The 56,082-nt window shown below is 71.4% G+C and carries 51 protein-coding genes and 2 pseudogenes (1 of these 53 only partly in view); 19 read left to right on the plus strand and 34 right to left on the minus strand.

All coding sequences use genetic code 11. From position 1 onward, the window contains the following. Both MTF69_RS33115 and MTF69_RS33120 read right to left on the minus strand, forming a co-directional pair. A protein-coding gene (locus MTF69_RS33115; RefSeq protein WP_243340016.1) for a carboxylesterase/lipase family protein crosses the window boundary here: on the minus strand, positions 1–1,026 show its 5' portion. Its footprint begins 549 nt before the window's first position; 1,026 of the gene's 1,575 nt are visible here — the first part of the coding sequence; it begins with the start codon at positions 1,024–1,026; its stop codon lies off the left edge, out of view. A gap of 497 nt (positions 1,027–1,523) precedes the next feature. Next, positions 1,524–3,362, minus strand: coding sequence for a long-chain fatty acid--CoA ligase (locus MTF69_RS33120; protein WP_243340017.1), 1,839 nt, complete (start codon positions 3,360–3,362; stop codon positions 1,524–1,526). 119 nt (positions 3,363–3,481) lie between these two features. Between MTF69_RS33120 and MTF69_RS33125 the strand changes: the two genes are divergently transcribed. After that, positions 3,482–4,498, plus strand: coding sequence for an AraC family transcriptional regulator (locus MTF69_RS33125; RefSeq protein ID WP_243340019.1), 1,017 nt, complete (start codon positions 3,482–3,484; stop codon positions 4,496–4,498). Between the two features lie 17 nt (positions 4,499–4,515). On the opposite strand, the gene MTF69_RS33130 is transcribed toward MTF69_RS33125, so the two are convergent. Continuing rightward, positions 4,516–5,070, minus strand: coding sequence for a hypothetical protein (locus MTF69_RS33130; RefSeq protein WP_243340020.1), 555 nt, complete (start codon positions 5,068–5,070; stop codon positions 4,516–4,518). Between the two features lie 217 nt (positions 5,071–5,287). Between MTF69_RS33130 and MTF69_RS33135 the strand changes: the two genes are divergently transcribed. Beyond that, on the plus strand, positions 5,288–8,776 hold the full coding sequence (locus MTF69_RS33135; protein WP_243340022.1) for an Ig-like domain-containing protein: 3,489 nt from the start codon (positions 5,288–5,290) through the stop codon (positions 8,774–8,776). A 208-nt stretch (positions 8,777–8,984) separates the two neighbouring features. Next, the gene (locus tag MTF69_RS33140) at positions 8,985–10,157 is read left to right on the plus strand and encodes a lipase family protein (protein WP_243340023.1); all 1,173 of its coding nucleotides are present in this window, start codon (positions 8,985–8,987) and stop codon (positions 10,155–10,157) included. A gap of 53 nt (positions 10,158–10,210) precedes the next feature. On the opposite strand, the gene MTF69_RS33145 is transcribed toward MTF69_RS33140, so the two are convergent. The 4 genes from MTF69_RS33145 to MTF69_RS33160 all read right to left on the minus strand — a co-directional run bounded on the left by MTF69_RS33145 (position 10,211) and on the right by MTF69_RS33160 (position 17,784). Beyond that, on the minus strand, positions 10,211–11,815 hold the full coding sequence (locus tag MTF69_RS33145) for a hypothetical protein (protein WP_243340025.1): 1,605 nt from the start codon (positions 11,813–11,815) through the stop codon (positions 10,211–10,213). 126 nt (positions 11,816–11,941) lie between these two features. Beyond that, positions 11,942–13,537, minus strand: a complete 1,596-nt coding sequence (locus tag MTF69_RS33150) for an alpha/beta hydrolase (protein ID WP_243340027.1) — start codon at positions 13,535–13,537, stop codon at positions 11,942–11,944. 117 nt (positions 13,538–13,654) lie between these two features. After that, positions 13,655–15,802 (minus strand): tetratricopeptide repeat protein, encoded by a 2,148-nt coding sequence (locus MTF69_RS43540; protein ID WP_243340029.1) that lies wholly within the window; start codon positions 15,800–15,802, stop codon positions 13,655–13,657. 110 nt (positions 15,803–15,912) lie between these two features. Continuing rightward, the gene (locus MTF69_RS33160) at positions 15,913–17,784 is read right to left on the minus strand and encodes a long-chain fatty acid--CoA ligase (protein ID WP_243340136.1); all 1,872 of its coding nucleotides are present in this window, start codon (positions 17,782–17,784) and stop codon (positions 15,913–15,915) included. Positions 17,785–18,008: 224 nt separating this feature from the next. Between MTF69_RS33160 and MTF69_RS33165 the strand changes: the two genes are divergently transcribed. Further along, positions 18,009–18,662 carry a DinB family protein gene (locus MTF69_RS33165; protein ID WP_243340031.1) on the plus strand — a complete coding sequence of 218 codons (654 nt, stop codon included), beginning with the start codon at positions 18,009–18,011 and terminating at the stop codon, positions 18,660–18,662. Here the strand turns inward: MTF69_RS33165 and MTF69_RS33170 are convergent. Further along, positions 18,610–19,713 (minus strand): procyclic acidic repetitive family protein, encoded by a 1,104-nt coding sequence (locus MTF69_RS33170; protein WP_243340033.1) that lies wholly within the window; start codon positions 19,711–19,713, stop codon positions 18,610–18,612. The genes MTF69_RS33165 and MTF69_RS33170 overlap by 53 nt on opposite strands. Before the next feature lie 306 nt (positions 19,714–20,019). Continuing rightward, positions 20,020–20,505, minus strand: coding sequence for a hypothetical protein (locus MTF69_RS33175; protein WP_243340035.1), 486 nt, complete (start codon positions 20,503–20,505; stop codon positions 20,020–20,022). Positions 20,506–20,817: 312 nt separating this feature from the next. Between MTF69_RS33175 and MTF69_RS33180 the strand changes: the two genes are divergently transcribed. Further along, positions 20,818–21,678 (plus strand): helix-turn-helix transcriptional regulator, encoded by an 861-nt coding sequence (locus MTF69_RS33180; protein WP_243340037.1) that lies wholly within the window; start codon positions 20,818–20,820, stop codon positions 21,676–21,678. After that, positions 21,675–21,866, plus strand: coding sequence for a DUF397 domain-containing protein (locus tag MTF69_RS33185; protein ID WP_243340038.1), 192 nt, complete (start codon positions 21,675–21,677; stop codon positions 21,864–21,866). Before MTF69_RS33180 ends, MTF69_RS33185 begins: the two co-directional genes overlap by 4 nt. A 28-nt stretch (positions 21,867–21,894) precedes the next feature. Here MTF69_RS33185 and MTF69_RS33190 read toward each other — a convergent pair. Further along, positions 21,895–22,078, minus strand: a pseudogene (locus MTF69_RS33190) (hypothetical protein); the annotation flags it as partial. Between the two features lie 179 nt (positions 22,079–22,257). Here MTF69_RS33190 and MTF69_RS33195 point away from each other — a divergent pair. Further along, entirely contained in the window at positions 22,258–22,836 is a 579-nt protein-coding gene (locus MTF69_RS33195) for an O-methyltransferase (RefSeq protein ID WP_243340040.1), read from the plus strand. 45 nt (positions 22,837–22,881) lie between these two features. Here MTF69_RS33195 and MTF69_RS33200 read toward each other — a convergent pair whose 3' ends face one another. The 6 genes from MTF69_RS33200 to MTF69_RS33220 all read right to left on the minus strand — a co-directional run bounded on the left by MTF69_RS33200 (position 22,882) and on the right by MTF69_RS33220 (position 27,716). After that, entirely contained in the window at positions 22,882–23,592 is a 711-nt protein-coding gene (locus tag MTF69_RS33200; protein WP_243340042.1) for a DUF6461 domain-containing protein, read from the minus strand. A gap of 86 nt (positions 23,593–23,678) precedes the next feature. Beyond that, positions 23,679–25,070 carry a dicarboxylate/amino acid:cation symporter gene (locus MTF69_RS33205; protein ID WP_243340044.1) on the minus strand — a complete coding sequence of 464 codons (1,392 nt, stop codon included), beginning with the start codon at positions 25,068–25,070 and terminating at the stop codon, positions 23,679–23,681. 121 nt (positions 25,071–25,191) lie between these two features. After that, entirely contained in the window at positions 25,192–25,299 is a 108-nt protein-coding gene (locus tag MTF69_RS43870) for a putative leader peptide (protein ID WP_323182336.1), read from the minus strand. A gap of 176 nt (positions 25,300–25,475) precedes the next feature. Then, positions 25,476–25,751: a DUF4229 domain-containing protein gene (locus tag MTF69_RS33210; RefSeq protein WP_279346581.1), complete on the minus strand. Its 276-nt coding sequence runs from the start codon at positions 25,749–25,751 to the stop codon at positions 25,476–25,478. A gap of 243 nt (positions 25,752–25,994) precedes the next feature. Next, positions 25,995–27,158, minus strand: a complete 1,164-nt coding sequence (gene mqnE, locus MTF69_RS33215; protein WP_243340056.1) for an aminofutalosine synthase MqnE — start codon at positions 27,156–27,158, stop codon at positions 25,995–25,997. Positions 27,159–27,260: 102 nt separating this feature from the next. Next, a complete protein-coding gene (locus MTF69_RS33220; protein ID WP_243340137.1) occupies positions 27,261–27,716 on the minus strand; it encodes an Lrp/AsnC family transcriptional regulator in 456 nt (151 codons plus the stop codon). Between the two features lie 130 nt (positions 27,717–27,846). Here MTF69_RS33220 and MTF69_RS43115 point away from each other — a divergent pair, with 130 nt between their 5' ends. After that, positions 27,847–27,981, plus strand: a complete 135-nt coding sequence (locus tag MTF69_RS43115; protein WP_275431884.1) for a hypothetical protein — start codon at positions 27,847–27,849, stop codon at positions 27,979–27,981. On the opposite strand, the gene MTF69_RS33225 is transcribed toward MTF69_RS43115, so the two are convergent. Next, complete coding sequence (locus MTF69_RS33225; RefSeq protein ID WP_243340057.1) at positions 27,978–28,664, minus strand: UbiX family flavin prenyltransferase; 687 nt, start codon at positions 28,662–28,664, stop codon at positions 27,978–27,980. The genes MTF69_RS43115 and MTF69_RS33225 overlap by 4 nt on opposite strands. A gap of 85 nt (positions 28,665–28,749) precedes the next feature. Here MTF69_RS33225 and MTF69_RS33230 point away from each other — a divergent pair, with 85 nt between their 5' ends. Next, entirely contained in the window at positions 28,750–29,388 is a 639-nt protein-coding gene (locus MTF69_RS33230; RefSeq protein WP_374324706.1) for a rhomboid family intramembrane serine protease, read from the plus strand. Here the strand turns inward: MTF69_RS33230 and MTF69_RS33235 are convergent, their stop codons facing one another. The 4 genes from MTF69_RS33235 to MTF69_RS33250 all read right to left on the minus strand — a co-directional run bounded on the left by MTF69_RS33235 (position 29,389) and on the right by MTF69_RS33250 (position 32,866). Further along, complete coding sequence (locus tag MTF69_RS33235; RefSeq protein WP_243340059.1) at positions 29,389–29,955, minus strand: Uma2 family endonuclease; 567 nt, start codon at positions 29,953–29,955, stop codon at positions 29,389–29,391. A gap of 66 nt (positions 29,956–30,021) precedes the next feature. Further along, entirely contained in the window at positions 30,022–30,948 is a 927-nt protein-coding gene (mqnP, locus tag MTF69_RS33240; protein WP_243340061.1) for a menaquinone biosynthesis prenyltransferase MqnP, read from the minus strand. Then, the gene (locus MTF69_RS33245; protein WP_243340063.1) at positions 30,945–31,412 is read right to left on the minus strand and encodes a hypothetical protein; all 468 of its coding nucleotides are present in this window, start codon (positions 31,410–31,412) and stop codon (positions 30,945–30,947) included. The genes mqnP and MTF69_RS33245 overlap by 4 nt, the downstream gene beginning before the upstream one ends. Further along, positions 31,409–32,866 carry a menaquinone biosynthesis decarboxylase gene (locus tag MTF69_RS33250; protein ID WP_243340066.1) on the minus strand — a complete coding sequence of 486 codons (1,458 nt, stop codon included), beginning with the start codon at positions 32,864–32,866 and terminating at the stop codon, positions 31,409–31,411. The genes MTF69_RS33245 and MTF69_RS33250 overlap by 4 nt, the downstream gene beginning before the upstream one ends. A gap of 117 nt (positions 32,867–32,983) precedes the next feature. Between MTF69_RS33250 and MTF69_RS33255 the strand changes: the two genes are divergently transcribed. Further along, a complete protein-coding gene (locus tag MTF69_RS33255) occupies positions 32,984–33,313 on the plus strand; it encodes a PLD nuclease N-terminal domain-containing protein (protein ID WP_243340068.1) in 330 nt (109 codons plus the stop codon). 40 nt (positions 33,314–33,353) lie between these two features. Here the strand turns inward: MTF69_RS33255 and MTF69_RS33260 are convergent, their stop codons facing one another. Further along, complete coding sequence (locus MTF69_RS33260; protein ID WP_243340071.1) at positions 33,354–34,265, minus strand: LysR family transcriptional regulator; 912 nt, start codon at positions 34,263–34,265, stop codon at positions 33,354–33,356. Between the two features lie 113 nt (positions 34,266–34,378). On the opposite strand from MTF69_RS33260, the gene MTF69_RS33265 reads away from it, so the two are divergent. Continuing rightward, on the plus strand, positions 34,379–35,881 hold the full coding sequence (locus tag MTF69_RS33265) for an MFS transporter (protein WP_243340073.1): 1,503 nt from the start codon (positions 34,379–34,381) through the stop codon (positions 35,879–35,881). A gap of 12 nt (positions 35,882–35,893) precedes the next feature. On the opposite strand, the pseudogene MTF69_RS43875 reads toward MTF69_RS33265, so the two are convergent. Beyond that, a pseudogene (locus MTF69_RS43875) lies at positions 35,894–36,160 on the minus strand (hypothetical protein); the annotation flags it as partial. Positions 36,161–36,224: 64 nt separating this feature from the next. Here MTF69_RS43875 and MTF69_RS33270 point away from each other — a divergent pair. After that, on the plus strand, positions 36,225–36,698 hold the full coding sequence (locus tag MTF69_RS33270) for a MarR family winged helix-turn-helix transcriptional regulator (protein ID WP_243340075.1): 474 nt from the start codon (positions 36,225–36,227) through the stop codon (positions 36,696–36,698). A 95-nt stretch (positions 36,699–36,793) separates the two neighbouring features. Here MTF69_RS33270 and ccsB read toward each other — a convergent pair whose 3' ends face one another. The 7 genes from ccsB to hemL form a co-directional block, all read right to left on the minus strand. Next, the gene (gene ccsB / locus MTF69_RS33275; RefSeq protein WP_243340139.1) at positions 36,794–37,888 is read right to left on the minus strand and encodes a c-type cytochrome biogenesis protein CcsB; all 1,095 of its coding nucleotides are present in this window, start codon (positions 37,886–37,888) and stop codon (positions 36,794–36,796) included. Then, positions 37,888–39,666 carry a cytochrome c biogenesis protein ResB gene (locus MTF69_RS33280; RefSeq protein WP_243340077.1) on the minus strand — a complete coding sequence of 593 codons (1,779 nt, stop codon included), beginning with the start codon at positions 39,664–39,666 and terminating at the stop codon, positions 37,888–37,890. The genes ccsB and MTF69_RS33280 overlap by 1 nt, the downstream gene beginning before the upstream one ends. Positions 39,667–39,679: 13 nt before the next feature. Then, positions 39,680–40,483, minus strand: coding sequence for a cytochrome c biogenesis CcdA family protein (locus MTF69_RS33285; RefSeq protein WP_374324713.1), 804 nt, complete (start codon positions 40,481–40,483; stop codon positions 39,680–39,682). Between the two features lie 4 nt (positions 40,484–40,487). Continuing rightward, positions 40,488–41,123, minus strand: a complete 636-nt coding sequence (locus MTF69_RS33290; protein WP_243340078.1) for a TlpA disulfide reductase family protein — start codon at positions 41,121–41,123, stop codon at positions 40,488–40,490. Positions 41,124–41,212: 89 nt separating this feature from the next. Continuing rightward, positions 41,213–42,445, minus strand: a complete 1,233-nt coding sequence (locus tag MTF69_RS33295; RefSeq protein ID WP_243340141.1) for a hypothetical protein — start codon at positions 42,443–42,445, stop codon at positions 41,213–41,215. Between the two features lie 211 nt (positions 42,446–42,656). Continuing rightward, a complete protein-coding gene (locus MTF69_RS33300; protein WP_243340088.1) occupies positions 42,657–43,346 on the minus strand; it encodes a histidine phosphatase family protein in 690 nt (229 codons plus the stop codon). Beyond that, positions 43,343–44,665: a glutamate-1-semialdehyde 2,1-aminomutase gene (hemL, locus tag MTF69_RS33305; protein ID WP_243340089.1), complete on the minus strand. Its 1,323-nt coding sequence runs from the start codon at positions 44,663–44,665 to the stop codon at positions 43,343–43,345. Before hemL ends, MTF69_RS33300 begins: the two co-directional genes overlap by 4 nt. Positions 44,666–44,958: 293 nt before the next feature. Here hemL and MTF69_RS33310 point away from each other — a divergent pair, with 293 nt between their 5' ends. Both MTF69_RS33310 and MTF69_RS43545 read left to right on the plus strand, forming a co-directional pair. Beyond that, the gene (locus MTF69_RS33310) at positions 44,959–45,396 is read left to right on the plus strand and encodes a hypothetical protein (RefSeq protein ID WP_243340142.1); all 438 of its coding nucleotides are present in this window, start codon (positions 44,959–44,961) and stop codon (positions 45,394–45,396) included. A 141-nt stretch (positions 45,397–45,537) separates the two neighbouring features. Next, the gene (locus MTF69_RS43545) at positions 45,538–48,054 is read left to right on the plus strand and encodes an FG-GAP-like repeat-containing protein (protein ID WP_243340090.1); all 2,517 of its coding nucleotides are present in this window, start codon (positions 45,538–45,540) and stop codon (positions 48,052–48,054) included. A gap of 84 nt (positions 48,055–48,138) precedes the next feature. Here the strand turns inward: MTF69_RS43545 and MTF69_RS33320 are convergent, their stop codons facing one another. After that, positions 48,139–49,038, minus strand: coding sequence for an NADP-dependent oxidoreductase (locus tag MTF69_RS33320; RefSeq protein WP_243340143.1), 900 nt, complete (start codon positions 49,036–49,038; stop codon positions 48,139–48,141). A 181-nt stretch (positions 49,039–49,219) separates the two neighbouring features. Here MTF69_RS33320 and MTF69_RS33325 point away from each other — a divergent pair, with 181 nt between their 5' ends. Both MTF69_RS33325 and MTF69_RS33330 read left to right on the plus strand, forming a co-directional pair. Beyond that, on the plus strand, positions 49,220–49,648 hold the full coding sequence (locus tag MTF69_RS33325; RefSeq protein WP_243340091.1) for a helix-turn-helix domain-containing protein: 429 nt from the start codon (positions 49,220–49,222) through the stop codon (positions 49,646–49,648). A 121-nt stretch (positions 49,649–49,769) separates the two neighbouring features. After that, the gene (locus MTF69_RS33330) at positions 49,770–50,519 is read left to right on the plus strand and encodes a Mut7-C ubiquitin/RNAse domain-containing protein (protein ID WP_243340092.1); all 750 of its coding nucleotides are present in this window, start codon (positions 49,770–49,772) and stop codon (positions 50,517–50,519) included. 250 nt (positions 50,520–50,769) lie between these two features. Here the strand turns inward: MTF69_RS33330 and MTF69_RS33335 are convergent, their stop codons facing one another. Beyond that, on the minus strand, positions 50,770–51,276 hold the full coding sequence (locus MTF69_RS33335; protein WP_243340093.1) for a hypothetical protein: 507 nt from the start codon (positions 51,274–51,276) through the stop codon (positions 50,770–50,772). Between the two features lie 192 nt (positions 51,277–51,468). Between MTF69_RS33335 and MTF69_RS33340 the strand changes: the two genes are divergently transcribed. Then, a complete protein-coding gene (locus MTF69_RS33340; protein ID WP_243340094.1) occupies positions 51,469–52,230 on the plus strand; it encodes an SDR family NAD(P)-dependent oxidoreductase in 762 nt (253 codons plus the stop codon). Between the two features lie 9 nt (positions 52,231–52,239). Here MTF69_RS33340 and MTF69_RS33345 read toward each other — a convergent pair whose 3' ends face one another. Then, positions 52,240–52,962: a polysaccharide deacetylase family protein gene (locus MTF69_RS33345; protein ID WP_243340095.1), complete on the minus strand. Its 723-nt coding sequence runs from the start codon at positions 52,960–52,962 to the stop codon at positions 52,240–52,242. A 207-nt stretch (positions 52,963–53,169) separates the two neighbouring features. Between MTF69_RS33345 and MTF69_RS33350 the strand changes: the two genes are divergently transcribed. Further along, positions 53,170–53,736, plus strand: a complete 567-nt coding sequence (locus MTF69_RS33350) for a Uma2 family endonuclease (protein WP_243340096.1) — start codon at positions 53,170–53,172, stop codon at positions 53,734–53,736. Positions 53,737–53,926: 190 nt separating this feature from the next. Then, positions 53,927–54,745 (plus strand): hypothetical protein, encoded by an 819-nt coding sequence (locus tag MTF69_RS33355; RefSeq protein ID WP_243340097.1) that lies wholly within the window; start codon positions 53,927–53,929, stop codon positions 54,743–54,745. A gap of 66 nt (positions 54,746–54,811) precedes the next feature. Here the strand turns inward: MTF69_RS33355 and MTF69_RS33360 are convergent, their stop codons facing one another. Next, a complete protein-coding gene (locus tag MTF69_RS33360; protein WP_243340098.1) occupies positions 54,812–56,005 on the minus strand; it encodes an RtcB family protein in 1,194 nt (397 codons plus the stop codon). Positions 56,006–56,082: the final 77 nt, after the last annotated feature.

Consider the following 56,082-nt stretch of genomic DNA (forward strand, 5'->3'; position numbering starts at 1 on the left):
GACGACCATCGAGGTCGGGACGACGAAGAGCCTGAACTCCTCGCTGTTCGTACCCATGAGCAGCGGGACGTCACGGCCCTTGCCGGCCGCGATCGCGTCGAGGGGGCGCTCGCGGAGGAACGTCCCGTCCAGCACGGGCATCAGCGACATCCCGCAGGAAGCGATGGTCGTGGCGCCGTACTTCGTCTCGTCGGCCGTGGCGGTGATCTTGGCGCCGATCTCCTTCTGCGCGGCGATCAGATCCTCGATCGGCAGATCGGCCAGGGCCTGCGCGGTCGGCGCGACCCCCGCTTCGGCGGCGATGGCGTTCAGGACGAGGGTGGCGTCCTGCGGCGACTGGGCGATGTGGCCGGTGCCGCTCTGGACGATCGCCTTGTGGAAGAGGCCGCGGTCGAGGGAGAGCAGGGTGAGCACGCTCATCGCGCCTGCCGACTCGCCGAAGACGGTCACGTTGTTGGCGTCGCCGCCGAACTGCTCGATGTTCTGCCGGACCCATTCGAGGGCGAGGATCTGGTCGCGCAGACCCCGGTTGGCGGGCGTGCCGGGGATGTGGCCGAAGCCGTCCACGCCGAGGCGGTAGTTGAAGCTCACGCAGACCACGCCGTCGCGGGCGAAGGTGGCTCCGTCATAGGCGGCGACGGCGGAGGAGCCGGTGGTGAAGGCGCCTCCGTGGATCCACACCATGACGGGGGCCGGCACCGTCGGTTCGGTGTCGGGGGTCCAGACGTTGAGGTTGAGCCACTGGTCGTCCGGGATCGACGGGGCCGGCATCCCGTCGCTCGGAATGACCGGGTCCGGCATCAGCTCGCCCAGCTGGCCGTCGATGGTGGGCTTGGGCGGCGTCGGGCCGAAGGTGAAGGCCTCCAGCACGTCATCCCACGGCTCCGGCGGCTGCGGCGCCGCGAACCGGAGCTCCCCGACGGGGGCGGCGGCGTAGGGGATGCCGAGGAACCGGGCGATGCCGTCCTCGACCAGGCCGGCCACGGGTCCGTAAATCGTCTGCACGGGCTGCGTCTCGCTGGGCATGCCACTCCTTCGTGGGTCCATGAGGCGCGGGGGAAAGATCCCGACGCGCACCGCGCCACTACCCTCAGCGACTGACTGGTACCCCACCGTGACCGAAAACCCCTGAAGGTTGTCCCGAAAGCGCACCGGCTAGCCGGCGCGCTTGATCCGGTGATCCGGGCGAGGACCAGGACCGTGCCGTCGGCCGGCGCGTCGGGCAGTAGACCGGACAGGATCCGGCCCGCCGCCTCCTCCAACGGGCCGTCTACCCCGACGAGTTGACGGCGGAGCCGGCCCAGGCCCGCGTCGATGTCCCGGCCCCGGTCAAAGGTCACGGCAAGGGTGTCCAGGCGCCCGGCCCTGGATGCTCCGACCGCCCCGGGCGCCCGTTCCGGCTGAGGTCACGGTCCTGCCGGATCCGTGTCCGGATGGCCACCGGCCGGAGGGGGCTGCGCACATCCAGCCGGCCCGCTCCTCCCCCCGGAACCCCACGCAGCAAAGGCCCAACCCGCAGCCCCCTACCCGTACAGCTCCTCGATCTCCCTCGCGTACCGCTCCGCCACCACCCTCCGGCGCAGTTTCAGCGTCGGAGTCAGGGTGCCCGCCTCCACGGTGAACTCCCCCGGCAGGACCCGGAAGGCGCGGACGCGGGCCGGGCGGGAGACCGTGGCGTTGGCCGCCTCGACCGCTTCCGCGACGAGGGCCCGTACGGCAGGGTGCTCACCGGGTGCGGCGGGGTCCAGGGTCACCGCCTCGCGGGCCGCCCAGGCGGCGATCTCCTCCGCGTCCAGCGTGATCAGGGCCACCGGGTGGGGGCGGCGGTCGCCGATCATGACGGCGTGGGAGACGTAGCGGGAGCGCTGGACGGCGAATTCCAGCTCGGTGGGGGTGATGTTCTTGCCCGCCGAGGTGATGATCAGCTCCTTCTTGCGGCCGGTGATGTGCAGGAAGCCCTCGGCGTCGACCTCCCCCAGGTCGCCCGTGTGCAGCCAGCCCTCCCCGTCCAGTGCCTCGGCCGTCGCCGTGTCGTTGGCGTGGTACCCCGGGAAGATCATCGGGCCCCGGGCCAGTACCTCCCCGTCCTCCGCGATGCGGACCTCGCACCCGGCGATCGGGCGGCCCACCGATCCGTAGCGGACCCCGTCCGGGTGGTTGAGGCTGATGACCCCGCCGGACTCCGTCATGCCGTAGCCCTCGAAGACCGCGATCCCGCACGCCCGCAGGAAGTCGAGGGTGGCCGGGGCGATCGGGGCTCCGCCCGTCAGCGCCCATTTCAGGCGGCCGCCGAAGGCGCCCCTGACCAGGGAGTACAGGGACTTCTCGGCGGCCTCGTAGGCAGCGCGGTCCTCTTCCGGCAGGCGGCCCTCCGCGGCCAGCAGCCCCAGCCGGACCGCCTCCGCGAAGCGGGTGCCGCCGCCCTCCTGGGACTCCGCGAGGGAGAGGACCACCGAGTGCAGCTTCTCGAACAGCCGGGGCACGGACGGCAGATGGGTCGGGCGGGCCTCGGCGAGCTCGCCGATGACGTCCTCGATGCGGCCGCCGAAGTAGCAGAGCTCCCCGCCCTCCAGGAGGGTGGTGAACTGGATCAGCTGGGCCAGCAGGTGGGCGAGGGGGAGGTAGAGGTACGTGGAGTCCCCCGGGCCGCCCTTGACGAGGGGGAGCGTGGCGTCCTGGATCGCGCCGAGGTTGGCGTGCGTGAGGCGACAGCCCTTGGGCAGGCCGGTGGTGCCCGAGGTGTAGACGATGGAGGCGTCGGCCGCGGGGTCCACCGCCGCGGCGCGGGCGAGGAGTGCGGCTTCCGGCGCCGCACCGGGCAGGGCGCGCAGCCCGTCCATCTCCACCACCGCGCGCAGCGCGGGGAGCTTCGGGCGCAGCGCCTCCACCCGGGCGGCCAGCGCGGCGTCGTCGCAGACGACCACCACGGCCGCGGAGTCCGACAGCACCCAGGCGAGCTCCTCCTCCCCGGCCGTCGGGTACACCGGCACGAGGACGGCCCCCGCGGCCAGGACCCCGAAGTGGGTGTACGTCCACTCCGGCCGGGTCTCCGCGAGCACCGCGACGCGCTCGCCGGGGGCGACCCCGAGGCCGAGCAGGGCGCGGCCGGACTCCCTTGCACGGGCGCGCAGTTGCCCGTAGGAGACGGTGGCCCAGCCTCCACCCTCACCATCCTGCCCACCCTCTCCCCCCTTGTGACGCAGCGCGGTCTCGACCGCGTACCGCTCGCCCGTCCACTCCGTGAACACCGCCAGCGTGCGCGGCCGCACGGCTCCGTCCACCCCCTCACTCCCACTCATCCAGTTCACCGGACTCATCGGGCTCATCGGGCTCATCGGGTTCTTCGGGTTCTTCGGGCTCATCGGGTTCCCCTCCCCCTCGGGTCGTACCGACGACGCTAGGCACCGGGTAGCCGTCCGCGGCATGACCGGAAGCGTCACCCCCGCTGACCTCAGCGCTCATTGCGGCTACCGTCGGACCCATGGGGAGGCGGACGGTCACCGTGCACCACGTGCGCGCCGTGCTCGCAGGAGCGCGCGGCAGCGGGCTGGACACCGTGCCGCTGCTGCAGGAGGCACAGATTCCGCCGCTGCTGCTGGGCGACGACCGGGCGCGGGTCACGCCGGCGCAGTTCGCGCGGCTGTTCCGGGCGCTGTACCGGGCCACGCAGGACGAGTTCCTGGGCCTGTCCAGCGTCCCCAGCCGGCCCGGGACCTTCGCGATGATGTGCAGGGCCTCCCTGGGCTGCCGCGATCTCGGTGCGGCGGTGGAACGCTCCGCCACCTTCTACGGGCTGTTCCCGGGCGGTCCGGAGCTGGCGCTCGAAGTCGAGGGCGGGCAGGCGTGGTTCGCGGTGCGGAACGATTTCGCGCGGGACGAGGAGCGCTTCCTCACCGAGTGCGTGCTCGCCATCTGGCACCGGCTGAGCAGTTGGCTGATCGGCCGCCGCATCCCCCTGGCCTACGCCTCCTTCGCGTATCCGGCGCCGCCGCACGAGGCGGAGTACGAGCTGCTCTTCGACTGCCCGGTCCGCTTCGGCGAGGCGCGCACGGGCGCGGCCGTGGCCTTCGACGCGCACTGGCTGACGGCTCCGCTGGTACGGGACGAGGCCGCGCTCGACGCGATGCTGCGCCGGGCCCCCTTCGACCTGCTGTCCCGGCCGGCGTACGGGACCACGGTCGCGGAGCAGGTCCGCCGGACCCTGACCCAGGCCCTGCGCGGCTCGCCGCGCCTGCCGGAACTGGGCGAGGTGGCCGGGCGACTGGCGGTGTCCCCGGCGACGCTGCGGCGGCGGCTCCAGCAGGAGGGCACGTCCTTCCAGCAGCTGAAGGACCACGTACGGCGCGATGCGGCGATAGCCGGCCTGGCGGAGAGCCGCGAACCCATCGCGGAACTGGCGGCCCGCCTGGGCTTCTCGGAGGACACGGCCTTCCACCGCGCCTTCCGCCGCTGGACCGGCACCACTCCGGGGGCGTACCGCATCGCGTCGGGCGGCTGAGGCGCGCCCTGGCGCTCCTATCGGGTGGCGCTGGGCACCTGGAGGGTGAACAGGCCGCAGTCGCAGCCGCCGTTGCCGTTGCCGGTGGAGCAGGAGCCCTTCGGGGTCGCGGCGGCGGCCGGGGCCGGGGCGGAGCAGCCCGTGGGGACGGCTTCCGCACAGGTGTTGCCCGCGCAGGACCGGCAGGCGTTCATCTCGCAGCTGCGGCAGGCGGAGGCGGGGGCGTTGCAGCCGCGGCAGGCGCTGACCGCACAGGTGGCGCAGGTGGCGCAGGTGGCGCAGGTGGCGCAGGCGACGTCGCAGGAGGTGCAGGCGTTCATCTCGCACGCGGTGCAGGCCGAGGCGGGGGCGTTGCAGCCCCGGCAGGCGCTGACGCCGCAGGACGCGCAGAGCTGCGTACCGCTGCCGCAGCCGCCGCGCTCGGTCCGCTCACCGCAGTCACAGGCGCGGGCGCGGGCGCTCCGGGCGCTCCGGGCGCTCGGCGCGGGGCGGCCGTCGCGGCGGATACCGGTGCCGGCCTCGGCGGCGATGCGCAGCGCGGTCCAGCTCTTCCAGCCATCCCACAGAACCACCCACCAACACAGAACGTTCCCAGTTAGCAAACCTACGCCAGGCGGGTGGTTCTTTCAGTGATCTTGATGAAATCCCGTGCCGCGGCTCGGAGCGCCTTGTGTGCCGCCATCGGCGTGCTGCCAGAGTCCTCCCTCGGACAGCACGTGGAGCCGCTCAGGTCAGGTGCGGCCGTCGGGCTGGAAGGAGAGGGATGTACAGAGCCAGAGAGCGGGACGCATGCTGAGCAACCACCTCTACAGGCGTGCCTTCACCACCGTCAGCAGCGTTCTCCTCGTACTGCAGTCGCTCACGATCCTCGGCCCCGCCGCCTCCCCCGCGTGGGCGGGCGACGACCGCAGGATCGGCACCGGCAACAACGAGCCGCACAACGCCACCGCCAACCCCCGCAGGCCCGGACAGGTCGCCGTCATGGAGGGCTGCACTGTCCACATCGACCTCAACTACGGGCGGGACGGCTTCCCGATCACGCGGACGTCGACCGTCGCCCCGTGCAACGGCGACCCCGTGCTCGGCTTCGATGCCGACGGGAACCTCTTCGTCACGCACCTGTCGCGCGGCGGCCTGAACACCAACCCGACCCCCGCCCGGCTCGGGGTCGGGGTCGGCCGGATCAACGACACCACGACGACGGGGACCCAGACCTACACCCCCGTCCAGGTCAGCCCGAACGGCAACATCGACCACGACAAGCAGTGGCTGGTGGTCGATTCCAACCCCACCAGTCCGTACGCGGGCAACCTCTACATCGTCTGGACGGAACTCCCCGCCGCCGGCGGCTCGCGGATCCTGTTCTCACGCTCCACGAACGGCGGCACGACCTGGTCCGCCGCGGCCGCCCTCTCCCAGGCCGGCGAGGGCTTCGTCTGGCCCTCGCACGCGGCCGTCGCACTGAACGGCGACCTCTACGTCGCCTACCACACCGACACCTGCGCCGGTGATGGAGCAGTGGGTTCGACCCAGCTGCTCCGGGACGGCTCCGGCGGCGCCGACTTCGCCGCCGGCACCCCCCAGCAGCGGACGGTGCCGTTCGGGGCGGGCCAGGCCGACGTCACCTGCAACCGGCAGAACAACCCGGCCACCGAGATCCCCGGGACCGACTTCTGGCTCCAGGGCGCCGTGCAGCCGTGGATCCTGCCCGACCCGGCCCGGGCCGGAAACGTCTACGTCGTCGGCAATGACGACCCCGACAACAACTACGGGAACGCCGACGACGCCGACGTCGTCATCGCCCGCTCCACGGACAACGGCCTGAACTTCACCCGGGGCCGGGTCGACCACGGACCGGGCCAGACGTTCGCCGTCATGCCCAACGCCCACATCGACCAGGACGGCAACGCCGTCGTCACCTGGTACGACAACCGCAGCGGCCGGCGCAACGGCGGTACCGGACCGAACGGGGCCGACAACTTCCTGCTGGAGCTGTACGGCACCACCAGCCGGGACGGCGGCCAGACCTGGACGCAGGACTTCCGCGTCAGCGACTCCCCCTTCGACCCGGACCGCAATGCCCCGTGCCGCTTCGGCAACTTCGCCGGCTGCGGCACCATGGTCGCCGGCGAGACCCGGCGGACCCTGCGGATCGGCGAGTACAACGGGGTGTGGGCGGCGAACGGGATCGCCTACGCGTCCTGGACCGGCAACACCACCCCGCCCACCCCCACCGCACCCTCAGCGGGCAACCAGGACACCTACTTCGACGTCTTCTCGATGCTCGGGGCCTTCCCCGACTCCCACGAGCCCAACGAGTCGATCGACCACGCCGTGGCCGCCGACCTCGGCTCGAACGAGCAGTTCAACCGGCGTGGCCTCACCCTGCACACCGCGACCGACGTGGACTTCTTCCGGGTCACGCCCCGTCACACCGGCCACCTCACCACCGAGATCCGGTTCAACGAGGTGATCGCCCCGCTCGCGGTCCGCGCGTACGACAAGTTCGGCAACCGCGTCGCCACCGGCACCGTCTCCACCCGGGCCGGTACCTCCACCGGCCTGCTCGCGATCCCGGTCGTCCAGGACGAGCCGTACTACGTCGTGGTCAGCGCCGCCGGCGTGACCGACCCGACCCGCCCCGGCGACGCCTCACCGACCGACCCGCCGCAAGGCACGTACGACCTCGTCGTCGCCAACCGCGCGGCCCCCGAGCCCTTCAGCCTGGACCTCAAGCAGCAGTCCGACTCGGGCCGCTCCGACATGGACGACGTCACCAAGGTCGCCGGACCGGATCTCTTCCTCCGCGTGAACGACGCCGAGCTGCGCTCCGCCGGCATTCAGCTGTCCCCGCAGAACACCACGCCCGCCCTCACCGACGACGCCCCCGGCTACAAGGTGGCCGTGGAGCGCGACGGGGAGCGCGTCGGCTTCGCCACGCCCGTCGACCCGACGAACAAGCCGGGGCTGTACCAGATCCGCCTGGACCCGGTCCTGCGGGAGGGCGAGAACCAGATCACCGCCGAGGTGATCATCGTCGACCCGTCCGACGATCCCCGCGTCGCCGGCACCACCCGCGTCACCGGCTCGGGCGCGGAGAGCGCCCACGCACTCGTGATCACTCTGGACACGGTCGCGCCGGCCGGGCCGGCCGCCGCCCCCGACCTGCTGGCCTCCAGCGACAGCGCGGGCAGCGACGTCGACAACATCACCACCATCATCAAGCCCGCCTTCCAGGGCTCGTCGGTCGAGCCGAACGCGCTGGTCCGGCTGCGGACCACCCCGGCGGGCGGCAGCCCGGCCGTGGTCGGCACGGACACCGTCACCCCGGCCGGTGAGTACGAGGTCGTCAGCTCCGCGCTGCGCGACGGCCGGTACGACGTCTCCGTCCTCCTGGAGGACCTCGCCGGCAACGTGAGCCCGGCCTCTCCCTCCCTCCCGGTGACCATCGCCAAGCACTCGCTCAGCCTCACGGGCGCCACGGCGAACGTGCTGGTCGACATCGCCGAGGGCCAGGTGACGGGCTACCCGGGCATCCCGGGCGGTTTCGCCGGCATCCAGGGGATCCCCGTCGTCAACCTCGACGCGAACGGGCACGGCGCGGCCGTCACGGGCGGGTCGGGCGACGACCGGCTCACCTTCACCCCGCTCGGCGTCAGCAGCGGCCGGCTGGAGCGGGCGGGCTCCCGGCAGGTGCTGAACTTCTACAACGTCACCGGTGACGTGGAGATCAGCACCGACGGCGGAGACGACGAGGTGACCATCGTGGGCACCACCCGGGGCGACCGGATCCGCGGCGTCGTGGACACGTACACCACGCTCCACGTCGACTCCCTGCCGCTGGTCCGCAAGCCGTCGCCGCTCGTGGCGCTGCTCGGTCTGCGGATCACCACGGCACAGACCGAGCGGATCGGGGTCCTCGCCCGCGGCGGCAAGGACACGATCGACTTCCTCGTCAAGGACACCGTCAGCACCCAGCTCTCCGTCGACGGCGGAGACCCGTCCGGCGTCCGGCCGGAGAAGGGTGACGAGCTGATCGTCCGCGCCGGCTCTCCCAAGGGCCTGCTGAAGGAGGACCAGTCCGGCAAGCCGGGTTCGGGCTCGGTCATCGTCGCCTACCCGTACACGACGCGCGCCTCGACGCACATCGACTTCACGGACACGGAGGACATCACGCTGAAGGAACACGACCGCAGGGGCAAGGACCAGGACAAGGGCAAGGACAAGGGCAGGGACCAGGACAAGGACAAGGACACCGACATGGCCAACGGCGGCTAGTCCCGCCGGCCTCTGACGCAACGGCGCCCCGTACCCGGGACCCCCTGGGGACGGGGCGCCGTCGCGTCATCGCCGGGGCGTCATCGCCGGGGCGAGTGGGATTCCGGGTCAGGAAAGCTGAGCTGTGCGGTCAGCGACGTTCCTACCGGTCGGTCACTACCTTCTCCTCACCTACCACCCCCACCCGGACCCTTGGGAGAGCCGCCCCATGCGCATCCGAAGCTCAGCACTCGCCGCAGTGGCCGCCCTGGCCCTCTCGGCCGCGATCCCCACCACCGCCCAGGCCCAGGCCCAGCCCCAGGCCGAGGCCGAGGCGACCACCGCCCGGCCCGGCGACATCGTCAGCAGCGCGCCGTCCGCGTTCCACCCGCTGCCCGGCCAGCCGACCAACACCAAGGCCTGGAAGATCCACTACAACTCGACGACCGCCGACGGAGCCCCGAACGTCGTCTCCGGCACCGTGATCGTCCCGCAGGACGGCCGCACCGGCCCGCGCCCCCTCGTCACCTACGCCGTCGGCACCGTCGGCATGGGCGACTCCTGCGCGCCGAGCAACAACCTCCCGTACGGCACCGCCATGGAGGCCAACCTCATCCAGCAGCTCACCCTGCGCGGCTGGGCCGTCGTCGTCACCGACTACGAGGGCCTCGGCACCCCCGGCGTGCACACCTACACCGTCGGCCCCTCCGCCGGCCACGCCGTGCTCGACGCCGCCCGCGCGGCCACCCGCCTCCCCGAGGCCGGGCTGTCCGCCACCACGCCCGTCGGCATCATGGGGTACTCCCAGGGCGGCCAGGCCAGCAGCTGGGCCGCCGAGCTGCAGGGCTCGTACGCACCGGAGTTGCAGGTCAAGGGCACCGCGACGGGCGGCGTCCCGGCCGACCTCCTGAAGGTCGCCGACTTCAACAACGGCTCCTACGGCTCCGGCCTCATCTTCATGGCCGCCGCCGGCCAGGACGCGGCCTTCCCGGAACTGAAGCTCGACTCCTACCTCAACCCGGCCGGGAAGCTCCTGGTCGGCGCCATGAAGGACAACTGCGTGGCCATCGACGCCATCGCCGGCTCCTTCAAGCGGATCTCCGACCTGACCACCCGCAACCCGCTCGCGCAGCCGGACTGGCAGGCCCGGCTGAACCAGAGCAAGCTCGGCCGCACCGCCCCGGCCGCGCCCGTGTTCCAGTACCACGCGCTCGCCGACGAGCTCATCCCGTACTCCGTCGGGAGCCGGCTGCGCTCCGACTGGTGCGCGCGGGGCACGAACCTCGAGTTCGACACCATCTGGATCGGCGAGCACGTCAGCGGCGTCATCACCCAGTCCCTGGCGGCGGGCAACTGGCTCGCGGACCGCTTCGCGGGCCGCACGCCGCGCCCCAACTGCTGACCTGCACACCAGCGGACGGCCCGGCTGCCATGGCAGCCGGGCCGTCCCTCTCGTCAGCCGGTGACGTCGACGTGGTCCCCATGGCTGCTGCTCGCGAAGTGAGTGGTGCCGTCGTCGTGGAACCGGGCCTGCCAGGTGCCGTCCTGCTGGGCGGTGAACCTCCGGCTGAAGGTGCCGTCGGCGGCGGTCGTGGTCGATCCCACGTAGCCGTAGGAGGTGCCGGTCCCGGCGGGCTTGAAGTAGAAGCGCACGGTCTTGGCCGCGTACGGCCGCCAGGTCGTGGCGGACGCGGCCCGCTGCTTGAGAGCGCCGGTGAGCGTGAGGTACTGGCCCTTGCGGACCGGCTCGGGCTTCGCGTTGAAGTCCGCGACGGTGGTCACGGTCCTGGTCAGACGGACGGGCGCCGAGGTCGACCCGTGGAGCTCGGGCGTGCCCGCGTACCGCAGGCGCCAGTAGCCGTCGACCGGAGCGTTCTCCAGCGTGGGCAGGCTGAACCACCGGTTGGTGACGGTGTCCACGGTCTTGCGGGTGGACCAGCCGGTGCGGCCGTCGGCCGAGTACTGGACTTCGACCTTGGCGGGGCCCGGGGCCGCCGAGGTGGCGTGCTGGACGAGAACTGCCTGCCCGGTCACCTTGCGGTCCCTGTCCACGCTCATGGCGACGGAGTCGAAGGATGTTCCCGCCGTCACCGTGGCGCCGAGTTCGACGTACGTGCCGTAGTCCAACCACTGCTGGTTGTAGCCGGCGGCGACGCTCCAGGTCGAGGACTTCAGGACCTTCCCGGCCTTGGTGAACCGACCCGTGGCATCGCTCGCGAACGCGAACAGCGAGCGGTTGTCGATCACCAGCCGCATCGGCGTGGCGATCGGCTTCCGCGTGCCGTCCGCGGCGGTGCGCGTGATGGTTCCGCCCACGGTGGCGTAGGTGCCGTACGGGGCCGTCACCGATCGGGAGTCTTCGTCCAGGGTGATGTTCACCGGCTGGCGCTCGACCCCGGGGCCGGCCTCATCCGCGTCGCTGCCGTGGTCGGTGGAGGCGAACTCGAGCCTGATCCGCGCCGATTTCTCCGTACCCTTGAAGCTCACCGGCACGGAAAGGTGTCCGGCGGCGTCGGTGGAAACCGTCTTGGACTGACCCTCGCCGACCACGGTCACCTTCCTGCCGGCGAGCGGGGTGACCTTCCCGTCACGGGGATCGCGGGCGATCAGGTCGGCGGAGACGGTGGTGTCCAGGCTGTCGAGGGAGACCGTCTTGGACGTGGCTTGATTCCGGAAGTCGGCGAGCGCGCGGTAGTCGAGTTCCGCCACGGCCTTGCGGAGGATCCGCTCGCCCTGGGTGCCCTTGTACTCGACGTCCACGGTGTAGAGGCCCAGGTCGGCGAATCTCAACGGATCGGACTTGTAGGACACATCGCAGGACCGGCAACCCTCTGTGTACACGAAGTCCTTGACGGTCCGGATCCGGGTCTCGCTGCCCTTCTTGCGAAGGTGGGCGACGAAGCCGGGCATGGGCTCATTGGCCACGACCAGGATGCCGTCAGGACCCGCTGAGGCGTGGATGGTGTCGACGGGATCCGCAGCCTGCGCGGTTCCGGATGCGAGCAGGGTGCCGAGAACGGCGGTGGCGGCGACGAGCGCCGCCGAGGTGAATTGCTTCAAGACGTCCCCCAGGAAGACAGCGGTGATCTCCTGGTGTGACACCTCGGCCGGTGCTCTGGTTGTACGTACGGTCCTACGAACTCGCGGGCCGGCCATGACACATGCCCGGCGGCATGGTCCGCGCCCTCACTCCTCGGCGGGGCAGGAGCGGGTCCCGGAGGGCAGCCGGCCGTCGATCAGGAAGTGGTCCACGTACCCCTGCACGCAGCGCGAGGCGACGTACGCGGTGTGCCCGTCGCCCTTGTAGTCCAGGACCACGGTGTTGCCGAGCCGCTTCGCCGTCTCCTCCGTCCACTCGTACGGGGTGGCCGGGTCTCCGCGCGTACCGACGAGCAGGATGCGCGGGATGCCCGCCGGGCGGTCGATCCTGCGGATGAAATCGGTGCCGGCGGGGCGCCCGTAGCAGGCCAGCACCGTCATCAGCCGGCGCGGCCCGAAGACCGGCGAGGCGGCGAGGAAGACCGGCCGGAGCTCCGCCAGCTCCCGCGCGACGTCCGCCGGGGAGGCCTTGGCGTCACCGCGGTCCGGGTCGTCGGCGCAGTTCACGGCAACCAGGGCGGCGGTGGCGTTGTCGGCGGGCACCGCGGGCAGGGCGGCGGCCGCGTTGTCGGCGGGCTCCTCCCGGACCGGTGGCGGTTCGTCCGGACCGCCGAGCTGCATCAGCCCCACGGGGTCGCCCCTGCGCTCGGCCAGCGCGAGCGCATCCGCGAGGTCGGGCCAGGTCTTCGGCGAGTACAGGGCGGCCCCGATGGCGTCGGCCACGTCCTGCCCGGTGAAGCGCAGGCCGCCCTCGCCGGTCAGCGGCTCCGCGTCCAGGCGGGTGACGAGGGCCTGGACCTTCTCCTTGGCTGTACGGGTGTTCGTACCGTAGACACAGCCCTGCCGGTGGGCGCACCAGACGAGGAAGTTGTCGAGCGCCCGCTGCTGGCCGACCGCCGACAGCAGGGCCTGCTCGCCGAGCGGCTCGGTGAGGGTGTCGACGCCGTCGAGGACCATCCGGCCGGTGCGGCGCGGGAACAGCGCGGCGTAGACCGCGCCGAGGCGCGTGCCGTAGGAGAAGCCGAGGAAGTCGAGCTTGTCCTCCCCGAGGGCCTGGCGCAGCAGGTCCATGTCGCGGGCCACGCTGACGGTACCGACGTACGGGAGCACCGGGCCGGAGTCCAGCGCGCAGCGCTTGGCGACGGCGCGCAGGGCGGCGAGCCCGGCGACGGGCCCGTCGGGGGCCTCGTCCCCCGCCGCGGTGGTGCCTCCGCAGGTGATGGGGACGCTGTGGCCGACCCCGCGGGGGTCGAAGACGACGAGGTCGTAGCGCTTGTTGAGCTCCGCGAAGGCGTTGGGGTCGGCGGCGAGCGTGGAGACGCCGGGGGCGCCGGGACCGCCGAAGTTCAGCACGAGGGAGCCGATCCGCTTGCCGGCGGGCCCGGTGGCGGGAAGCCGGCCGACGGCGATCCTGACCGTCCCCTGGCGCTGGCCCTGGCCCTTGGCTTCGTAGTCGAGCGGCACGGTGAGGGTGCCGCACCGCATACCGGCGGGCACGGGCTTCTCGGGGCACGCGCCCCACTGGATCCCCGTACGCGCAGGTGTACGCGCAGGTCCCGGGCCGGGCACGACGGCGAGCAGGGCCCCGGCCAGAGCGGCGGCGACGACCCCGGCGCCTATCCGGGTACGAGCCCGGGAAACCGAGCGGGGACGAGAGCCGACACGGGCACGGGCACGGTGCACTGCACCCTCCTGGGGCGGCCCCCCGAACCAGTCAGCTCACCATAGACGCGCCCCGCCCGGCCCGCTCCCCGGCACTTTCCGCTCTCCCGCGGAGATCCGAGAAGCACCCATAGCCCCCTAACCGACTCGGAACCCCGAGAACTCGACGACCTTCCGGGTCAGCCGGTGCCCCGCCCCGAGGATCCGGACGTGTTCCTCCAGCGTTTCGCGCCATACGGGCAGGGCCGCATCGGGGCCTTCCGCGCGTTCCGCCGACCGGGCTACCTGGCGACGCGCGTGGAGGGTGTGGAGGTGATCGGGCCCCAGCACCCTCTTCCTGTCGTCGAGGAGTGTGCGCGCCCGCTCCAGAGCCTCCTCGTGGAGCCCCACAGCCGCGAGCCAGGCGACCTGCCGCCCTCGTGCGTAGAGGGTGTCGGCGTGGTCCGCCCCCAGACAGGAGGTGCGCCGCCCCACGAGTTCCCCCGTGAGCGCGAGGGCCTCGGCGTACCTGCCGGACTTGCCCGTCCACATCGCGATCCTGGCCTCGACGTCCAGGGTGTTGATGTGATCGGGGCCCAGTTCCCTCTGGAACCTGCCCAGCAGAGCCCGGCACTGGTCTGCGGCCTCGGCCGGACGCCCCAGCCGTCCGACGGCGTTCGCGATCTGGAGGCGGGTGTCGAGGGTCTCGGGGTGGTTCTCCCCGAGGTGCGCTTCGCGCAGCGGCAGCAGTTCTCGCATCAAGGCGAGGGCTTCGGCCGGACGCCCTTGTTTCAAAGTCAGGTACGCCAGCTTGGCGTGGGCGTCCAGGGTGTCGCGGGCCTCCCTCCCCAGAGACCGGGTGCGGGATTCCCAGATGGTCCGCAACTCGTCCACCGCCTGATCGATGCGACCCGTCTTCCCCAGAACGACAGCCTTGGCGACGTCCGCTGCTGCCAGTCCGGCTCCCGCCGCCACCGCGAAGGCCCTTTCCGCCCGGTCGTGACGGGCGTCGAGCAGCGCCGTCATACCCATGTCGAGTGCGTCGCGCGGACTGGCCTGCGTCAGGATCAGGTCCCACGACTCGTCCGGGATCACTTCGAGGTTGAGGGTGTCCAGGAAGTAGTCGAAGGCCCGCAGCCCGGTGGCCGGTTCGCCGACCAGCATGCTGGCTCCGGTGTGCCCCAGGGGCCGAAGGGTCCACGCGAGCGCGGCGTCCAGTGCCTCCGGCCGCAACTGGGCTCCCCCTCGGTTCCCCAAGTAGACCTCGTGCAGTCGCTCCAGGAGGGATACGGGGACGGCCTCGTGCATGCCTGCGCGGCGTACGTCCACGGCGGCCATGACGAGCGCCGCCCCTCGTGGATGGGCGCCCGGGGACCAGGCGTTCTTCCACGCTTCCAGGAGTTCCGGACCGGCGGCCAAGACCTCGGCCACTCCGAACACTTCCGACGCGCTCAACGCGCGGCTGATGCGCCGGTCGCTCCGGTGGAACCGTGCCCTCTCGCGCTCGGCCGGCGACCACTGGCGCGGAATGCGAATCTTCTTCGCCTGGCGGAGCACATCCCGGCCGTCGCGCCAGACCTCGTAGTCGGCACTGTCGACGACCGCTTCGGCGTGGTCACCGAAACGGTCGTACTCGGGAGTCCGCAGGGTGGCGACGATCGTCGATCCGCTGGCCAGCATGCGGCTCAGAGCGGAGGACGTAAGCCCTCCTGGACCGAGGAACCGCTCCAGGTCGTCGAGCCAGATCATGTACGGCCTCTGTAGGTTCAGCGCACCGATCAGGCTGGGGATCCCGTCGCGGTTCCTGGGGCTCAGCAGGAAACGGTCCGGCATGAGCAGCCGTGCCGCCTCGAAGGCGGACCGGGTCTTCCCTGCCGTCGATTCACCCACCAGGAGGACGAAGCCGCCGCTGCGGACCGCCGCGTGCAGGTCCGCCTCGATGTCGCGGGGGATGTAGGGCGGAGTGTTCCAGTGGCTTTCCGTGTAGTCCCCGTCCCCGTCCTCGTGCTGGTACGGGTGGATTCCGACCAGCACCGGATCCCGGACCTCCCGGACACGGGGCAGGCCTCCGCGCAGGTCCTTCACCAGGAGGCTGGTCGCCGCACGCTCCCGCTCGTGGCGTCTGTCGCTCAGCGCGGATTCGTTCCTGGCCGCGGCGCCACCGCACAGGGCAAGGAACACGGCACCCGTCACCCCGGCCTGCGCCGCCGGCAGCCAGAACCCCGCGATGAGTGCGGCCGCGCTGCCCATGACCGCGAGCACCGCGAACTTGACCCACAGACCACACCGAAACCAAAGGTTGCGCACGCTCGCAGCCCCCCTGCGCTCCATGACGCCCGTGGCCCTTGTCTACCTCCGGCCGGTGGTCGTTACACCCCGGCCGGTGCCCCTTGCCCCGGCCTGCGCGGCCGACCCCCTCAGGAGGACCTGTACAGCGCCTCGATCTCCCGGGCGTAGTCCCGGGCGATCACGCCCCGCTTGAGCTTCAGCGAAGGCGTCAAGTGCCCCCGCTCCTCCGTGAAGTCGCCCGCCAGTACCGCGAAGCGCCGGATCGACTCCGCCCGCGACACCAGCCGGTTCGCGTCGTCCACCGCCCGTTGGAGGTCCGCCCGCAGTTCCTCGTCGTCCACCAGCTCCCTGATCGGCACGGCCGTCTTCTTGCGCATCTGCCGCCAGTGCTGGAGCCCCTCCGGTTCCAGGGTGATCAGCGCGGTGACGTAGGGCCGGTTGTCGCCGACCACGATGCACTGGCCCACCAGCGGGTGGGCCCGTAGCCAGTCCTCCAGGGGTGCGGGGGCCACGTTCTTGCCGCCGGAGGTGATGATCACGTCCTTCTTCCGCCCGGTGATCGTCAGGTACCCGTCCGCGTCGAGCTCGCCGATGTCCCCCGTGGACAGCCACTGTTCCCCGCCCACCGCGACGCCGCTGTTCCAGTACCCGGCGAACACGTGCGGCCCCCGCAACAGCACCTCCCCGTCGTCCGCGATCCGTACCGCCGTCCCCGGCAGCGGCCACCCCACCGTGCCCAGCCGGGGCCGCAGCGGCGGGGTGACGGTCGCGGCCGCCGTCGTCTCCGTGAGCCCGTAGCCCTCGAAGACCTCGACGCCCGCGCCCGTGTAGAACGCGGCGAGGCGCCGGCCGAGCGGCGAGCCGCCGCTGAGGATGTACCGGACGCGCCCGCCCAGTGCGGCCCGGATCCGCCGGTAGACGAGCGGTTCGTACAGGGCCCGGCCCAGCCGCAGGCCCAGCCCGGGCCGCTTGCCCTCCACGACCGCGACCTCGCCGAGGCTGCGCGCGATCCGCGCCGCCCGGTCGAAGGAGGAGGCCCGGCCCATCTTCTCGGCGGTCGCCCGCGCGGTGTTGTAGACCTTCTCCAGGACGTACGGGATCGCCAGCAGGAACGTCGGCCGGAAGCCGGCCAGGTCGGAGAGGAGGTCCTCGCTGCTGATGCTCGGCGCGTGGCCCAGCTTCACCCGCGCCCGCATGCACCCGACGGCCACCATCCGTCCGAAGACGTGCGACAGCGGCAGGAAGAGCAGGGTCGAGGCCGGGTCCTTGCTGACCGACTTGAAGACGGGGTGCAGCAGCTCCACCGAATTGTCCACCTCGGCGAAGAAGTTGGCGTGCGTCAGCACGCACCCCTTGGGCTGTCCCGTCGTCCCGGAGGTGTAGATGAGCGTCGCGACGGACTCCGGCGCGCACCCTGCCCGCCGGGCTGCCACGACCTCGTCGGGCACGTGCTCCCCGGCCTTGACCAGCCGGGCCACGGCCCCCGTGTCGAACTCCCAGAGGTGGCGCAGCCAGGGCAGGTTGGCCCGCTCCGAGCTGATGATGCGTGCCTGTGCGGTGTCCTCGACCGCGCAGGCGACGGCGCCCGAGTCCTGGATGATCCAGCGCGCCTGGATCGCGGAGGAGGTCGGGTAGACCGGTACGGTGATCAGCCCGGCCGCCCAGCCCGCGAAGTCCAGCAGGGTCCACTCGTAGGTGGTCCTCGCCATGATGGCCAGCCGGTCGCCGGGCCGCAGCCCCTCGGCGATCAGCCCCTTCGCGACCGCGAGCACCTCGCCCGCGAACTCGGCGGCCGTGACGTCTCGCCAGGTCCCGTCCCGCTCCTTGCGGGCGAGTACGGCATCCCGCGGAGCCTCCCGGGCATTGTCGAAGGGGATGTCCCCGAGGGACCCGTGGACCGGCACCGGTGCCAGCGGGGGCACCCACACCTCACGGACCCGCCCTTCGATCACGGTCTTGACGGGCTCGACGGGTTTGGGGGCCTTGGCGACCCTCACCAGGCTCGATTCGGCGGTCACGGCGTGCCTCCCTGGCCGGACGGAGTGTTACCGCCGGTAATTTACTTAGCGGTAACCACCCTGAACACCCCTGTGCCCGCCTTTTCACCGTTGCTCCACGCCACGCAGCCCACACCCCCATGCCGTGCTCACAGGTCCGGCCCCGTGAGGCGTGGATGCCCCCTAATCCCAATGCCGGAAGATCAGCCGTCCGCAAGACTGCCCCCATGACCTCCCCCGACCCGAACCCCAAGGCCGAGCTCCACTTCTACCTCCAGTCGGCCCGCGAGGCCCTCCTCTGGAAGCTCGAAGGCCTCTCGGAGTACGACGCCCGCCGCCCGCTGACCCCGACCGGCACCAACCTCCTGGGCCTCGTCAAGCACGCGGCCACCGCGGAGCTGGGCTACCTCGGCGACACCTTCGCCCGCCCCTCCGGCGAACCGGTCCCCTGGGTCGCGGAGGACGCCGAACCCAACAAGGACATGTGGGCCACCGCCGACCAGTCGCGCGCGGACATCATCGACCTCTACCACCGCGCGTGGGCGCACGCGGACGCGACGCTCGACGCACTCCCCCTGGACACGATCGGCACGGTCCCGTGGTGGCCGAGCCACGACAACCAGGTCTCCCTGCACCACGCCGTGGTCCGCGTCATCTCCGACACCCACCGGCACGCCGGCCACGCCGACATCCTCCGCGAACTGCTCGACGGCGCGGTGGGCATGCAGCCGGCCAACAACGGGCTCCCCCCGGCCGACACCACCTGGTGGGAAGCCCACCACGACCGCCTGGAACAGGCGGCGCGGGACGCCGAAGCGGTCTCCGGCGTCAAGCGGCGGGCGGGCAGTCCCGGCAGCGGCCGCCCGGCTCCGGCGCCCTGAAGGCCCGGTCGCAGCCGTCGCAGTTCTGCATCGGGTCCGGCCGCCCGGCGGGCCGTACGGGCGCTGCCGCGGGGAGGTGCGGCGGGATCCACGCCTTGAGCCGGTGCTCGAGGAGGCCCGCCGAGTGGCGGAGATCGCCGGGCAGTTCGGAGGACAGCATGACCCGTACGGCCACGGGATCCGCACCGCGCTGGAACCACTGCGCGACCAGGGGCGCCAGCCTCCGCACGTCGCGGTCGGCGAGCAGCAGCCGCGGATCGTCCCCCCGAAGCCGCGCGAGCAACGCGGCAGCCTCCGGCGGCGGTACGGGACCGGGCGCCGCCCCGGGCTCCGACACCGGCCCCAGCTCTGACACCGGCCCCGCGTCGGGCCCGAGCACCGGCTCCGGGACGGGCTCCGGGTCCGGGTCCGGGTCCCCTCCCTGCCCCTGCCCCTGCTCCTGCTCCTGGTCCTGGTCCGGCTCCCCCTCCGACTCCGGGTCTGGGTCCGGCTCCGGTTCCGGCTCCGGCACCGGAACCGACAGGGCCCCAGGGCCGGGTTCCGGCCCGGACACGGGCTCCGGGTCCGGCTCGGACGCGGGCTCCGGGTCCGGGTCCGGCTCGGTCCCAGGGCCAAGCCCAGGCCCAGGCCCAGGCGTCGGCTCGACCGCCCGCGCGGGTCCCGGCCGGGGGGCCGAACCGCACTTCGCGGACGGGTGGTTGTAGGACACCGTCCGGGTGACCACCCGCCCGCTCGCCAGCCGGACCCGGCTGCGCTCCAGGTACCCGTACTCCTCCAACTCCCGCAGGGCGCCGGAGATCCGGCCCTCCCCCTCCGGGAACCGCTCCGTCAGCCTCTTGATGCCGATGCGGGCCCCGGCGGGCAGCGACTGGATGTATCCGGCGAGGCCGATCGCGGTCAGCGACAGCGAGTGGTGCTGGAGGAGGTGGTTGCCGATCACGGTGTAGCGATCGGCGTGCTTGACCTTGACGTGGTCGACACCTGATCGGGGGGTCCCGGCGGGAACACGGGACGAGGCGCGCGAGGGCGCGCTAAGCTGCTGAAGAGCCATGGGGAAGGTAGTAGCTTCCTGTTTGGTCAGGCCCTCGATCGGGATTGCAGTCCCGGCGGGGGCCGTCTCATGTCTGAGGTTGTGTGGGGCGAGCATATGCCCGGCAACCCTCCCGAAATCCAGCCGAGTTGGCACAGTTCACCCTTGCGGGTGACGAGGCCGCGGCGGGGAGCCGGAGGGGTGGGTTTGGTTGGATTTACCTCACCGGCTTTCAAGCTTTGACGTCCGGCGCCACCGGATCCCGATTTCCCACGACCCGGTTCGCCGCGACCCCCGCCGCCATGATCCACGGGACCGGACCGACTGCTAGCCGTACGGGTTGAGGGCCCAGAAGCGGACGGTGTCGCTGCGACGGTCGAACCACAGTTGGGTGGCGTAGCCACTGCCCTCGCGGTCGAGCTCCTGCGACCGGATCCACTGCGGATCCTTCGGCCCCTCACCCACGAGCGGCCTCTCGAACCAGGAGGAGAAGTCGTCCTCCGGTCCCTCGGAGACGAAGGCGTGGGCCGCCGTCAGCTCGGCGAGCTTCCCCGGGCCCAGCCGGCAGAAGCCCGAGATCACCAGCTCCGGCGACGGCAGAGTCCGGTCGTTGTCCCGACTGCTCACCCACTGGGCATCGGCGAGCGGGCCCAGCAGCGGGAACGCCTGCTCCAGCGGCGCGGCGTCCGTACGCCAGCCATCCCCCGCCCCGCCCTCGCCGTCATCCCAGTCCTCCGCCCGCCACAGGACCCACCCGACAGGCAGGACCGCCAGCCCCAGCACCGCCCACATCAGCTTCCGTCGCTCCAACACGACTCCCCCATCCCCGACTTCGGGGCAGCCTACCCAGCTCGAACACCGCACCGCCGGGCAACCTGCGCAGGCCCTCGCGTCACGTCCAGCTCCACCCACACCGCCTTGCACTGGGCGGTGAACTGGTCGGCGCAGTCACGGATTTGCGTATTCATGTCACCGAGCGTGGCGGCGCGTGCGTACCGTGAGAAGCGGCATCGCCGCTGCGTCCCTCGTCTGTCCGGTCGCTGTCCGGTGCCGTCGCGCCTGTCCCGCCCGAGCCCCGGGAACAGAGCGCTGAGGAATTCGGCGCGTTGAATGGGGTGGACACGTATGACCAACGTGGACGGTCACGGCACGGAGGACGCCGGCTGGGACGTCGACCCCGAGGACGAACAGGGCGTCGCGGTCCTGGCCGCGCTCGGCCGCCAACTGAAGGCCTGGCGCGAGCAAGCGGGCATCCGCGCGACGGACTTCGGCATGGAGGTCGGCTACGGGGAGGACCTCGTACGCAAGGTGGAGGCGGGCAAGCGGATCCCGCGCCCGGAGTACCTGGACAAGGCGGACGAGGTACTGCGGGCGGGCGGGAAGATCGCCGCGATGAAGGCGGACATGGAACAGGTCCGCTACCCGAAGAAGGTCCGGGACCTGGCGAAGCTTGAGGGTCGGGCCGTCGAGATCGGCGTCTACAGCACGCACGTCGTGCACGGGCTGCTCCAGACGGCGGACCACGCCCGGGCCCTCTTCGAGATGCGCCAGCCCTCGTACTCGCAGGACGAGGTGGAGCGGTACACGGCCGCTCGTGTGGCCCGCCAGTCCGTCTTCGGCCGGACACCTGCCCCGGCGATCAGCTTCGTACACGAAGCATCCGCCCTGCAGCGCCCCATCGGGGGCACACTGGTGTGGCGCCAACAGCTCGAACGGCTCTTGGATGTGGGCCGGTTGCGGCACGTGACGCTCCAGGTCATGCCGAACAGCCGGGAGGCCCATGCAGGGATGGGCGGTGGCATCGAGATCCTGAAGTTCGGGGACGGCACGGCCGTCGGGCGCTCCGAAGGAGCGTTCAACGGGCGCCCAGTCTCCGACCCGAGGCAGCTCCAAGTCCTTGAGCTGCGCTATGGCATCATCCGGGCTGAGGCTCTCACACCACAGGAGTCGCAGGACTTCATCAAGGAACTGCTGGGAGAGACATGATCGGCAATCCCGAACTGCACTGGTTCAAGAGCAGCTACAGCAGCGGCAGCGAAGGCGATTCCTGCGTCGAGGTGGCCACCACCCCCGCCACGATCCACGTCCGCGACTCCAAAGACCTCCGCGAGCCCCACCTCGCCTTCACCCCCCGCGCCTGGGCCGGATTCCTCGTGCACGCCTCCAACGGCTGACCGGAGCGGAGCGGGACGCATGGCCCGCTCAAGCGGTCTCGAAGCTGAGCTGAAAGCCCAGCTCCTCGAAGCCCAACGCGGCAGCAACCCGCCGAAAGGCGGCAGGGCGCGCGCCACTGCGCCAACAGCCCGGCGGCGAGGGCATGGGCGACCGCCGTCGAGCCCGTCACCCTTGCCAGTCCTCGCCCCCGCGCTTCCGGCGCCGTCAGCACGCCGGCAGGACCTCCCGGACCGAACAGGACGGCCTCCACCGGCAGCCTCCCGCGCGTCACGAACGATCCCGGCGGCAGCGTCACTCGGCCCGGTCCGCGCAGGTCGGCACGCGCAGGCCACACCGGCCGCGCCGGGAATCGCCTTGCCCGGGAGACATAACCCCTCGCATCATCTCCGGATGGACGATACGCCGAACCAACTCCCGACCATCCTGCTCGTGTTGCGCGCCAAGGCGGCCGACGCGGGTTTCACCCTGTCCAGCGAGGACCGTACGGGCAGCCTCCTGGCGGCACTCGCCGCCGGCCGGACCGCGGGCCGGATCCTGGAGCTCGGCACCGGGGCGGGCGAGGGGACCGCCTGGCTCCTCAGCGGCATGGACCGGGCCTCCCGCCTGACCACCGTCGAACTCGCCCCCTCCGTCCAGGCCGTCGCCCGGGAACAGCTGGGCTCCGACCCGCGGGTGACCTTCGTGGCCGGGGACGGCGGCCGGTGGCTGGAGGACTTCGACGGCGCCCCCTTCGACCTCGTCTTCGCGGACACCTGGCCGGGCAAGTTCACCCACCTCGACCGGGCCCTGGAACTCGTGGCTCCCGGCGGGACCTACCTGATCGACGACCTCCTCCCCCAGCCCGGCTGGCCGCAGGACCACGCGGCCTCCGTGGAACGCCTCCTGTCCGAGCTGGACGCCCGCGAGGACTTCCGGTGCGTCCGCCTGGCCTGGTCGAGCGGACTGCTGATGGCGGTACGCACGGCCTGACGAAGCCGGCGCTGCGCGGCCCGCAGCGCCGGCTTCACCGCGGTCTCACCTGACGGACTCCCCGCGCACCTCACCCGTCGCGTACACGGCGTCCCTCAGGAGCTCCTCGGTCACCCGGACCCCCGTGAGCCGCTCGGCGAGCGCGAACACCGCCGCCTTCTCGTCGACTTCGGGGTCCCTGTCGCCCGTCGGGTTGAGGCCGAGCTCGCTCAGTACGCCGATCAGCTCGTCGGGGGCGCTGCCGGTGCGGTCCGCCGGGTCCTCGAAGGTCGTCCTCAACTCCCCCGCCTCGTACCAGTGGAAGAAGTCCATGGGCTTGCCCCCGTTGCTCGTGTGCGAGACGGCCCGCGACCCGGCGGACAGGGCCTCCATGAACCGCGGCCGCGTCCCCAGGTCCCCGCCGAACTCCATCACGAGGGTCCAGTCCCCTCCCTCGCCCTGCACGGTGAAGGCTCCCGCGAGGAAGGCGTCGGGCGAGTACCCGTACGCGTCGAGGGCCTCCGTGTGCTCGAAGACCAGGTCGTGGAACCCGTCGCACGCGTCCCGCGGCTCGGCCCCCACCACCTCCAGCACCCGCGCCGGCGTGAGGCCCCGTACCAGCGTCAGGGTGTACCCGCCTTCCAGCGCGTACGCGAACAGCGAGGGCGAGGCCCGTATCCAGCCGTAGTCGCCCGCGGTGGCGGGGGCGCGGAAACCGGCTGAGGCGTCGGAAGCGGCTGCGGCTGCGGCTGAGGCGTGTGAAGCGGCTGCGGTCATGCGCCACATTCTCCCCGCGGCCACTGACACGCACCGCAGCCCCCGCCCGGACGGGGGCGGGGGCTGCGGCAGTTGGGCGGCGGGGCTCAGGCGGTGACGAGGACCTTCTCCGGGTCGGCGTCGGCATCGCCATCGGCGTCCGTGGACGCGGCCTTGACCTCGGCCTCGGCCTCGGAGGGCTCGTCCAGCAGGGACGAGGAGGCGGTCGCGTAGGCCGCCTTGTCCAGGATGCCTTCGCGGGCCGCGACGATGACCGGTACCAGCGCCTGCCCGGCCACGTTCGTGGCGGTCCTGATCATGTCCAGGATCGGGTCGATCGCCATCAGCAGGCCCACGCCCTCCAGCGGGAGGCCCAGCGTGGAGAGGGTCAGGGTCAGCATGACCGTGGCGCCCGTCAGGCCGGCCGTCGCGGCGGAGCCGATGACCGAGACGAAGGCGATGAGGAGGTAGTCGGTGATGCCGAGCTGCACTCCGAAGATCTCCGCGATGAAGATCGCGGCGAGCGCCGGGTAGATCGCGGCGCAGCCGTCCATCTTGGTGGTCGCGCCGAACGGGACGGCGAAGGAGGCGTACTCCTTCGGGACGCCGAGGCGCTCGGTGACCTTCTGGGTGACCGGCATGGTGCCGACGGAGGAGCGGGAGACGAAGGCCAGCTGGATGGCCGGCCAGGCGCCCTTGAAGAACTGGAGCGGGTTGACCTTGGCGACGGTCCACAGGAGCAGCGGGTAGACGCCGAACATCACGAGCGCGGAGCCGACGTACACGTCCACCGTGAAGGTGGCGTACTTGCCGAGCAGGTCCCAGCCGTACGTGGCGATCGCAGTGCCGATCAGACCGACGGTGCCGATCGGGGCGAGGCGGATGACCCACCACAGCGCCTTCTGGAGCAGCTCCAGCACGGACTCGGCGAGGTTCAGCACCGGCTGGGCCTTGCTGCCGAGCTGGAGGGCGGCGATACCGGCGACGGCGGCGAGGAAGACGATCTGCAGGACGTTCAGCTCGGTGAACGGCGTGATGATGTCGGTCGGCACGATGCCGGTCAGGAAGTCCAGCCAGGACCCCTCGCGCTTCGGCAGCTTGCCGTCCTGCGGGGTGAGGCCGGTGCCGGAGCCCGGGTTGGTGAGCAGGCCGATGGCGAGGCCGATGGCCACCGCGATCAGCGACGTGATCATGAACCAGAGCAGGGTGCGCGAGGCGAGCCGCGCGGCGTTGTTCACCTTCCGGAGGTTGGTGATCGACACCAGGATGGCGAAGAAGACGAGCGGGGCGACGGCCAGCTTCAGGAGCTGGACGAATATGTCGCCTATCTGCTCCAGGGTCGTGCCGAGCCAGCTGATCTCCTGGCTGCGGGAGACCCAGCCGAGCAGCACGCCGAGCACGAGGCCGGTGACGATCTGGGCCCAGAAGGGGAACGAGAAGGAGGACTTCTTCGCCGGGGCGGGGGCCTCGGCGGCAGGGGTCTGCGGTGACGCGGACACGAACACTCTCCGGGTGGTTCTGCGGTTTCTGCGGTGGGGTGGTGGTGCGGTGCGGCAGCACCCGGAAAAGCCAAGAGCCGGGCGGGCGGGACCGCTGCTGTGCCAGGGCTGGTCGCGGGACTCAGCGACAACAGCAACAGGCCGCGGACGCGCGGCGGCAGAGGTCGACGTGCAGGCGCGCCACGAGCGGAACGCTCGGGGTCATCTGGTGCGCGGCTGTCGTCAACATGTTGAACACGCTAACACTTCCCCTTTGGGAATCTCAAAGCCTCCCTTTGGGTCGGCGCAGGCCACCGTGGGCCGCAAACCCCGGCGAACTCCCCTGAAAACGCCGAAAGCCCCGGCGTCACGGGCGGCGAACCCGGTGCCGAGGCATTTCGGTGTGTGATGAAGCTAACTGCTCGCCTACTGGCTGGCGCGCGCGGCCTCGTCGACCGCGTCGTCCTCCTGGCTGCGGTTCGCGGCGAGCTTGTCCTTCGCGCCCGCGACACGTCCGGAAATGGCCGCGGACATCTCGTCACGCTGCTTGCGCAGCAGCACGAAGGAGAGCGGCGCGGAGAGCACGAGGGCGAGCAGCACGACCCAGGCGGGGTTGGCGTCACCGAGACCGGAGGGCACCCAGCCCAGCCGGACCAGGCCGGCGACGAGGACGAGGCACCCGACGAAGATCCCCAGGCGCATCGCGGTGTAACGGATCGTCGCGCTCGGCTTGAGGGACACGGTGACCCCTTCTCTCTCGTCGTCCTACGGCGGTTTGTGCCCGTCCAGTGAAGCACGCCGGACCCCGGCCCCGGCCCGCCGGGGTCGCGCCCCGCGGGGCCCCGCAGGTCAGTACAGCGGCAGCAGGACTATTACGTGACGTCGTGCGCAAAAGGCCCCGGTCCCACGTGGGGAGGACCGGGGCCCAGGGCATCGGGACAGGCGTCAGACCCGCATCGCCTGCGGCGTCTCGCGGAGCTCCGCGTCCGGGCCGGGGTACTCGCGGATGATCTCGTAGCGCGTGTTGCGCTCGACCGGGCGGAAGCCCGCCTCGCGGATCAGTTCCAGCAGGTCCTCGCGGCCCAGCTTGTTCGGGGTGCCGTAGTTGTCCGCGTCGTGCGTGATCTTGTACTCGACGACCGAGCCGTCCATGTCGTCCGCGCCGTGCTGCAGGGCGAGCTGCGCCGTCTGCACGCCGTGCATCACCCAGAAGACCTTCACGTGCGGGACGTTGTCGAAGAGCAGACGGGAGACCGCGAAGGTCTTCAGCGCCTCGGCGCCCGTCGCCATCGTCGTACGCGCCTGGAGCTTGTTGCGTACCTTGCCGTCCTTCATGTCCACGAAGTCGTGCTGGTAGCGCAGCGGGATGAAGACCTGGAAACCGCCGGTCTCGTCCTGCAGTTCGCGCAGCCGGAGCACGTGGTCCACGCGGTGGCGCGGCTCCTCGATGTGCCCGTAGAGCATCGTCGCCGGGGTCTTGAGGCCCTTGGAGTGCGCCAGGCGGTGGATGCGCGACCAGTCTTCCCAGTGGGTGCGGTGGTCGACGATGTGCTGGCGGACCTCCCAGTCGAAGATCTCGGCACCGCCGCCGGTGAGCGATTCCAGGCCCGCGTCGATCAGCTCGTCCAGGATGTCGGAGGCCGACATGCCGGAGATCGTCTCGAAGTGGTGGATCTCGGTCGCCGTGAACGCCTTCAGCGAGACGTTCGGCAGCGCCTCCTTCAGCGCGGAGAGCGAGCGCGGGTAGTACCGCCACGGCAGGCTGGGGTGCAGGCCGTTGACGATGTGCAGCTCGGTGAGGTTCTCGTTCTCCATGGTCTTGGCCAGGCGGACGGCTTCCTCGATGCGCATCGTGTACGCGTCCTTCTCGCCCGGCTTGCGCTGGAACGAGCAGTACGCGCACGAGGCCGTGCACACGTTGGTCATGTTGAGGTGGCGGTTGACGTTGAAGTGGACGACGTCGCCGTTCTTGCGCATGCGCACCTCGTGGGCGAGGCCGCCGAGCCAGGCCAGGTCGTCCGACTCGTAGAGGGCGATGCCGTCCTCACGGGTCAGCCGCTCGCCGGAGCGAACCTTGTCCTCCAGCTCACGCTTGAGCCCAGCGTCCATGCCGGTCCTCTCCTCTGTCCTGTGTCCCCATGCCCGCCCTGCGCGGTCCGCGGCGCGGTACGTGTGCCCCACAACCGCGCCCCAACCGTACTCTCAGCGCCCTCAGGCTTCCTCCGGCAGGCCCCCGACCCGGTTCTCCCACTTGGTGGAGAGCACGATCGTCGTGCGCGTGCGCGAGACGCCCTTGGTGCTGGAGAGCTTGCGGATGATCCGCTCCAGCCCGTCCACGTCGCCGGCGCGGACCTTGAGCATGTACGAGTCGTCGCCGGCGATGAACCAGCAGTCCTCGATCTCCGAGAGGTCGCGCAGCCGGCGGGCCACGTCCTCGTGGTCCGCGGCGTCGGACAGCGAGATGCCGATCAGTGCCGTGACGCCGAGGCCGAGCGAGGCCGCGTCCACGGTCGCGCGGTAGCCGGTGATGACTCCGGCCGTCTCCAGCCGGTTGATCCGGTCGGTGACGCTGGGGCCGGAGAGGCCCACGAGCCGGCCCAGCTCGGCGTACGAGGCGCGTCCGTTCTCACGAAGTGCCTGGATGAGCTGCTTGTCCACCGCGTCCATGTACCTGGAACCTTCCATTATTCGGCATTCCCTCAAGTTTACGTATAGAATCAAAGGCACACAGGGTCGACACCCTGTGAATCTTTCAACAGATCAAAGATGATCTGACGATTTTCAGGAGTGGTTCACCGTGTACACGATCGAGATGGCCTACGCGCACATGCGACAGCTCCAGGAGCTGGCCAACCGATCCCGCACCGACCAGCCCGCCGCCGCACACCGCGTCGACAAGACCCGTAAGCCGGGGCGCGCCAAGAAGCGCTAAGCGCCACCGCTTACCTCCCGGGGGCGGGAGCCTCCGAGCTCCCCTTCCCACCGGCGGTACAGCCCGTGCGGCACCCCTGCCGCGTCGAGCACCCGCCCCGCGACGAAGTCCACCAGATCCTGGATGTGCGTCGCACCCGCGTAGAACGCCGGAGAGGCGGGCAGCACCACTGCGCCCGCCTCGTCCAGGCTCACCAGATGCTTCAGCGTCTGCCCGCTCAGCGGGGTCTCCCGCACCGTCACCACCAGCCGGCGCCGCTCCTTGAGCGTCACGCTCGCGACCCGCTGGAGCAGGTCCTTCGACAGCCCGAGCGCCACCCCGGCCACGCAGGCCGTGGACGCGGGCACGATCAGCATCCCCAGAGACGGGTACGAGCCGCTGCTCGGTCCGGCCGCCAGGTCCCCGGCCGCCCAGTGACGTACTCCGTCCAGGTCCGGGCGCGCGAAGGTACCGGGCTTGCCGTCGGCCCCCCGCTCCAGCCACTCCCCCAGGTCGCCCCGCCAGTGCGCGTCGCGGAACGCGATGCCGGTCTCGTCCAGCAGGGTCAGCCTGGACGCCCGGCTCACCACCAGGTCCACACTCTCGCCCGCCGCCAGCAGCCCGCGGATCACCGCGGCCGCGTACGGCGTCCCGGACGCCCCGGAAACCCCGACCACCCACGGGGTGCGCTTGCCCTCAGTCATACCTCCGAGACTATCCGGCCACCGCCGACGGGCACTGGCTAAGGTGGCCGCACGTTCAAGGGGTGGACACGGCGGAGGGATCGTCATGAGCGGAAGCGGAAGCGGAAGCAGCAGCAGTACGCACCCGGGCGGTACGGGATCCTTCGCCTGGAGCCGGACCGGCCGGGCGGTGGCCGCCGCGAAGCTGATGCTGGGCTGGGTGGCGCTGCTGTGGCTGATCGAGGCCGTCGACTACGCCACCGGCCACGCGCTGGACTCGTACGGGATCACCGCACGGGAGGCCGACGGGCTGAGCGGGATCCCCCTGGCGCCCTTCCTGCACTTCGGCTTCGACCACGTGGGCTCGAACACCGTCCCGCTGCTGGTCCTCGGCTTCGTCACCGCACTGAGCGGCATCGGCCGCTTCCTGGCGGTCTGTGCCGCCATCATCGTCGCCGACGGCTTCGCCGTCTGGCTGATCTCCCCGCCCCACAGCATCACGGCGGGCGCCTCCGGCCTGATCTTCGGCCTCTTCGGCTACCTGCTGGTCCGCGGCTTCGTGGAGCGCAGCCCCCTGGGCGTGGCGGTCGCGGTCGTCATCGCCGCCGTCTGGGGCACGACCTTCCTGGCCGGAGCCCTCCCGACGGACTCGGTGGTCAGCTGGCAGGCCCACCTCTTCGGCCTCCTGGCCGGCGCGGCGGTCGCCCTGGCGGCCCGGCCGCGGCCGGAGGTGGCGGCGCTCTAGCTAGGCTCCCGCCCCGGGGTCCACGGGCAGCTCGGCCGTATCCACGCGGACCCTCCCGATCCTGGTCTCCACCGCGACCGTCTCCCCGTACGGGATCACGTCACGCCCCTGGTAGCCGTCGGGCCCCGGGTTCCACAGCGTCGTGCACTGCGCCTTGTACGGGTCGAAGATCAGGTAGTGCGGGATGCCGCGCCGGGCGTAGGCCCTGTCCTTGACCTCGTAGTCGTTGCGCACACTGCTCGGGGAGACGACCTCGATGACGAGCTCGATCAGGTCGGGTGGATACGCGATGAGGTTCCTGTCCGCCTCGGCCTCCGGAATGACCGCGAGGTCCGGGCAGAACTCGTTGTCACCGTCGAAGGGGACGGCCACGTCACTGAGGAAGCCCCACTGGTCAGTCAGCTGCGCCGCGAGCGTGCTCCACAGGGTGTTTACGGTGGAGTTGTCGGTCGGCCGCAGCGGCGTCAGCACGACGGCCCCCTCGACGATCTCCGTCCGGTGGCCGGGAAACATGTCCTCGAACCGGCTGAGCCGCGAGCGCGGGCGGTCGTTCTCCGGCCTGGTCATGGCCGGAGGCTAGCGCCCCGTGCGGCTGTCGATCCGCCGGATCGGGCGTACGGCCACTCGTCCGGGTTACAGCGACAGCCCCCGCACCACCAGGTCCAGCAGCGCGCACGCGAAGAGCGCCATGCCGATGAAGCCGTTCACCGTGAAGAAGGCGCGGTTCAGGCGGGACAGGTCGTGGGGCGTGACGATGGTGTGCTCGTAGACGAAGGCCGCCACGACGATCAGCAGGCCCAGCCAGAACAGCCAGCCCGCGCCGCTCGCCACCGCGTACCAGGCCAGCAGGCCCGTGGTCACCACGTGCGCGCCGCGCGCGCCCCACAGGGCGGCCGGGATGCCGAAGCGGGCCGGGACGGACTTGACGCCCTCCGCGCGGTCCGCGGCCACGTCCTGGCAGGCGAAGATCAGGTCGAAGCCGCCGATCCACACGCCCACCGCGAGGCCGAGGATCACCGCGTCCCAGGACCACTCGCCGGTGATCGCGATCCAGGCCCCGACCGGGCCCATCGCCTGGGCGAGGCCGAGGATGGCGTGCGGGAAGTTCGTGAACCGCTTCCCGTACGGGTACACCACCATCGGCACGACGGCGACCGGCGCCAGCATCAGGCAGAGCGGGTTCAGCAGCGCCGCCGACCCGAGGAAGACCGCCAGGGCGATCCCGGCCCCGGTCCAGGCGGAGCGGACCGAGACGGCGCCCGTCACCAGCTCGCGCCCGGCGGTCCGCGGGTTCCGCGCGTCGATCTCCCGGTCGATGATCCGGTTGGCGGCCATCGCGAAGGTCCGCAGCCCCACCATGCAGATGGTGACGAGCAGCAGCTTGCCCCAGTGCATCCGCTCGTCGAGCGTGAACATGGCGGTCAGCGCGGCGATGTAGGCGAAGGGCAGCGCGAAGACCGAGTGCTCGATCATCACGAGCCGCAGGAACGCCTTGACCTTGCCGACCGGCTGCGGCGCCGGGCCGGACGAGCCGAGCAGTTCGTCGGCGGTCGTCATCATGCGAGGCTTCTCCGGAAGTCTTCGAGGTCGGCCAGCAGGTCCGCCGTGGGGAGCGTGCCGAGCTCCAGGGTCCACGGGCCCGCGTCGTGACCCTCGGGCGGGGTGACGTGGGCCGTCAGCTGCCAGGTGGTGGGAGACGGGCGCGCCTCCAGGCGCAGGAAGTTCCCGGCCTCCGCGGTGAACGGCTCGCCCTCGACCAGGGCGCGCTGGAGCTGCTCCGCGAAGTCGTCCGCCTCGACGTCCCGCGCGCCGGGCAGCTCGAAGCCGTCGCCCTCGCCGTCCTCGTCGAGCATCAGCGCCCAGACGTTGCCGGGGCCCGCGAACTCCTCGGGCGAGACGCCCGCCTGCTCGGCGGCCTCGCGGACGCCCGGGTCCGACGGGTCGAGCTCCGGGCGGACCAGGGCCACGTAGACCGTGTCCGTGCCGATGAAGAGGGCGGGGCCACCCGTCTCGATGTCGCTCACAATCCGTATTCCTTCCAGCGGCTGTCCACGAGGGCCGCGGTCGCGGGGTCGGACTCGACCATGTCAGGCCAGCCGCCGTCGCGGGTGTAACCCTCCGTCGGCAGCTTCTTCGTGGCGTCGATCCCCGCCTTGCCTCCCCAGAACTGCTGGTAGGAGGCGTGGTCCAGGTGGTCCACCGGGCCCTCCACGACGGTGAGGTCGCGGGCGTAGTCCGTATTGCCGAGCGCCCGCCAGGAGACCTCGTGGAGGTCGTGGACGTCGCAGTCCTTGTCGACCACGATGATCAGCTTGGTCAGCGACATCATGTGCGCGCCCCAGATGGCGTGCATGACCTTCTGCGCGTGCTTCGGGTACTTCTTGTCGATCGAGACGATCGCGCAGTTGTGGAAGCCGCCCGACTCGGGGAGGTGGTAGTCCACGATGTCCGGGACGATGATCTTGAGGAGCGGGAGGAAGAAGCGCTCCGTCGCACGACCCAGCGGGCCGTCCTCCGTCGGCGGCCGGCCGACCACGATCGACTGGATCAGCGGACGCTTGCGCATCGTCACGCAGTCGATCGTCAGCGCCGGGAACGGCTCCTGCGGGGTGTAGAAGCCGGTGTGGTCGCCGAACGGGCCCTCCGGGAGCGTCTCCCCGGGCTCCAGCCAGCCCTCGATGACCACCTCGGCGTTGGCCGGGACCTGGAGCGGGACCGTCTTGCAGTCCACCATCTCGATCCGCTTGCCCGCCACGAACCCGGCGAAGAGGTACTCGTCGATGTCGCCCGGCAGCGGCGCGGTCGACGCGTACGTCACGGCCGGCGGGCAGCCGAACGCGATCGCGACCGGCAGCCGCTCACCGCGCGCCGCGGCCACCGCGTAGTGGTTGCGGCTGTCCTTGTGGATCTGCCAGTGCATGCCGATGGTGCGCTTGTCGTGGCGCTGGAGGCGGTACAGGCCGAGGTTGCGCACGCCCGTCTCCGGGTGCTTCGTGTGCGTGAGCCCGAGGTTGAAGAAGGACCCGCCGTCCTTGGGCCAGGTGAAGAGGGCCGGCAGCTGGTCCAGGTCCACGTCGTCGCCGGTGAGGACGACCTCCTGGACGGGCGCGGAATCGCCCTTCACCTTCTTCGGCGGCACGTGCACCATCGACCCGAGCTTGCCGAAGGCCTCGCGGACGCCGATGAAGCCCTGCGGCAGCTCCGGCTTGAGGAGGCCGCCGATCTTCTCGCTGATCTCGGCGTACGACTTCAGCCCGAGGGCCTTCAGCAGTCGCCGGTCGGTCCCGAAGACGTTCATGGCCAGCGGCATCGCCGAGCCCTTGACGTTCTCGAAGAGCAGCGCGGGTCCACCCGCCTTGTTCACTCTGTCGACGATCTCCCCGACCTCTAGGTACGGGTCCACTTCGGCCTTGATGCGCTTGAGGTCGCCCTCCCGCTCAAGGGCCCTGAGCAGCGAGCGGAGATCGTCGTAAGCCATGACGGCAATTGTGGCATCCCCGCCCAGAGCCCGAACCGCGGCGGGGCCTCTACCCTGGAAGAGTCCACGGCGGGCCTGCCCGGTCCGCACCGTTCTTCTGGGGGTCGGTCCCACACCGTGCTGCGCTATCTGCCGTTCTTGCTGATCATCGCGCTGACCATCTACACCTTCATCGACTGCCTGAACACCCCGGAAGAAGAGGTCAAGCACCTTCCGAAGGTCGTCTGGGTCCTGATCATCCTGCTCTTCTCGATCATCGGTCCGGTGGTGTGGCTCTTCGCGGGCAAGAAGCGGGTGCCCGGCGGCGGCGGTGGCCGGTCGCGCCCGGGCCGTCGCACGTGGGTGGCGCCCGACGACAACCCGGAGTTCCTGAAGTCCCTGCGCGAGGAGCGGGACGAGAAGGACGAGCGGGACGAGCGGGACGAGAAGGACACGGACAAGGAGTAGGGCTGGGGCTCGGGCCGGGGGCTCGGGCCCGGACCGGGGCCTACGGGGCTGCGGCGCCGCCCCGCGCCGCCGCCCGCTGCGCCGCCTGCGCGAAGGCCCGTACGGCGCCGGTGTCCTCGCCCGCACGCCAGACCAGCCCGTACCCGACCGGCTCGGCGTCGGCCACCGGAACGTGGGTGACGCCGGGGCGGGCGTGGTAGGCCGCCGCGTGCGCCGAGGTCAGCAGGGCGCCCCGGCCCGCCGCGACCAGCATCAGCGCCTCCTGCAGGTTCGTCACCTCCGGGCCGCGCCGGATCGGCCGCCCGCCCGGGGTGCGCGCCGGGGCCTGGTGCTCGCGCAGGTGGGCGGGCAGGTCCCCGGCGACGGCCAGCAGCGCGACCCCCGCCAGCTCCTCCAGCGTCACGGAGTCCCGCGCGGCCAGCGGATGCCCGGCGGCCACGGCCAGCGCCCGCGCCTCGGTGAACAGCGCCGGCCCCTCCCCCAGATCGGGTTCGCGCACCGGGAACTCGGCGAAGGCCACGTCGAAGGCCCCGCCGCGCAGTTGCCCGTACGGGTCGGAGAGCGGCACCTCGCACACCTCGACGGTGATGCCGGGGTGCGTGGTGCGCAGGGCCTGCGCGGTGCGCAGGACGAGTTCGCCCGCGGGCGGGGTGGTGAAGCCGACGTGCAGCACCCCGTCCGCCGCCCGGGCCGTCGCCGCTGCCCGGTCCAGGGCGGCGGCGATGCCGCGGTGGTGGGGTTCCAGGTCGGCGCGGAGCTGGGCGCCGAGCGCGGTGAGGGCGACGCTGCGGCTGGTGCGCAGGAAGAGCCGGGCGCCGACGCGCCGTTCCAGGCGCTGCACGAGCTGGCTGACGCGGGCCCGGGAGAGCAGCATGCGCTCGGCGGTGCGGCCGAAGTGCAGCTCCTCGGCCAGGATCAGGAAGCAGTCGAGCTCATCGCGATCGGTAAGCATGGCTGAACGAACGTTGAGATCTTCGCCGTTGTTCCCCTACGGGCGGCGGGCGAGAGTGGTTGAGCCGGCAACTTCCCGCTCTTTCCCTTCCCTCGATTCTGCGAGGTCTCTCCATGGGTTCCGTCGATTCCGTCGATTCCGTCGATTCCATCCATTCCGTCGGTTCCATCCGCGGACGCCGGCTCGGCGTCCTGCTCGTCCTGTGCGGCGCCATCTTCCTCGAAGGCATCGACGTCGCGATGCTGAACGTGGCCCTGCCGTCGATCCGCGCCGACCTCGGCCTGGAAACCGGCACGCTCCAGTGGGTGATGAGCGCCTACGTGCTCGGCTACGGCGGCTTCATGCTGCTCGGCGGCCGCGCGGCCGACCTCTTCGGCCGCCGCCGGATGTTCATCGGCTGGCTGACGGTCTTCCTGCTCTTCTCCGGGCTCGGCGGGCTCGCCACCGAGGGCTGGCAGCTGATCGCCGCCCGCTTCGTGACCGGGGTCGCCGCCGCCTTCATGACCCCGGCGGGGCTCTCCATCATCACCACCGGCTTCGACGAGGGGCCCCAGCGGGAGAAGGCGCTGCTCGTGTACTCGGGCACGGCCGCCGCCGGGTTCTCCGTCGGGCTGGTCGCGGGCGGGCTGCTCGCCTCGGTGGGCTGGCGCTGGGTGTTCTTCGCTCCCGTGGCGCTGGCCGCGCTGATCCTGGCGGGCGCGCTGGTCTTCGTACCGAAGGAGGCGCCGGCCGGGCGCCGGGAGCGGGGCCGGATCGACGTGTGGGGCGGGCTGCTCGTGACCGCGGGCGTCGTGCTGCTCGTCCTCGGTGTGGAGGAGCTCGCGGCGCTGCCCGCGGTGGCGGGGCTGGCGCTGCTCGCGGCGTTCGCCCTCGTCGAGCGGCGCACGGCCGAGCCCCTGGTCCGGCTCGGGATCCTGCGCTCGCCCGGGCTGCTGCGCGCCAACGCGGCGGCGCTGCTGTTCTCGGCCGCGTTCTTCGGCTTCCAGTTCCTGGTGGTGCTCTACCTCCAGGAGGTGCGCGGCTGGTCCACCCTGCAGACCAGCCTCGCGATGCTGGTGATCGGGATCGACGCGGTCCTCTCGCCGACCCTGGTGCCGAAGCTGGTGGCGCGGTACGGGAACGGCCGGCTGATCTTCGGCGGCCTGCTGCTGGCGGCGCTGGCGTACGGGCTGTTCCTGCCGCTGGGCGCCGACTGGTCCTACCTGCTGATGCTGCCGAGCCTGATCCTGCTCGGCCTGGCCTTCGCCCTGGTCTACGGGCCGCTGACCATCGTCGCCACCGAGGGGATCGCGGAGGAGGAGCAGGGCCTGGCGGGCGGTCTCCTCTACACGGCGTTCCAGTTCGGCGCCGCGCTCGGGCTGGCCGGTGTCACGGGGGTGGCGGCCGGCGCCGCCGAGCCCCTGGACGGGTACCGGGCGGCGCTGCTCGTCCCCTTCGCGGCCGCACTGGTGGCCGCGACCGTCAGCCTGCCGGGGCTCCGGCGGGGCTCACAGCGCCCAGGGCAGGGGGCGGCTGCCCTCGGTGCCGGGGACGGAGACGAGGCCGTCGGCGCGCATGGCGACGAACACCTCGGTGTCCGCCAGGGCGTGGACGTGCCGCAGGACGTCCGGGGGTAGCACCACGGCTTCGCCCGCGGCGACCTTCTCGGTTCGGCCGCCGCAGGTGACGTCCAGGGCGCCGACGGTGACCGTCCAGACCTGCTCGCGGCTGACGGAGTGCTCGGGACCGGTGATTCCGGCGGGGATGGCGGCGTGCCAGGTGCTCAGCTCGGCGCTGCCCCGGCTGGGGGAGGCGAAGCCGGTCATGGTCGCGTTCGGGGTGGTGATGACGTGGTCGGGGGACGGGGTGATGACGCGCAAGGCGGGTCCTTCGCTTCTCGGGCCCTCGACGGGCATGTGAGTCAAGCTGCTTTACTCATTCGAGTAAAGCAGCTTGACTCACCTGTGTCACCATGTTTCGGTGACCAACCACCAAAGCGAAGAAGGCGTCGAGCTGGCCTTCCTGCTCGGCCTCGGCTTCCAGCTCCTGCTCGGCGAGTTCACCCGCCGCCTCGAAGAGGCCGGGTACGCCGACGGCCTGCGCCCCCTGCACGGCATGGCCTTCCAGGCCCTGGGCGCCTCCGGCGCCACCGCGACCGAGCTCGCCGAGCGGCTCGGGGTCACCAAGCAGGCCGCCGGGCAGCTCGTCGACGACCTGGAGCGGCGCGGGTACCTACGGCGCGAGCCGCACCCCGAGGGCGGCCGGCGCAAGCTGGTGGTCCTGACGGAGGCCGCGACCGCCCACCTGGGGGCCGCCGGACGGGTGCTGCACGAGCTGGAGGCCGAGCTCGGCCGCGGCAGCGTCGACCTCGGCGCCCTGCGCACCGAACTGGGCCGCCTGGTCCGCACCCTGAACGGCGACGGCCCCCTCCCGCCGCTGCGCCCCTCCTGGTGACGGGGCGGCGCCGGACCAGAAACGCCGAAGGGGCCGGGCGGCCTTTCGGCTGCCCGGCCCCTCCTGCGTTCCGTCCGACTGTTCCGTCCGACTGGCTAGACGCCCGCGTACGAGTGCTTGCCGCTCAGCAGGATGTTCACGCCGTAGTAGTTCCAGATCCAGCAGGCGAACGCGAAGAGCGCGAGGTACGCGGCCTTGCGGCCCTTCCAGCCGGCCGTGGCACGGGCGTGCAGGTAGCAGGCGTACGCCACCCAGGTCACGAAGGACCAGACCTCCTTGGGGTCCCAGCCCCAGTAGCGGCCCCACGCGTCGCCGGCCCAGATCGCGCCCGCGATGATCGTGAAGGTCCACAGCGGGAAGACGGCCGCGTTGATGCGGTACGAGAACTTGTCGAGCGAGGCCGCCGACGGGAAGCGCTCCATGACCGAGGTGGCGAACTTGCCCGGCTTCCCGCCCCGCACGAGCTTCGCCTCGTAGGAGTCGCGGAAGAGGTACATGACCGCGCCGGCCGCGCCGATGTAGAAGACCGCGCCGCAGATGATCGCGGTGGAGACGTGGATCAGCAGCCAGTACGACTTCAGGGCGGGGACCAGCTGGTCGCTGTCCGTGTAGAGCACCGTGGTGGCGATGCCCAGGTCGAGCAGGACCGTGGTGACCAGGAACAGGCCGAGCCAGCGGACGTTCTTCTTCAGCGCGAGGAGCAGCAGGTACGTGCCGACGGCCACCGTGGAGAAGGTGATCGAGAACTCGTACATGTTGCCCCAGGGGGCCCGCTCCACCGACATCGCGCGGGCGACGACCCCGCCCGCCGCGAGCAGGAAGCCGAGGGCGGTCAGCGAGACCGCGATGCGCCCGTACAGGTCGCCCTGGACGGTGCCGCCGGCCGCGCCGGGGCCGTCCGGGACGTCACGGGTGCCGGCGGCGCTGCGCGTGACCACCTGGGGCTTGTCGAGGACGGCGGCGGCGGCCTTGCCCCGCACCTGGACGGCGGGGGCTGCCGCCTTGGCCGCCGCGGACGACGCCCCGGAGCTGGTGAGCGCGGCGGCCGTACGGGCCACCTTGCTGCGGCTGCCGAAGATCCACTCGGCGATGTGGGCGAAGAAGGCGAGGGTGTAGACCGCCATGGACGCGTAGATCAGGTTGTTGCTGAGGTGAGCCAGACTCTCGTTGGCTGCGGCCGCGAGCTGCATCACGCGCGCTCCCCTTCGACTTCTTCGGCAGGTTCTGCGGGTTCGGATTCGGGTTCGGTGTCGGCGGCAGGCGGCGCAGGCGGCGCGGGCGCCGCGCTCGGCGCCTGCTCGTGGAGCGCGCCGGCCAGGGCCGCCAGCTCCTCCGGGAGCCTGGCGGACTCGCTGCGGCCGAGGCCCGCCATCTCGACGACGGTCACGCCGTCCTCGCCGCGGACCGCACGCACCCAGATCCGGCGGCGCTGGATGAACAGGGAGCCCGCCAGTCCCGCGATGGCGGCGACGGCGCCCGCGAGGGCGAGGCCGCTGCCGGGCTGGTGGGTGACGGAGAAGGTCGCCCAGCGCTCGATGCCCTCGAACTTCACGGTGCCCTGGCCACCGGGCAGTTCCATGCTCTCGCCGGGCACCATCCGCTTCGCGAGCGGCTTGCCGTCCGTGTCCTTGTACTGCTCCATCTTGGAGGTGTCCAGCTGGTACACGTTCTGCGGCAGGCCCGAGTCCACCCCGAGGCTGCCGTGCCACGCGTTCAGCGCGAGCGCGGGATTGTCCAGCTCCGGGAACTGGGAGAACATCGTGCCCGCCCCGGCACCCGCGAAGGTCGGCACGAACATCGCGGCGAAGCCGAGCTGTGTCGTCTTGCCGTCCTTGTTCTTGTAGCCGTCGGTGACCTTGATGGCGCCGGTGGAGGTGAGGTTGCCGTCCTGCGGCAGCATCGGCACGGCGTCCTTGTAGACCACCTTGCCGGTGGAGTCGGTCACCGAGATCACCGGCGCGTAGCCGTGGCCGAGCAGGTAGACCTTGGAGCCGTCCACCTCCAGCGGCTTGTTGACCTGGATCTCGCGCTTCTCCGGCGTGCCGTGCGCCCCGTTGCTGAAGGTGACGTACGCCTTGAAGTCGCGCGGGGTGCCCTTCTGCGGGCCGGTGCGCTCGAAGCTCGCGTCGAACTTGTCCAGGGTGAAGGAGAAGGGCGGCAGGTCGTCGGAGTCGAAGAGGCCGCCGGCCTTGAAGTCGTCGTACTGGGTGAGCGTGTTCGAGAAGCCCTTGCCGCGCAGGACGAGCTTGCCACCCTCGGACTTGAAGTACTGGCCCCAGGCGAAGGCGATCAGCATGACGATCAGCGCCACGTGGAAGACCAGGTTCCCGGCCTCGCGCAGGTAGCCCTTCTCGGCGGAGACCGATCCCGACCCCGATCCCGCACCTGCCTCCGTACGGAAGCGGCGGCGGCCGAGCAGGCCGCGCGCGGTGGAGAGCACCTCGTCCGGGGAGCTGTCCGTGCGCCAGGTCGTGTACGCGGGCATCCGGTCGAGCCGCCTGGGCGCGACCGGCGGCCGGCCGGTGAGCTGGCCGACGAACCGCCAGGAGCGCGGCAGGATGCAGCCGATCAGCGAGATGAACAGCAGCAGGTAGATCGCGGAGAACCACACCGAGCTGTAGACGTCGAAGAGCTGGAGCTTCTCGGCGACGCCCACCCAGGAGGCGTGCTCCTTCTTCCAGGCGGCGACCTTCATCAGGTCGACCTGGTTCTGCGGGACCAGCGAGCCGGGGATGGACGCCAGGGACAGCATGAAGAGCAGGATCAGCGCCACCCGCATGGAGGTGAGCTGCGCCCAGAACCAGCGGGCCCAGGCGAGCACCCCGATGCCCACGGGGCCGCCGGGGGCGTCCTCCAGCGGGGCGGTGGACAGCTGCGCGCCGGCGGCCGCCTCGGCGGTGGCTTCGGCGGCAGCGGCGGCGGCGGGGTCGTGCGGCGCCTCGGTGGACGCCTTGTCGGTCGTACTCATGTCCGTGTAGTCCTCAGATCCCCACCGTGAAGCCGTTGGTCCAGCCCTGCATGTCGCTGACGATGCTGCTCCACAATCCTGTGACGAGCAGCAGACCGGTCAGGATCAGCATGCCGCCGCCGATCCGCATCACCCACGCGTAGTGCTTCTTCACCCAGCCGAACGCGCCGAGCGCCTTGCGGAAGGCGAGGGCTGTGGCGATGAACGGCAGCCCCAGCCCCAGACAGAACACCACGGTCAGCAGCGCGCCGCGGCCCGCGGTGGCCTGCTCGATGGAGAGGGTGCCGACGGCGGCGATGGTCGGGCCCATGCAGGGGGTCCAGCCGAGGCCGAAGAGCACGCCGAGCACGGGCGCGCCGATCAGGCCGACCGCCGGCTTCTTGTGGAAGCGGAACTCCCGCATCGTCAGGCCGGGGATCGCGCCCATGAAGAACAGGCCGAGCAGGATCACCAGCCCGCCGAGGACCTGGGAGATGGTGTCCTTGTTGGCGCTGAGGGTCTGCCCGAAGAAGCCGAACAGGGCGCCGGTCGAGGTGAACACGGCCGTGAAGCCGAGGACGAACAGGGCCGCCCCGCCCAGCATCCGCCCGCGCCGGGCCTCTGCGAGGTCGGCTCCGCCGACGCCGGTCACGTAGGAGAGGTAGCCGGGGACCAGGGGCAGCACGCAGGGCGAGAAGAAGGAGATCAGCCCGGCGAGCAGGCAGATCGGCAGGGCCAGCAGCAGGCCGCCGTTGAGGACGGTCGTGTTCACGCCGGTCGATTCGGCGGCGAGGACCACGTCGGAGAGCCCGGAGAGTCCGGGGAGTGCGGTGACCACGAGGTCACTTCTCCGCGAGGAGCGGGTCGATCATCGAGCGCAGTTTCTTCTCGCTGACCGCCGCCAGGGTGCGGGAGGCGATCTTGCCGTCCTTGTCGAGGACGATCGTGGAGGGGATGGCGTTCGGGTTGAGCGTGCCCTTGGGGAAGCGGAGCATCAGCTTGCCGTTCGGGTCGAAGAGGCTCGGGTAGGTGATCCCGTAGGTCTCTTCGAAGGAGGCCGCGTTCTGCTTGGTGTTGTCGCGGGTGTTGATGCCGACGAAGGCGACGGGCTGCCCGGCCGCCTCCAGTTCCTTGGCGACCTTCGCGAAGGACGGGGCCTCGGCCCGGCAGGGCGGGCACCAGGAGCCCCAGACGTTGAGGACGACGACCTTGCCCTTGAGGGTGGTGGTGTCCAGCGTTCCGCCGTCCACCGTCTCCCCGTCGAGCTGGGGGGCCGCGGTGCGGTCGGCCTTGGCGACGGTGGCGATGCCGCTGGAGCCCGTCACGTAGTTGCCTCCGGCGGACCCGGAGGATTTGCTGCCGCCGTCCGCATCGCCGCACGCCGTGAGGGTGAGTGCGCCGGCGAGGGTCACCGCGGTCAGCAGGATGGCGCGGCCGCTGGTCGAGCGGCTGCGGCGGGGGGCGCGGCTAAGGCTCATGTGAAAAGTTTCGCATGTGCGGTTTGCGGATCTTCCGCGCCCCCCGGGGGGTCTGCCAATCCGCTGGTCAGGTACTGACCCGGGGCGGGTCAGACCGCCGTGAGATACGTGCCCCAGCCACCGGTCGGCGCCCGGCCGGGGCCGAGCGTGCGCAGCTTGGCCAGCACCTTGGGGTCCTGGACGTCGAGCCAGTCGGTGAACTGCCGGAAGGATACGAGGCGTACGTCCTTTTTGTCCGCCATGCCCTTGAGGGACTCCTCGACGGCGTCCATGTAGATGCCGCCGTTCCACTCCTCGAAGTGGTTGCCGATGAAGAGGGGCGCGCGGTTGCTCTCGTAGGCCCGCTTGAAGCCGCCCAGGTAGGCGGCGGTGGCCTGGGTGCGCCAGGCCGGGTAGTTGGACGGGACGCCCTTGGTGGTGTTCTTGGACTGGTTCGCGAGGATGTTGTAGTCCATCGACAGGACCTCGAAGGAGTGCCCGGGGAACGGGAGCGACTGCAGCGGCAGGTCCCACAGGCCCCCGCGCTTGACCGGCCACTGCTGGAGACCGCCGGGCGAGCTGGAGTCGTAGCGCCAGCCCAGCTTCCGGGCGGTCGGCAGCAGGTTGTCCCGGCCGAGCAGGCAGGGGGTGCGGGCGCCGACCAGTTCCTTGCGGTAGTCGAAGGGCAGCGGTTCCAGGTCGGTCCAGCCGGTGTTGGTGCGCCAGTTGGTGACGAAGGACACGGCCTGCTCGATCTCGCTCTGCCAGTCCTCGGGGCTCCACTTGCCGACCGAGCCGGAGCCGCCGCAGAAGTGCCCGTTGAAGTGGGTGCCTATCTCGTGGCCGTCGAGCCACGCCTCGCGCACGTACTTGAGGGTGTTGCGGACGTTCTCGTCCTTGAGGTAGCCGATGTCGGAGGCGCCGACGGGGTTGTTCGGCGGCCGGTAGAGGCTCTTCTTCGACTCGGGCAGGAGATAGATCCCGGAGAGGAAGAAGGTCATCGCCGCGCCGTGGTCCTTGGCGAGCTTGAGGAACCGGGGGAACAGGCCGTTGCCGATCTCGCCCGCGCCGTCCCAGCTGAACACCACGAACTGGGGCGGGGTCTCGCCCGGCTGGAGGGGTACGGGGGCGGCCGGCTGGTGCGGCTGCGGCCCGGTGTCGGCGGTGGATCCGTCGCCGATGGGCTTGACCACCGGGCCCTTGGGCGGGGCAGCGCCCGTCGGGTTGGCCGGGCCGGGGTTGCCCGCGCCGGACGGACCACCGACGGTGCAGCCGGTGAGGCCGGCCGCCGCGGCGGCCCCAAGTCCGAGTCCGAGTACTCCCCTTCGGCTGAAGCCGCGCATATCGCTCATGCAATTCATACAAACGGACATTTTGGCGATGTCCAGGGGCGACACGACCACGTCCGGCAACTTGTGTGAAATTAGGCAGAGTCTTGACCAAACGGGCACGGCCCGAGGGGTTGCGCCTCGAACCGGAATGCGCCCTGGGCTCATGACTCCGGGCCCGGCCCCCCTGGGGCCGAGCCCGGCAATCCCTCAGCCCTGCCGGGGCTTACGCTCCGAACGCCTTCGACTTGCCCTTCACCGGCTTCGCCCCCGCGAGGAGGTGCGACGGGACCAGGTCCCGGGCCGGCTCGCTGTAGCCCACCGACACCAGCCGGTCGCCCTGGTACGTGAACGAGGTCAGCGAGGCCAGCGTGCACTGGCGGCGGCGCGGGTCGTGCCACAGCCGCCGCTTCTCCGCGAAGCTCCGCACGATCCAGATCGGGAGCTGGTGGCTGACCGCCACCGCCTCGTGGCCACGGGCCGCGTCACGGGCGGACTCGATCGCGCTCATCATCCGCACGACCTGCTCGACGTACGGCTCGCCCCAGGACGGCTTGAACGGGTTCGTCAGGTGCTTCCAGTTCTCGGGCCTGCGCAGCGCGCCGTCGCCGACCCCGAAGGTCTTGCCCTCGAAGACGTTGCCCGCCTCCAGGAGGCGGCCGTCGGTCGCCAGGTCCAGCCCGTGCGACTTCGCGATCGGCGCGGCCGTCTCCTGGGCCCGCTCCAGCGGGGAGGACACGACGTAGGTCACGTCCCGGTTCTCCAGGTGCTCCGCGACCCGGTCCGCCATCTTGCGGCCCAGCTCGGAGAGGTGGTACCCCGCACGGCGGCCGTACAGCACCCCGTCCGGGTTGTGCACCTCGCCGTGGCGCACCACGTGGACGACGGTGATCTCGGCACTGCCCTGGTCGCTCATGCGGTGGCCTCCGCGGCGGCCCGCGCGGCGGCCGGCAGGGCGGCCGCGATGCGCTCGATCGCCTTGTCGTCGTGGGAGGTGGACACGAACCACGACTCGAACGCCGACGGCGGCAGGTAGACGCCCTGCGCCAGCATCGAGTGGAAGAAGCCGTTGAAGCGGAAGGCTTCCTGCTTCTTCGCGTCGTCGTAGTTGCGGACCTCGTCCGCGGTGAAGAACACGGAGAACATGTTGGAGGCGGTCTGCAGCCGGTGCGCGACGCCCTCCTTGGTGAGCGCCTCGGTGACCAGCCCCTGGATCTGGCGCGACACCGCGTCGACCTTCTCGTACGCCGCCTCGTCCAGCAGCCGCAGCTGCGCGAGACCGGCGGCCGTCGCGATCGGGTTGCCGGACAGCGTGCCCGCCTGGTAGACGGGACCCGCGGGAGCCAGGTGCCCCATGACGTCCGCACGGCCGCCGAACGCCGCGGCCGGGAAGCCGCCGCCCATGACCTTGCCGAAGGTCATCAGGTCGGGCTTCACCCCGTCCACGCCGTACCAGCCGGCGCGCGAGGTACGGAAACCCGTCATGACCTCGTCGGAGATGTACAGGGCGCCGTTCGCCCGGCACAGGTCGGCGAGCCCCTGATTGAAGCCCTCCCCCGGGGTCACGACGCCCATGTTGCCGGGCGCGGCCTCGGTGATCACACAGGCGATCTCGCCGGGGTGCGCGGCGAAGGCCGCCCGGACCGATTCCAGATCGTTGTACGGGAGCACGATCGTGTCCCCGGCCTGCGCGCCCGTCACCCCGGGGGTGTCCGGCAGCGCGAAGGTCGCGAGCCCGGAGCCGGCGGCGGCCAGCAGCGAGTCCACGTGCCCGTGGTAGCAGCCGGCGAACTTCACGATCTTGGCGCGGCCGGTGAACCCGCGGGCGAGGCGGATCGCGGACATGGTCGCCTCGGTCCCGGAGGACACCAGACGCACCTGCTCCACGGGCTCGATCCGCGCGACGATCTCCTCGGCCAGCGCGACCTCGCCCTCACCGGGAGTACCGAAGGAGGTGCCGCGGACGACGGCGGCCTGGATGGCCTCCACCACGGCCGGGTGGGCGTGGCCGAGGATCATCGGCCCCCACGAGCAGACCAGGTCGACGTACTCGCGCCCGTCGGCATCGGTCAGGTACGGACCGGTACCGGACACCATGAACCTGGGCGTTCCGCCCACGGCGCGGAAGGCGCGCACCGGAGAGTTCACGCCGCCAGGCGTCACGAGGGACGCGCGGTCAAAGAGAGTCTGCGAGACTTTGGCTTCATACGGGTACGGGTAGCTCACACCAGCCATGGTCTCATCAGGCCGCGACTGACTTGCGGACGGGCGTTTCACCGCGCCACCCCGGGGGAGGTCACTGCCATGATGATCAGGCTGCGTGGCGGGGGTCACGGGGCCGGGGCAGGCAAGACACGTCGGGTGGAGATATGCAACGCGGTGGTGGACCGGGCGAGGGCACGGACGGCCTGGACCCGCAGCGCGCCCGGGAACGTCGCCGCGGCAAGCACCGCCGTCGCGCCATGGACGCGGCAGAGCACGTACCGGGCCCCACGCAGGACCCCGACGGCCTCCCCAGGGGCCGCGGCATGGGGGTGACGTACAAGTACTTCGGCGCCCCCGACGGAGCCACGGCCGCGCGCGTCCCGGTGACGATGCGGCCGGAGGAGCTCGGCGGCGACGAGCTCGGCATGGGCGGCATGTTCAGCAAGATCAAGCCGGAGACCGTCGCCGCGATGGTCCTGACCGGCATCGAGGGCATACCCCTGCACAAGGTGCCCCCGCTGGAACTGGTCGTCCTCCACCCCGACTACGCCGTCGTGAAGCTCCCGATGACCGTCGTCGACCCGCTGCGCGGCATCGGCGAGGAATCGGTCGGCGCCGCCGCCTTCATCTGGTCCACGGTCCCCGACCGCGGCGGCCCCCGCGACGCCTTCAACGTCTACCAGCTGCTCCACGAGTGGCAGGATTTCAGCCACCGCCTGCACGAGGCGGGCCACCAGCCGTACTGCCTCGTCTGGCCCTGACCCGGACTTTCCCTCACCGGGGGCGGACCTCTGCAAGGGCTTTCCGGCCCCGGCGAAAGTAGGCGGATCCGGCTGTACAACCCGGCGGGGTCTTCACGTGTCTCCCTTGCGAGTAACACGCTTTCGCACCCTGGGGGATCCGTGCACCAGCCTGCTTCCGTCCGACCCGCACGCCGTCCGCACCGCCGCGGCCTGTCCGCACTGGTCGTCGCCGCCGTCGTGGCCGGCACCGCCCCGGCGCTGACCTCCACCGCCCACGCGGCGGGCCTGCCCGTGTGGACCGCGGGAACCAGCGTCACCCAGCAGATGATCTTCGGCGACAGTGAGGCGCTGGTGCGGACCGACGACGGCACCGACGTCGTCCTCTTCAACCAGGAGCTGGGCTCCGACCGCGCCATGTACGCGGCGGTCCGCCCGGCCGGCACCGAGGTCTGGGGAGCGCCGGTCCTGCTGTCCGTGACCGCGCAGCATCCGGGCCAGGGGCGGCTCGTGACCGTCGGGAACAAGGTGGTCGCCGCCTGGACCGACTACCCGGCGAGCCGCATCGGCGACGGGGGCAAGACCCCGGGCCGGATCGTCACCGCCACCCTCGACAAGGGCACGTGGTCGGCGCCCACCGTCCTGCTCGGCACGGACCAGAACCGCCGCCCGTCCGAGCCCGACCTGGCCGCCGGCGCGGACGGGACGATCGTCGTCACCTGGCAGCAGCGCAGGCCGGACGGGAACGAGTCCTCGGTCTGGGCCGCCACCCGCTCCGGCGCGGGCGCCTGGTCCGCCCCGGCCCAGGTCAGCAACGCGGCCGGGGACGGCGACGCCGGGGCCGGCCGCCCCCAGGCCGCCGTGGACGCCAAGGGCACCCCTGTGGTCGCCTTCCACCAGCAGACCGAGGACGGCGGCTCCAGCATCCGTACGTCCACGCTGCCCGCCGGCGCCTCCGCCTGGCCCCGGCCCACCGCGGTCGCCGAGTCCGCCGCCGCCGAACTGGGCGAGCCCGCCCTGACCAGCTCCGCCTCCGGCACCGTGGCCCTGACCTGGTCCGAGCCGCGACCCGCGCAGGGCGACCGGCTGCTGCGCACTGCCACCGCGCCGGGCGCGGCCGAGGCCTGGAGCGCGGCGGAGCCGCTGACCGTCGCGGCGGCCCTGCAGGAAACCCCGGAGCCGCTGATCGAGCCCGACGGCGACGTGACCCTGGTCTGGAACGGCGGCCCGGACCGCGGCAAGGGCCGCATCCGCTCCGCCACCCTGGACCACACCGACCGCCGCTGGTCGGCCGTCGGTGTGGTCTCCACCAAGGACCACTCGATCAACGCCGAAGACCACTCCGTGTCCCTGGGCAAGGACGGCACCATCTGGCTGACCTGGGCGCAGAGCGCCGACCGCCAGGAGATGCGCCAGGCGCGCCTCAAGGACGGCGTGTGGAGCGGCAGCGCGAGGCTGTGGAATTCCAGCGCCGACGAGGTCAAGGGCCTGATCGCCGCCGGCGCGGACGGCAGCGCCACCGCCGTCTGGGACCGGGACGGCGAAGGTGACATGGGGCTGATGAGCGCGCACACCACGGACGCGCCGTTGTCCGTCGCCAGTTCCTCCGTCCCGGCGGAGCACAACCCCCCGCGCAACTGGAGCCCGAGGTGGCAGCTCAGCCGACCCGTCTCCTCCTGGACCGTGACCCTCACCGATGCGACCGGGACCTTCCGGAGCACCGTCAAGGGCGGCATGACGGTGACCCCCTCGCTGGCCTGGTCCGGCGAGGGTGACGACAAGACCACCGCCCCGAACGGCCCGATGACGTGGACCCTCACGGCCACGCCGCTGGCCGGGGACACCGGTGTGCGGACCCTGGCCACGGGCACCATCACCGTCGCCGGCGGCCACCCCTCCCTCCGCGACCAGGGCAGCGCCGCCGGCCGTCCCGACGGCATCGGCGACGCGCTCGTCCTGACCAGCGGCGGTGGCCTCCGCTCGATCTTCGGGGACCGCGCCACCGGCGCCTTCAAGGGCACCGCCACCGGCTCCGGCTGGCCCGCCGGCACCCTGCCCGTCCCGGTCAAGGACGCGGGCCTCGACCGCTGCAACGACCTGCTGGTCCGCAACTCCAAGGGCGAGCTCCGCCGTTACACGCCCGGCTGCGGAAAGACCGTCACCCCGACGACCACCCACAAGCTCATCGGCGGCGGCTGGAACCAGTACGACGTGCTGACCTCCCCCGGCGACTACACCGGGGGAGGCCCGGCCGAACTCGTCGCCCGCAACGCCTCGACCGGCGCCCTGTACCGGTACGCCCGCGCCAACAACGACACCCTCGGTCCGCGCGTGCAGATCCCCGGCTCGTACAAGGACTACAAGAAGATCCTCGGCGCCGGCGACCTCAACGGCGACCGGTACGGCGACCTCGTCCTCCAGGACAAGGCCAACCGGCTGTGGCGCATGAACGGCACCGCCAAGGGCTCCTTCGCCGCGCCCGTGAAGATCTCCGACAGCTGGGGCTCGACCTACAACTCCGTGGTCGCCGCCGGTGACCTGACCGGCGACGGCCGGGCGGACCTGCTGGCCCGGGACACCTCCGGGGTCATCTGGCGGATCCCCGGCACCGGCAAGGGCACCCTCGGCAGCCGCGTGAAGATCGCCACCGGCTGGCAGATCTACAAGGGCCTGTACTAGGCACCGGTACGGCACCCGCCTGCGCGGGTCCTGGCCCCGGCGCTGCCCAGTGCGGCGCCGGGCCCGGCCCGGGCCCCGAACGTGTCAGGCCGTCAGGACGATGCGCCCGCGCGTGCCCGGATCCGCGAGGTGGGCGTGGGCCTTGGCGGCCTCCGCCAGGGGGAAGGTGCGCGCCACCCGGAGCGTCAGCTCCCCCGCGTCGACCAGCGACACCAGGCGGGCCAGGTGCGCGCCGTCCGCCGCGACCTCCTGTTCCACCACGCGGACGCCCCGCTCCGGCGCCGGGGCCGCGCCGGGGATCAGGCCGACGTAGGCGCCGCCGTCGCGGACGAAGGCCAGGGCCGGCCCGCCGAGTACCGCCGTGTCCACGACACCGTCCACGGTGCCGGCCGCCGGAGCCGAGCCGCGCGGGACGAAGTGGGCCGCGCCCAGGGACCGTACGAGTGCCTCGTCATCGGCTCCCGCCAGGGCCGTCACCACGTAGCCGGCCCGCGCCGCCAGCTGGACCGCGAGCCCGCCGACCGCCCCCGCCGCGCCCGTGACCAGGACCGTCGCCCCGGCCGGGAGTTCCAGCAGGTCCACCGCACGGGCCGCGGTCAGGCCGCTCAGCGGCAGCGCCGCCGCCGTCACCCGGTCGACCGTGACCGGGGCCGGAGCGAGCGCCGACGCGTCGAGCACCGCGTACTCCGCGTGCGTGCCGAGCGGCTTGACCGGCCCGTAGTGCAGGCCGACCACCCGGTCGGACACCGCCCAGCCGTCCACGTCCGCGCCGAGCTCGTCGATCTCGCCCGCCAGGTCCCAGCCGAAGCCGAGGCGCTGCCCCTCGCCGCCGAAGACCCCGGCCCGTACCGCGCCGTCGACCGGGTTCAGACCGGCCGCCCGCACCCGTACGCGGACCTGCCCGGAGGCCGGCCGCGGGACCGGCACCTCTACGACCTCGACCTGCTCGGGACCGCCGAAGCCCGCGGCCAGTGCCGCCAGCATCGTCGTCGGGCCGGTCGTCCGCTTGGTCTCGCTCATCGCCATCGCCTCTTCCGCAGGTTCGCTCGCTCGTTCGTTCTCCGGTTCCGGTGTTCCCGGTGAGAACTAACCTAGGGAGAGTTACTCTCGATTCGTAAGTACGTACCTCGGAGTGCGTACCCGACCCGGAAGTGGGGCAGCACCCATGGCCACCCGTACCGCCGAGGCCCGCCGCGAAGAGGACCGCGCCGCCTACGACGCCTTCCTCAAGGAGTGCCCCACCAGCCAGCTCCTGGCCCGCATCAGCGACAAGTGGGTCGGCCTCATCGTCAGCGCGCTCACCGAGGCCGAGAACCGGACCATGCGCTACAGCGAGCTCGGCCGCAGGATCCCCGGCGTCAGCCAGAAGATGCTGACCCAGACCCTGCGCTCCCTGGAGCGCGACGGCCTCGTCGACCGCACCGTCACGCCCACCGTCCCGGCCCGGGTCGACTACCGGCTCACCGACCTCGGCGGCAACCTCGGCCACCTGCTCAGCTCCGTGAAGGAATGGGCCGAGAACCACTTCGACGAGGTCAACGCCCATCGCGAACTGCACGACGCCGCGACCGCGGCGGCGACGGCGGACGCGTAGGGCCCATGGCGACACGGCCCGGCCGTACGGGCCTGCGCGCGCGGCGGCCCGGCCGTACGGGCCGCCGCGCGGCCGCGTAAATCCGCCGCCGACTCCCGCCCCGCGATGGCATGCTGAGCCCGTGAACGGACCCGGTATTCAGCTCACCCTCGCCCCCGAACTGCACGTGTTCGCCGCGCCCGCGCGCCGCGGCACCCACGTACCGACGACCACCGACGGCGTCTCCAGCCTCGGCCACGTCGTCGAATCGGCCGGCGTCCCGCTCACCGAAGTCGGCCGGATCCTCGTCGACGGCGCCGAGACGCCCCTCGCCCACGTGCCCCGGGCCGGCGAATCCGTGGAGGTCTTCGGCGTCGACCGCCCACAGCACCTCCCCGGCGTCCCCGGGACCACGCCGCTGCGCTTCCTCCTCGACGTCCACCTCGGCACCCTCGCCCGCCGCCTGCGACTGCTGGGCGTCGACGCGGCGTACGAGAACGAGGACATCGGCGACCCCGCCCTGGCCACCCGCTCCGCCGCCGAGCAGCGCGTCCTGCTCTCCCGCGACCGCGGACTGCTGCGCCGCCGCGAGCTGTTCGCCGGCGCGTACGTCTACAGCACCAACCCCGACGAGCAGGTCCGCGACGTCCTGGGCCGGTTCGCCCCGGCCCTCGCGCCGTGGACCCGCTGCACCGCGTGCAACGGCACCCTGCGCGAGGCCGACAAGGACAGCGTCGGCGACAAGCTGGAGGGCGGCACGCAGCGCTCGTACGACGTCTTCGCGCAGTGCGCCGACTGCGAGCGCGTCTACTGGCGCGGCGCCCACCACGCCCGGCTGGAGCGGATCGTCGACGAGGCCGTGGCCGAGTTCGGCGGCGTCGGCACCCCGTAGCCGCGCACGCGCCGGGCACGCACACGTACGGGCACGCGGGCGGCGTTCCGTACGCGGCCTGCGCGCCAGACCCCAGCCGGGCCGGAGCGCAGCCAGGTCAGACCCCAACCGGGCCAGACCGCAGCCAGGCCAGACCCCAGCCGGGCCGGACCCCAACCGGGCCAGACCGCAGCCAGGCCAGACCGCAGCCGCGCCGGGCCCCGTACACGGCCTACGGGCCAATCCGCAGCCGGGGCAATCCCCAGCCGCGTCAGAACGCGTACGTGTCCCCCGTGTCCAGGGCCAGCACCACGTGCTCGTTGTTGGTGTGGTTCCGGTCGGTCGCGCCGCCGTTCCACCACGTGTCGACCCGCACCACCACCTCCGCGGCCGGCTCCTTCAGCCGCAGCACCAGCCCGATGTGCCGCCCCCGCCCGCGCAGCGGCAGCTCCCCGGTCTCGCACACCACCTCGCGCAGCCCGGCCCGCGCGCAGCCCTCCGCCAGCTCCTGCCGGTCCGCGAGGTCGGCCGACAGGCGCAGCCGTACGGTCGCGTTCACCAGGGCGGACGGCCCCTCGTTCTCCGGGACCAGCAGGATCCGCAGCCGGCCCCCGGTCAGGGCGACCCGCCCGTGATAGGCCACATCGGCCTCGGCCTCGGGTCCGGCCTCGGGACCGGGACCGGACCCGGCGCGGGCGCTCCCCACACCGCTGCCCAGCCCGCCGAGCAGCACCAGCAGCCCGGCCATCACCACACTCCGTACGGCACCTCGGCGCACGAGACCACCTCCACGCGCGGACGCTAGCCCTCCCACCCATCCGATGGTCGGACCATCACACGAACGAGGGCGAGCCTTCGTCCGCCTCGCCCGCACGGCCGTGATCACGCACGCCCCGCGCGGCCGGTGACCTGCGCGGCGACCCGCCTATGCTGGCCAGTACTCACCCGTACGAACGCACGAGGAGCCAGCATGAGCACGGCCACCCGAACCGCCGTAGTCACCGGCGCGAGCAGCGGCATCGGCGCGGCCACCGCCCGGCAGCTCGCCGCGGCCGGCTACCACGTCGTCCTCACCGCCCGCCGCAAGGACCGCATCGAGGCCCTCGCCGCCGAGATCACGGCGTCCGGCCACTCCGCGACCGCCCACGCCCTCGACGTCACCGACCGAGCCGCCGTCGACGCCCTCGCCGCCTCCCTCGACCGCTGCGACGTGCTCGTCAACAACGCCGGCGGCGCCATCGGAGCCGACCCCGTGGCCACCGGCGACCCCGCCGACTGGCGCACCATGTACGAGGTCAACGTCATCGGCACGCTCCACGTCACCCAGGCCCTGCTCCCGGCCCTGACCGCCTCGGGCGACGGCACGGTGGTCATCCTCTCCTCCACCGCCGGCCACGCCACGTACGAGGGCGGCGCCGGTTACGTGGCCGCCAAGAACGGCGCCCGCGTCCTCGCCGAGACCCTCCGCCTGGAGATCGTCGGCCAGCCCGTCCGCGTCATCGAGATCGCCCCCGGCCTGGTCAAGACCGAGGAGTTCGCGAAGACCCGCTTCCGCGGCGACGCCGAACGGGCGGAGAAGGTCTACGCCGGCGTGGCCGAGCCCCTCTCCGCCGACGACGTGGCCGACACCATCACCTGGGCGGTGACCCGTCCCAGCCACGTCAACATCGACCTCCTGGTGGTCCGCCCCCGCGCCCAGGCCTCGAACACGAAGCTCCACCGCGAGCTGTAGTCGCCGTAGTTACTGCACCAACCCGGCACTCTTCAGGTGCGGCATCAAGGCCGCCGGCTTCAGCCCGGCGGCCTTCGCCGCGTCCAGGGCCCGCTTCAGGTCCGCGCCGAGCGTCGGCGTGAAGTGCAGCAGCACGATGTCCCCGGCCTGCAACTGCGGCGTGGCCGGCGTCTCGCTCCACGTCGTGAAGTCGTGCGTCCACGTGATCAGCGCCTTGACCCCGCACGCCTTGGCGGCCAGCCGCACGTCGTCGTTGACGGCCCCGTACGGCGGCCGCAGCAGCTTCGGCTCCCGCCCGAAGGTCGCGGCGACCTGCTCCCCGGCCCCGCACACCTCGGCGTCCTTCCCGGCGGCGTCGAGCGTCGTCAGGTCAGGATGATTGACGGTGTGGTTCTCCACGTTCACCGCCCGCCCCTGCGCGACGAGCTGGGTGAAGTACTGGGTGTCGTACGAGGTCGCCCCGGGCAGCAGGAACAACGAGGCCGGAACCCTCTGCTCAACGAGCGTCTGCGCGACGGCGGGATCGTGCACCCACCCGTCGTCGATCGTAATGAACACGACCTTCTCACTGGTCGGCACGTGCGACACGACGGGCGGCAGCCCCACGGCCCGCGAGCCCGCGGCAGCGGCCGGAGCAGCGGCCTCGGACCCGGCGGCACCTGCTGCCTGAGCGGCACCAACGGTGAGCGACAACGACGCGAGCGCGGCAAGAACCACGCGAGATCTCCACATGCCGCACACCTTGGTCTAGACCAACTCCCAGCGTCAAGCCCCCGGACGCCGACTCCCTCCAGCCGAATCCACCTGCGCCTTAACGGAGTTGACGACTCCGGCCGCCCGGCGGGCCGGATGTGCCCGTACGGGTGAAGTCGAGCGAAATGTCAGCGACCGCGACCACACCCCTGAAGCGTGAGCCGCGAGAAGGAGGCACCCACGCCCATGCCCCACCACAGGACCCCGATCGCGGAAGCCGCCGACCACCTCTCCAGGGAACTCCCCGGCCACCGAGTGGAGATCCTCCTGGGGAGGCTCACTGCTGCACCACCAGCCGACGGGCGGCACGCCCGGACCCTGACCCGGCTCACCGTGGCCTTCCACGAGGCCGGAACCGAGAAGGCGGGCCTGCAAGTCCTCCAGGGCATCGGCATTTCACTTCCCACCGGCGAGAACGACTACGCGGTCCCGGACTTCTCTCTCGTCGAGGCCGACTTCCTTGACCACGAGGTCACGAAGAACCGCTTCCGACCCGATGCCTTCCGCATGATCCTGGAGATCGCCTCCTCGAACTGGGCGAACGACACCGGCACCAAGGTGGAGAGCTACGCCCGGGCCGATGTCCCCGTCTACGCCATCGCCGACCGCCGACACGACGAAGTCGTGATCCACACGGACCCTCGCGCCACGAGCTACCGCCTGCACAGAACCTTCAAGCGCGGCATGACGCTCCCCCTCCCCGACCACCTCGGGGTGACCCTCGAACTGCCGGTGGACATGCTCCTCGACTGACGGCTTCACGCCGCCGAATTCATCACGCCTCACCGACATGTGACACTCCACCATGCGTTCGAGTGAAGCCCCTCCGGAAGGCCCCAAGTCGCCTGAATTCACACCTAGGTTCGGTGGCAACAGAAACGGCCCCCGCCCGGGATGGCAGTCCCGGCCGAGGGCCTCACCGACAAGGGAAAAGGACTCCCTCATGGCTGATCAGGACCCTAGCGCCCCCGCGCGCTTCATGGACCTCGAAGACCCCCGCTACGCCTACATGTTCGGCTTCCTCCAGGCCGACGGGCACCTGTCCCAACAGAGCCGTCAGCGCGGCCGCCTCGCGGTGGAGCTGAACGTACGAGACATCCACATCCTCCGCGAGTTCCAGCAGCTCACGCCCTACAACAGCTCCATCACCGAGCGCGTCCGCAGCACGAACTTCGCCGAGACGATCCACTCGGCAACCTGGTCCGTCCACTCCCTCGAAGCAAGGACGATCGTCAACGAGCTAGGGATCCCCTACGGGAAGAAGTCCCTCGGCATCAAGCCACCCCGGACGGACTTCTCGCGCCGCGACTATCTCCGCGGAGTCATCGACGCGGACGGCTCTCTCGGCTGGGTGGCAAGCGGAGTTCCGTACTTGTCGCTGACATCGGCGAGCACGGCTATTGCCGCCTACCTCTGCCACTACGGCAAGAAGATCACCGGAAAGCAGCGCATCACCTCACGCAACAAGCGAGATGGCGTCTACAACGTCTGCTACTACAGCGAGACGGCACAACAACTCGCCGCGCACTTCTACTACGACGGCTGCCTCGCCCTCGCGAGCAAGTACGGGAGGGCGGAGGCGATCCAGACCTGGGTACGCCCCTCAGACATGAAGGTCGCCTCGCCGCGCCGCCCCTGGACCGCACGGGAAGATCAGGAACTGCTGCGGCTGAACGACCCCGCCGCCGCCAGCATCGCCCTGGACCGCACCAAGAAGGGCTGCGCTCTGCGACTGTGGCGCCTGCAAACCGGACGGATCTAAACGTGAGGTAGCGGAGAGGCCCGGACCGCCGCAGACGGTCCGGGCCTCTCCGCTACCTCACGCCTGTCAGCCCTTCACACAGATGACCTGCTTCAGCTTCGCCACGACCTCGACGAGGTCCGTCTGCTGGTCGATGACCTGCTCGATCGACTTGTACGCGCCCGGGATCTCATCCACGACGCCCGAGTCCTTGCGACACTCAACACCCTTGGTCTGCTCGGCCAGATCCTTCGCCGAGAACCGCTTCTTCGCCGCCGTCCGGCTCATCTTCCGGCCCGCGCCGTGCGAGGCCGAGTTGAAGGACTTCTCGTTTCCGAGACCCTTCACGATGTACGAGCCCGTGCCCATGGAGCCCGGAATGATCCCGTAGTCACCGCTGCCGGCGCGGATCGCTCCCTTCCGGGTGACCAGCAGGTCCATGCCGTCATACCGCTCCTCCGCCACGTAGTTGTGGTGGCAGCTGATCTCCTGCTCGAAGGAGACCTTGGCCTTGCGGAACGCCTTGCGGATCACTTCCTTCGACAGGCTCATCATCACGGCACGGTTGTACTTGGCGTACTCCTGCGCCCAGAAGAGGTCCTCCCGGTACGCCCGCATCTCGGGCGTGGCGGCGAGGAACACCGCGAGGTCCCGGTCAACCAGTCCCTGGTTGTGCGAAAGTCCGCGGGCCACCCCGATGTGGAAGTCGGCCAGCTCGTTTCCGATGTTCCGAGAGCCCGAGTGCAGCATGATCCACACCGAATCGGACATATCGACACAGAGTTCCCAAAAGTGATCACCTCCGCCCATAGTGCCCAATTGCCGCATGGCGCGCTCGTGACGGAACTTCACAGCATCCGCGAGGTAGTCGACCCGCTCCCACAGATCCCCGAACCCCCGGTCCGAGAACCCGTACAGCCGCCCCGGATCCACCGCCTCCCGGTGCATCCCCGCCCCCACCGGGATCGCCTTCTCGATCTGCGAGCGCAGGCCCGACAGGTCCCCCGGGAGGTCGTTCGCGGTCAGCGAGGTCTTCACCGCCGACATGCCGCAGCCGATGTCCACGCCCACCGCCGCCGGGCAGACCGCGTCCTTCATGGCGATGACCGAGCCGACCGTCGCGCCCTTGCCGTAGTGCACGTCGGGCATAACGGCGAGGCCCTTGATCCAGGGAAGGCCGGCGGTGTTCTGGAGCTGGCGCATCGCGCTGTCCTCGACCGACGCCGGGTCGGTCCACATCCGGATCGGGACGTTCGCCCCGGGCACCTCTACATACGACATTTTGACCTCAACACCCCGTTAACCGCAGAACAGTCTCCATACGCAAAAAGCCTCGCTCATGGCCTCAAATACGACAT

It is taken from the genome of Streptomyces sp. AP-93 (assembly GCF_022808175.1).
Taxonomy (GTDB): domain Bacteria; phylum Actinomycetota; class Actinomycetes; order Streptomycetales; family Streptomycetaceae; genus Streptomyces.

What these genes read in the sequence shown, in the direction of transcription:
- MTF69_RS33120 (WP_243340017.1), bottom strand. Translation starts at nt 3,362, where the DNA reads ATGAGCCCGAAGAACCCGAAGAACCCGATGAGCCCGATGAGCCCGATG.
- MTF69_RS33125 (WP_243340019.1), top strand. Translation starts at nt 3,482, where the DNA reads ATGGGGAGGCGGACGGTCACCGTGCACCACGTGCGCGCCGTGCTCGCA.
- MTF69_RS33135 (WP_243340022.1), top strand. Translation starts at nt 5,288, where the DNA reads ATGCTGAGCAACCACCTCTACAGGCGTGCCTTCACCACCGTCAGCAGC.
- MTF69_RS33140 (WP_243340023.1), top strand. Translation starts at nt 8,985, where the DNA reads ATGCGCATCCGAAGCTCAGCACTCGCCGCAGTGGCCGCCCTGGCCCTC.
- MTF69_RS33165 (WP_243340031.1), top strand. Translation starts at nt 18,009, where the DNA reads ATGACCTCCCCCGACCCGAACCCCAAGGCCGAGCTCCACTTCTACCTC.
- MTF69_RS33170 (WP_243340033.1), bottom strand. Translation starts at nt 19,713, where the DNA reads ATGGCTCTTCAGCAGCTTAGCGCGCCCTCGCGCGCCTCGTCCCGTGTT.
- MTF69_RS33180 (WP_243340037.1), top strand. Translation starts at nt 20,818, where the DNA reads ATGACCAACGTGGACGGTCACGGCACGGAGGACGCCGGCTGGGACGTC.
- MTF69_RS33185 (WP_243340038.1), top strand. Translation starts at nt 21,675, where the DNA reads ATGATCGGCAATCCCGAACTGCACTGGTTCAAGAGCAGCTACAGCAGC.
- MTF69_RS33195 (WP_243340040.1), top strand. Translation starts at nt 22,258, where the DNA reads ATGGACGATACGCCGAACCAACTCCCGACCATCCTGCTCGTGTTGCGC.
- MTF69_RS33200 (WP_243340042.1), bottom strand. Translation starts at nt 23,592, where the DNA reads ATGACCGCAGCCGCTTCACACGCCTCAGCCGCAGCCGCAGCCGCTTCC.
- MTF69_RS43870 (WP_323182336.1), bottom strand. Translation starts at nt 25,299, where the DNA reads ATGTTGACGACAGCCGCGCACCAGATGACCCCGAGCGTTCCGCTCGTG.
- MTF69_RS33210 (WP_279346581.1), bottom strand. Translation starts at nt 25,751, where the DNA reads ATGCGCCTGGGGATCTTCGTCGGGTGCCTCGTCCTCGTCGCCGGCCTG.
- mqnE (WP_243340056.1), bottom strand. Translation starts at nt 27,158, where the DNA reads ATGGACGCTGGGCTCAAGCGTGAGCTGGAGGACAAGGTTCGCTCCGGC.
- MTF69_RS33220 (WP_243340137.1), bottom strand. Translation starts at nt 27,716, where the DNA reads ATGGACGCGGTGGACAAGCAGCTCATCCAGGCACTTCGTGAGAACGGA.
- MTF69_RS33225 (WP_243340057.1), bottom strand. Translation starts at nt 28,664, where the DNA reads ATGACTGAGGGCAAGCGCACCCCGTGGGTGGTCGGGGTTTCCGGGGCG.
- MTF69_RS33230 (WP_374324706.1), top strand. Translation starts at nt 28,750, where the DNA reads ATGAGCGGAAGCGGAAGCGGAAGCAGCAGCAGTACGCACCCGGGCGGT.
- MTF69_RS33235 (WP_243340059.1), bottom strand. Translation starts at nt 29,955, where the DNA reads ATGACCAGGCCGGAGAACGACCGCCCGCGCTCGCGGCTCAGCCGGTTC.
- mqnP (WP_243340061.1), bottom strand. Translation starts at nt 30,948, where the DNA reads ATGATGACGACCGCCGACGAACTGCTCGGCTCGTCCGGCCCGGCGCCG.
- MTF69_RS33250 (WP_243340066.1), bottom strand. Translation starts at nt 32,866, where the DNA reads ATGGCTTACGACGATCTCCGCTCGCTGCTCAGGGCCCTTGAGCGGGAG.
- MTF69_RS33260 (WP_243340071.1), bottom strand. Translation starts at nt 34,265, where the DNA reads ATGCTTACCGATCGCGATGAGCTCGACTGCTTCCTGATCCTGGCCGAG.
- MTF69_RS33265 (WP_243340073.1), top strand. Translation starts at nt 34,379, where the DNA reads ATGGGTTCCGTCGATTCCGTCGATTCCGTCGATTCCATCCATTCCGTC.
- ccsB (WP_243340139.1), bottom strand. Translation starts at nt 37,888, where the DNA reads ATGCAGCTCGCGGCCGCAGCCAACGAGAGTCTGGCTCACCTCAGCAAC.
- MTF69_RS33280 (WP_243340077.1), bottom strand. Translation starts at nt 39,666, where the DNA reads ATGAGTACGACCGACAAGGCGTCCACCGAGGCGCCGCACGACCCCGCC.
- MTF69_RS33290 (WP_243340078.1), bottom strand. Translation starts at nt 41,123, where the DNA reads ATGAGCCTTAGCCGCGCCCCCCGCCGCAGCCGCTCGACCAGCGGCCGC.
- MTF69_RS33295 (WP_243340141.1), bottom strand. Translation starts at nt 42,445, where the DNA reads ATGCGCGGCTTCAGCCGAAGGGGAGTACTCGGACTCGGACTTGGGGCC.
- MTF69_RS33300 (WP_243340088.1), bottom strand. Translation starts at nt 43,346, where the DNA reads ATGAGCGACCAGGGCAGTGCCGAGATCACCGTCGTCCACGTGGTGCGC.
- hemL (WP_243340089.1), bottom strand. Translation starts at nt 44,665, where the DNA reads ATGGCTGGTGTGAGCTACCCGTACCCGTATGAAGCCAAAGTCTCGCAG.
- MTF69_RS33310 (WP_243340142.1), top strand. Translation starts at nt 44,959, where the DNA reads ATGGGGGTGACGTACAAGTACTTCGGCGCCCCCGACGGAGCCACGGCC.
- MTF69_RS33320 (WP_243340143.1), bottom strand. Translation starts at nt 49,038, where the DNA reads ATGCTGGCGGCACTGGCCGCGGGCTTCGGCGGTCCCGAGCAGGTCGAG.
- MTF69_RS33325 (WP_243340091.1), top strand. Translation starts at nt 49,220, where the DNA reads ATGGCCACCCGTACCGCCGAGGCCCGCCGCGAAGAGGACCGCGCCGCC.
- MTF69_RS33340 (WP_243340094.1), top strand. Translation starts at nt 51,469, where the DNA reads ATGAGCACGGCCACCCGAACCGCCGTAGTCACCGGCGCGAGCAGCGGC.
- MTF69_RS33345 (WP_243340095.1), bottom strand. Translation starts at nt 52,962, where the DNA reads ATGTGGAGATCTCGCGTGGTTCTTGCCGCGCTCGCGTCGTTGTCGCTC.
- MTF69_RS33350 (WP_243340096.1), top strand. Translation starts at nt 53,170, where the DNA reads ATGCCCCACCACAGGACCCCGATCGCGGAAGCCGCCGACCACCTCTCC.
- MTF69_RS33355 (WP_243340097.1), top strand. Translation starts at nt 53,927, where the DNA reads ATGGCTGATCAGGACCCTAGCGCCCCCGCGCGCTTCATGGACCTCGAA.
- MTF69_RS33360 (WP_243340098.1), bottom strand. Translation starts at nt 56,005, where the DNA reads ATGTCGTATGTAGAGGTGCCCGGGGCGAACGTCCCGATCCGGATGTGG.